Origin of the sequence: Bremerella alba (assembly GCF_013618625.1) — a bacterium.
Lineage (GTDB): Bacteria > Planctomycetota > Planctomycetia > Pirellulales > Pirellulaceae > Bremerella > Bremerella alba.
On record NZ_JABRWO010000005.1, the window covers coordinates 172455 to 226321 of the forward strand.

The 53867-nt window shown below is 54.3% G+C and carries 37 protein-coding genes and 1 CRISPR repeat array (1 of these 38 only partly in view); of the genes, 28 read left to right on the forward strand and 9 right to left on the reverse strand.

The window, feature by feature from the left end; translation table 11 throughout:
• Together HOV93_RS10350 and HOV93_RS10355 are read left to right on the forward strand one after the other, a co-directional pair.
• Positions 1–942 carry the 3' portion of a type II secretion system F family protein gene (locus HOV93_RS10350; RefSeq protein ID WP_207396424.1) on the forward strand. The gene continues 255 nt to the left of window position 1, outside the view, so only the last 942 of its 1197 coding nucleotides appear in the window; the start codon falls outside the window, past its left edge; its stop codon occupies positions 940–942.
• 210 nt (positions 943–1152) lie between these two features.
• Entirely contained in the window at positions 1153–1332 is a 180-nt protein-coding gene (locus HOV93_RS10355) for a hypothetical protein (protein WP_207396425.1), read from the forward strand.
• Between the two features lie 3 nt (positions 1333–1335).
• Here the strand turns inward: HOV93_RS10355 and HOV93_RS10360 are convergent, their stop codons facing one another.
• Complete coding sequence (locus HOV93_RS10360; RefSeq protein ID WP_207396426.1) at positions 1336–3021, reverse strand: ABC1 kinase family protein; 1686 nt, start codon at positions 3019–3021, stop codon at positions 1336–1338.
• 247 nt (positions 3022–3268) lie between these two features.
• Between HOV93_RS10360 and HOV93_RS10365 the strand changes: the two genes are divergently transcribed.
• Positions 3269–4525, forward strand: coding sequence for an outer membrane protein assembly factor BamB family protein (locus tag HOV93_RS10365; protein WP_207396427.1), 1257 nt, complete (start codon positions 3269–3271; stop codon positions 4523–4525).
• Between the two features lie 112 nt (positions 4526–4637).
• Complete coding sequence (locus HOV93_RS10370) at positions 4638–5597, forward strand: hypothetical protein (RefSeq protein WP_207396428.1); 960 nt, start codon at positions 4638–4640, stop codon at positions 5595–5597.
• 2 nt (positions 5598–5599) lie between these two features.
• Here HOV93_RS10370 and HOV93_RS10375 read toward each other — a convergent pair whose 3' ends face one another.
• Positions 5600–5992 carry a ComEA family DNA-binding protein gene (locus HOV93_RS10375; RefSeq protein ID WP_207396429.1) on the reverse strand — a complete coding sequence of 131 codons (393 nt, stop codon included), beginning with the start codon at positions 5990–5992 and terminating at the stop codon, positions 5600–5602.
• An 86-nt stretch (positions 5993–6078) separates the two neighbouring features.
• Here HOV93_RS10375 and nadC point away from each other — a divergent pair, with 86 nt between their 5' ends.
• The 18 genes from nadC to HOV93_RS10465 all read left to right on the forward strand — a co-directional run bounded on the left by nadC (position 6079) and on the right by HOV93_RS10465 (position 27240).
• A complete protein-coding gene (nadC, locus tag HOV93_RS10380) occupies positions 6079–7056 on the forward strand; it encodes a carboxylating nicotinate-nucleotide diphosphorylase (protein WP_235990133.1) in 978 nt (325 codons plus the stop codon).
• A 185-nt stretch (positions 7057–7241) separates the two neighbouring features.
• Positions 7242–7853, forward strand: coding sequence for a type IV pilus modification PilV family protein (locus HOV93_RS10385; RefSeq protein WP_207396430.1), 612 nt, complete (start codon positions 7242–7244; stop codon positions 7851–7853).
• A complete protein-coding gene (locus HOV93_RS10390; RefSeq protein ID WP_207396431.1) occupies positions 7846–8637 on the forward strand; it encodes a hypothetical protein in 792 nt (263 codons plus the stop codon). Before HOV93_RS10385 ends, HOV93_RS10390 begins: the two co-directional genes overlap by 8 nt.
• Before the next feature lie 2 nt (positions 8638–8639).
• Positions 8640–10841 (forward strand): LamG domain-containing protein, encoded by a 2202-nt coding sequence (locus tag HOV93_RS10395; protein ID WP_207396432.1) that lies wholly within the window; start codon positions 8640–8642, stop codon positions 10839–10841.
• 19 nt (positions 10842–10860) lie between these two features.
• A complete protein-coding gene (locus HOV93_RS10400; RefSeq protein ID WP_207396433.1) occupies positions 10861–11103 on the forward strand; it encodes a hypothetical protein in 243 nt (80 codons plus the stop codon).
• A gap of 4 nt (positions 11104–11107) precedes the next feature.
• A complete protein-coding gene (locus HOV93_RS10405) occupies positions 11108–11737 on the forward strand; it encodes a pilus assembly FimT family protein (protein WP_207396434.1) in 630 nt (209 codons plus the stop codon).
• Positions 11738–11802: 65 nt separating this feature from the next.
• Entirely contained in the window at positions 11803–12870 is a 1068-nt protein-coding gene (gene pilM, locus HOV93_RS10410; protein WP_207396435.1) for a pilus assembly protein PilM, read from the forward strand.
• Entirely contained in the window at positions 12867–13598 is a 732-nt protein-coding gene (locus tag HOV93_RS10415) for a hypothetical protein (RefSeq protein ID WP_207396436.1), read from the forward strand. Before pilM ends, HOV93_RS10415 begins: the two co-directional genes overlap by 4 nt.
• Positions 13595–14143, forward strand: coding sequence for a type 4a pilus biogenesis protein PilO (gene pilO / locus HOV93_RS10420; RefSeq protein ID WP_207396437.1), 549 nt, complete (start codon positions 13595–13597; stop codon positions 14141–14143). The genes HOV93_RS10415 and pilO overlap by 4 nt, the downstream gene beginning before the upstream one ends.
• A 61-nt stretch (positions 14144–14204) precedes the next feature.
• On the forward strand, positions 14205–14885 hold the full coding sequence (locus tag HOV93_RS10425) for a hypothetical protein (RefSeq protein WP_207396438.1): 681 nt from the start codon (positions 14205–14207) through the stop codon (positions 14883–14885).
• A 25-nt stretch (positions 14886–14910) separates the two neighbouring features.
• Positions 14911–17061, forward strand: a complete 2151-nt coding sequence (locus HOV93_RS10430) for a type II secretion system protein GspD (RefSeq protein ID WP_207396439.1) — start codon at positions 14911–14913, stop codon at positions 17059–17061.
• A 13-nt stretch (positions 17062–17074) separates the two neighbouring features.
• Positions 17075–17596, forward strand: a complete 522-nt coding sequence (locus HOV93_RS10435) for a tetratricopeptide repeat protein (protein ID WP_207396440.1) — start codon at positions 17075–17077, stop codon at positions 17594–17596.
• Positions 17597–17638: 42 nt separating this feature from the next.
• Positions 17639–18742 carry a tRNA-queuosine alpha-mannosyltransferase domain-containing protein gene (locus HOV93_RS10440; RefSeq protein ID WP_207396441.1) on the forward strand — a complete coding sequence of 368 codons (1104 nt, stop codon included), beginning with the start codon at positions 17639–17641 and terminating at the stop codon, positions 18740–18742.
• A 317-nt stretch (positions 18743–19059) separates the two neighbouring features.
• Entirely contained in the window at positions 19060–20160 is a 1101-nt protein-coding gene (locus HOV93_RS10445; RefSeq protein ID WP_207396442.1) for a DUF1559 domain-containing protein, read from the forward strand.
• A gap of 503 nt (positions 20161–20663) precedes the next feature.
• Complete coding sequence (locus tag HOV93_RS10450; RefSeq protein ID WP_207396443.1) at positions 20664–21197, forward strand: sigma-70 family RNA polymerase sigma factor; 534 nt, start codon at positions 20664–20666, stop codon at positions 21195–21197.
• Positions 21194–22732, forward strand: a complete 1539-nt coding sequence (locus tag HOV93_RS10455; protein ID WP_207396444.1) for a LamG-like jellyroll fold domain-containing protein — start codon at positions 21194–21196, stop codon at positions 22730–22732. The genes HOV93_RS10450 and HOV93_RS10455 overlap by 4 nt, the downstream gene beginning before the upstream one ends.
• A gap of 259 nt (positions 22733–22991) precedes the next feature.
• On the forward strand, positions 22992–25766 hold the full coding sequence (locus HOV93_RS10460) for a PSD1 and planctomycete cytochrome C domain-containing protein (RefSeq protein WP_235990135.1): 2775 nt from the start codon (positions 22992–22994) through the stop codon (positions 25764–25766).
• Positions 25767–25776: 10 nt separating this feature from the next.
• Positions 25777–27240: a DUF1501 domain-containing protein gene (locus HOV93_RS10465; RefSeq protein ID WP_207396445.1), complete on the forward strand. Its 1464-nt coding sequence runs from the start codon at positions 25777–25779 to the stop codon at positions 27238–27240.
• Positions 27241–27392: 152 nt separating this feature from the next.
• Here the strand turns inward: HOV93_RS10465 and HOV93_RS10470 are convergent, their stop codons facing one another.
• The 3 genes from HOV93_RS10470 to HOV93_RS10480 form a co-directional block, all read right to left on the reverse strand.
• A complete protein-coding gene (locus HOV93_RS10470) occupies positions 27393–27815 on the reverse strand; it encodes a hypothetical protein (protein ID WP_207396446.1) in 423 nt (140 codons plus the stop codon).
• Between the two features lie 67 nt (positions 27816–27882).
• A complete protein-coding gene (locus HOV93_RS10475) occupies positions 27883–28896 on the reverse strand; it encodes a DUF1559 domain-containing protein (protein WP_207396447.1) in 1014 nt (337 codons plus the stop codon).
• Between the two features lie 115 nt (positions 28897–29011).
• Positions 29012–30016 carry a DUF1559 domain-containing protein gene (locus HOV93_RS10480; protein WP_207396580.1) on the reverse strand — a complete coding sequence of 335 codons (1005 nt, stop codon included), beginning with the start codon at positions 30014–30016 and terminating at the stop codon, positions 29012–29014.
• Between the two features lie 1227 nt (positions 30017–31243).
• Between HOV93_RS10480 and HOV93_RS10485 the strand changes: the two genes are divergently transcribed.
• Positions 31244–31423, forward strand: a complete 180-nt coding sequence (locus HOV93_RS10485; RefSeq protein WP_207396448.1) for a hypothetical protein — start codon at positions 31244–31246, stop codon at positions 31421–31423.
• Positions 31424–31837: 414 nt separating this feature from the next.
• Complete coding sequence (locus tag HOV93_RS10490; protein WP_207396449.1) at positions 31838–32077, forward strand: hypothetical protein; 240 nt, start codon at positions 31838–31840, stop codon at positions 32075–32077.
• Between the two features lie 148 nt (positions 32078–32225).
• Positions 32226–32549: a CRISPR direct-repeat array (repeat unit 36 nt; unit sequence GCTTCAATGGAGCCGCGCTCTCTCAAGCGCGGAAGG).
• Positions 32550–32831: 282 nt separating this feature from the next.
• On the opposite strand, the gene cas4g/cas1g is transcribed toward HOV93_RS10490, so the two are convergent.
• Together cas4g/cas1g and cas2 are read right to left on the reverse strand one after the other, a co-directional pair.
• Positions 32832–34613 carry a CRISPR-associated endonuclease Cas4g/Cas1g gene (cas4g/cas1g, locus tag HOV93_RS10495; protein ID WP_207396450.1) on the reverse strand — a complete coding sequence of 594 codons (1782 nt, stop codon included), beginning with the start codon at positions 34611–34613 and terminating at the stop codon, positions 32832–32834.
• An 11-nt stretch (positions 34614–34624) separates the two neighbouring features.
• Positions 34625–34915, reverse strand: a complete 291-nt coding sequence (cas2, locus tag HOV93_RS10500) for a CRISPR-associated endonuclease Cas2 (RefSeq protein ID WP_207396451.1) — start codon at positions 34913–34915, stop codon at positions 34625–34627.
• A gap of 510 nt (positions 34916–35425) precedes the next feature.
• On the opposite strand from cas2, the gene cas7g reads away from it, so the two are divergent.
• Genes cas7g through cas3g form a run of 3 tightly spaced genes read left to right on the forward strand, consistent with a single transcriptional unit; the run spans position 35426 to position 42539 of the window.
• The gene (gene cas7g / locus HOV93_RS10505; RefSeq protein ID WP_207396452.1) at positions 35426–36733 is read left to right on the forward strand and encodes a type I-G CRISPR-associated RAMP protein Csb1/Cas7g; all 1308 of its coding nucleotides are present in this window, start codon (positions 35426–35428) and stop codon (positions 36731–36733) included.
• Positions 36730–38403, forward strand: a complete 1674-nt coding sequence (gene csb2 / locus HOV93_RS10510; RefSeq protein WP_207396453.1) for a type I-G CRISPR-associated protein Csb2 — start codon at positions 36730–36732, stop codon at positions 38401–38403. The genes cas7g and csb2 overlap by 4 nt, the downstream gene beginning before the upstream one ends.
• Entirely contained in the window at positions 38400–42539 is a 4140-nt protein-coding gene (cas3g, locus tag HOV93_RS10515) for a type I-G CRISPR-associated helicase/endonuclease Cas3g (protein ID WP_207396454.1), read from the forward strand. Before csb2 ends, cas3g begins: the two co-directional genes overlap by 4 nt.
• Before the next feature lie 215 nt (positions 42540–42754).
• Here the strand turns inward: cas3g and HOV93_RS10520 are convergent, their stop codons facing one another.
• Together HOV93_RS10520 and HOV93_RS10525 are read right to left on the reverse strand one after the other, a co-directional pair.
• On the reverse strand, positions 42755–43966 hold the full coding sequence (locus tag HOV93_RS10520; protein ID WP_207396455.1) for a glycosyltransferase: 1212 nt from the start codon (positions 43964–43966) through the stop codon (positions 42755–42757).
• A gap of 134 nt (positions 43967–44100) precedes the next feature.
• Positions 44101–45912: a glycosyltransferase gene (locus HOV93_RS10525; RefSeq protein WP_207396456.1), complete on the reverse strand. Its 1812-nt coding sequence runs from the start codon at positions 45910–45912 to the stop codon at positions 44101–44103.
• Between the two features lie 1066 nt (positions 45913–46978).
• On the opposite strand from HOV93_RS10525, the gene HOV93_RS10530 reads away from it, so the two are divergent.
• Positions 46979–53867, forward strand: a 6889-nt coding sequence (locus HOV93_RS10530) for an Ig-like domain-containing protein (protein ID WP_207396457.1), incomplete at its 3' end; no start/stop codon positions are given.

Consider the following 53867-nt stretch of genomic DNA (forward strand, 5'->3'; position numbering starts at 1 on the left):
ATCGCCTCGCAGGAAAAGAACGAAGCCCTGAAGAAGCTCATCCTCGAGATTAAGAAAGAAGTCGAAGGGGGCGAAGACTTCTCGATGGTGCTGGCGAAATATCCCAAGTACTTCGATCAGACCTACATCGCTTTGATTCGGGCGAGTGAACAGACAGGCCTCATGGGCGAGATGCTCGAGAAGGTGGCCCTCTACCTTCGCAAGGAAGCAGAAACTAAAGGCAAGATCCGAGCAGCACTCGCCTATCCAGCCGTGATGGTATTGCTGGCATGCGGCGTGACAATCTTTCTGTTGACGTTCGTGCTTCCCAAATTCGAGCCATTGTTTAATCGCAAAGGGGTGAAGCTGCCTGGGCCGACCATCTTTATGATGACGGCTTCGGACTTCCTCTTGAATTATTGGATGTACTGGATCCCGGCCTTGATCGCTGCTGGCGTGGCCTTCTTCTTTTTCCGCCGAAGTGAATCCGGCAAAAAGATCATCGATACCGTGAAGCTCAATATCCCCATCATCGGGCCGATGATTCGCAAGGTGACCATTGCCCGAAGTCTTAACACGCTCGGTACCCTGGTTCGCAGCGATGTCCCCATGCTGCAGTGCCTGGAACTAACGTCGCAGGTTTGCAATAACGCCAACTACTCTCAACTTTGGCGCAACGTGATCGAAGCCGTTACCTCAGGCAGTCAGATTCATGAGAGCTTGCGAAAGAGTCAGCTGTTTCCAGCAACGATCGTGCAAATGATTGCCGCTGGGGAAGAAACGGGTCGCCTGGACGATGTGCTCGAGAAAGTGAGCAACCACTACGAACACGACGTCGATCTTTCGATCAAAACCACCACGAGCATGATTGAGCCGATCATGATCGCCGTGATGGGGGTCGTCGTGGGGGGGATCGCGCTGGCACTGCTGATGCCCATCTTCTCGCTCAGCCGTAACGTCTAAAACGCACGCTGCCGATCGCGAAAAGTCCTTTTCACAAGCCATTCGAGGGGGCAAGTCTGCTGGCAGGCGGATGCAAAATTCGCGTGACCGGTACAGCTTAACAGGTAGCCCCTACTGCCAGCACCTTAGGGACCATTTCGTCGTTCAGAACGTCCCGGTCCGTTCCGATCCTTCTACGGTCGAATCTCTTTCCTGGCTCAGGACATATTCATGAGTACTTCCGCGCGAATCGCTAATATTGTCGACGAACTTTGCCGACGCCAGGATCAAGTTCTGAAAGAACTGGACACCCTCGACCAGCAGATCGAGCAAGTCTTGAAGTCGCTTGCCCCCAAGCCTGAGCCGGCCACGATTCCCGTTGCTGTGCAATCCGATCGCAAAGCTGCTTAGCGATTACTCGCGATCCAGCTTGCCAGAGCGATTGATCGCCATCACCAGGCGAAAACCGAGTGCAAAGCTGATCACCAGGCCGATTGCACCGGGGATCGAGATATCTTGCATCTGCAGCCACCCTTCGTCCTTAAAGAGCAGGGGAGGGACGTCTGAGCTGAGCATCTGCGACGACCCCATGAACAGCGCCGCCGTCATGATCCCCATCACCATACGGTTGACCGATGGTTCGAGCCGGCGGTGATCGAGGTGAATGTCGAACTTGCCGAGCCGCACCAGTTCCAGAATCTCGCTAATGCGTCGCGGCATCACCTCAGCCAGGCGTTCCAGTTCGTTATACATCCGCCACATTTTCCGCAGTCTTCGCGACGGCGAGAAACGTTTCATCATGATGCGCCGGCGATGCTTGTGAAACAGCTCACTTAAGCTGAACTGGGGATTCAGCATTCGTCCCGTGCCGTCGAGCATCATCATCGTCTTCAACAACATGGTGACCTGCGGGGGCAACTGAATGCGATAATTCCGCACGATCTTAAACATTTCGTTCACCGCGTCGGCGAAGTTCAGCCCCTCGAGCTGTTGATTTGCGAAATCCGAGACATAGTCATTCGCGTCACGCCGCAACGAGCGTTCATCCAAATCTGGTGGGGTCGAGCCAATGCGGACGATCGTGGCCGTCAGTAGTTCGGCGTCACGCCCGGTGATTCCCATCAACAAGTCTTCAATATCTTCTCGCAAACGATCATCGATCCGGCCGACCATTCCGAAATCGAGCAAACCAATCACGTCCCCAGGTAGCAGCACCATGTTGCCGGGATGAGGATCGGCATGATAGAAGCCGGTGTCAAAGATCATGTGCATGTACAGTTCGGCACCACGCCGGGCCACTTCGCTGAGGTCGATCCCCTCGGCCACCAAGCGTTCGTGCTCGTTGAGTTTGATCCCGTCGATGTACTCCATCGTCAGAATCCGCGGCGTGCACAGATCGGGATAGACCTTCGGAATTTGCACGGTATCGTTATGCTCGAAGGCCGCTTCGAATTGCATAATGTTGCGTTCTTCACGACCGAAATCAAGTTCGCGTCGCAGCGCCCGTTGGAACTCGGCGACAGTTGCCTTGGGGTGATAGTCGCGGAACTCGGGGACGTTTTCTGCCAAAGCTGCCAGGCCGGTCAGAATGTCGAGATCTTCCGAGACCTTCTTCTCGATGCCGTGATGCTGGACCTTGACGACGACCTTCTCGCCTGTAAACAACCGAGCAAGGTGCACTTGGCCAATCGATGCCGAGGCGAGTGCTTTGTCTTCGAAGGTAGAAAATAACTGATCAATCGGCTGACCAAGCTCTTCTTCGATCAACTTGCGGACCTGCTCCGGCGGATCGGCCGGCACATTGGCTTGTAGCCGCTTGAGTTCTTCCGCCTGATCGACACCTACAATATCGGGCCGCGTGCTGAGAATCTGTCCCAGCTTAATGAATGTGGGGCCAAGGTCCTCCAAAGCCATCCGAATCCTCGCCTCACGCGTATATTTGGCGAGAACTTCTCCATCCTTGTCTTTAAGAAATCCCTTGGCAAAGTCGAAGTGGAAACGCTGAATCCAGTCCGCCAGGCCGTACCGGCTGAGCACCGATAGAATCTCGGTCCAGCGGTTAACGTTGCGATAAAGCTGGGGGATGTTGGTAAGTCTCATGAATCTTCTCAAAGGAGGTTGATTCCCCTTTCCTATGAATTCAAGCATCTACGTGCAAGCTAAGCGGTAGAAAGTCTTGACCGCCTCAGCATAATGCCGCAAACTTTCCATGTCCGCACTTCCTGGACCAAATTTACGCTGTCTGGGGCAGAGTAGGGCCGTTTCGTCCGATTTTTCGTGCGATTACCCCTTATAATGCGGCAAACCTCGAAATCCTGACCCGTTGCCCTCCGACGGAAACCCACTCATGAAAATCATCGTTCCCGCCGTTCTACTTCTCACTACCCTTGTTTCGTCCGCGTTTGCGGAAAATTGGCCCTCCTGGCGTGGTCCCGATAATCAAGGGATCAGTTCCGAGAAAAACCTGCCCACCCAGTGGAGTGCCGACAAGAATATCGCCTGGCGTTTGCCCATGCCAGGGGCAGCCGGTTCTACACCGATCGTTTGGGATGATCACATCTTCCTCACTTCCGTCGCCGACAACGACCTGATATTGATGTGTGTCGGTACTGATGGCGTCGAAAAGTGGCGACGTGTCATGGGTAGCGGCAACCAAGACGTCCGCGGCGACGAAGGCAACTCGGCTGCTCCCTCTCCTTCGACCGACGGAAAGCATGTCTGGGCATTCTTCTCAAACGGATCGCTTGCCTGCTTCGACTTCGAGGGCAACGAAATCTGGCAAATCGACGTGCAGGAAAAGTACGGCGAGTTCGATATTCAGTTCGGCTTGACCAGCACCCCGGTACTGCATAACGACAAAATCTACCTACAACTGATCCACAGCGGCGGAGCCAAGGTCGTGGCAATCGAGAAAGCCACCGGCAAAGAGGCCTGGGTCACCGATCGCACAAGCGACGCTCGCCTGGAATGCGAACACAGCTATGCCTCGCCAATCGTGTACGCTGGCGAGGAAGCCCAATTCCTGTTGACCCACGGCGCGGACTACTCGATCGCGTACGATTTGGAAACAGGCGACGAGATCTGGCGCGTAGGCGGATTGCATCCACCCGGTCGTTATGACGTCACCCTTCGCTTTGTTTCATCACCCGTCGCTAAGGATGGGATGGTGATTGTCCCCTCTGCCAAACGCGGCATCACGGTCGCTGTGAAAACGACCAGCAAGGGCAACATCACCGACAAGAAAGAGTTCTACGACTGGACCCACGAAGTCACGCCCGACGTTCCTTCGCCACTGATCTTGGGAGACCTAGTTTACCTTTGTCGAGAAAACGGCAACCTGATCGTCTTGGAAAAGGATTCGGGCAAGCAGTTGTACGAGGAACGCACCAACCGCATTCGCCATCGGGCTTCCCCGGTATATGCCGACGGCAAGATTTATCTTACCGGTCGCGACGGCATGGTAACCGTGGTGCAACCAGGCCGAGAGTTTAAGATCCTGGCCCAAAACGAATTAGGCGAAGCGATTGCAGCCTCACCGGTAATTAGCAACGGTCGAATCTACCTGCGGACGTTCGACGCCCTCTGGGCTATCGGAAGTGAGTAGTTTCTTTCATTGGCTATCCAGGTTGGTGGCAAACCGGTATTTCCTGAATAATCGTTACTCTTGAGCCGATAAGAGCCCTAAGAGATTGACCGATTCGTAGGGTCTACCACCAATGCCACCAGCTAGCAAAACCGATAGTGCCATGCGTATTTGCTTTGCTCTCCTGCTTACGTTTTCCTGTTTTTCATCCACGGCTATCTGGGCTCAGAACCCAGTCGTGCCGGGGCAAGGCCAACGTGTTTGGTTCGACGATCTGGAAGACGAAGCTTGGGAATACATCGACAACCATCCCAAGTCGAGCCACGAACAAGACAAGAACATCCGCCTGCCTGGTGGAATGTCGAAGAACAAGCTGTGGGGCGAGAGCAGCAAACGGGGCCACCCTGACTACGTTCGTCGCGTGGAAACTCCCGAAGGTGGTATCCCTGGCAGTGAAGGCGCTCTGCTGATGATGACACTGCAGTCCAACATCCCGTTCCGTGCGAGCAATGAACTGGGGCAGGACGACTTCATCTGCCGCGTCCCTGGCAATTACTCGGTACGTCAGTACCCAAGTGCCTTAACGCGGGTTTATCTGCCACCATTCGAGAAGTGGGAACAGCACAAGGGCGCCGCCACTTTCGGTTTCCGCACGACCTGTACCGGCAGCCGCTCGAAAAAGAAGGGGGTCGGCCTCTTCAGCTACACATCGAACGAAACCGAAGAGAACTGGCCTGGCATTTTTCTCGAATATCAACCGGCCAAGCCCGGCACCGAACAAGAGCCTGCCGCCCAGTGGATCATTCGCGGGGCACCATACGGAGACGTGCGAGGCCCGAAGGTTAGCGTCGATCAGCTCGGATGGTGGACGATCGGCATGTCGTTCACGCCAGATGGCCGTTGCCACTATTTCATCTCGCAAGGTCCAGAAGCCCTGACCGCACAGGACATGGTCGCCTCGTACTTACCGTACAACTACAAGATCGAAACGGTAAGTGGAATGTTCTTCAATGTCTTCAACCTCGATAACGGCAAGAGTTGGTCGACTCCATGGGTTGTCGATGATCCGGCCTTTCACGTGGGTCGACGTTAAATCTAACTTGCCGGAACGGCGGAAGCGTCCGAAGCAATGGCTTCCGTCTCAGGCATCGGCAGCAGAAAGTGCCGCAGCGTTTCCACCGTGCGGGGACCGATTCCCCGGACGCGCTGCAAATCAGAGTGATCGAAAAAAGGTCCCTGCATTTCGCGCGACTGAACGATTCGTTTGGCAAGTGTCTCGCCAATGCCCGGCAGTTGAGCGAGTTCCGACCAATCGGCCTGATTCACATCGACCAGGAAGCGATATTCAACCGCCGGTGCCTGATCGATGTCGATATAGTCGATCGACCGCATCTTCTGAATGCCGAAGTAAGCTGCTCCGGAAAGTACCGTCATCACCAAAATCGACGCAATCACAAGCTGATCGCCGCGGCGCAGGAACCACCGCATAACGATTCGCTCTTCCGATTTTTGACGCCGCTTACCCATGTCACCCCTTGGTCGTGAAGCCCCCATTATCGACAATGGAAGCCAGCATGGCGAGTCTTTCCGCTTCGCCCGACGTATCGCCCTTAAAATACAGCAAAATCATGGCCAAGCAGTTCCATCAAGTCGCCTGGGATGACCTTCTTCAGGATGATTGCCGACAACTTCTCGATCTAGCCGTGCGCGAAGATTTAGGTCGCGAACACGATTGGTCCACGCTTAGCCTGATTCCAGAATCAGCGACCGGTGAAGTCAGCATCGTGGCCCGTCAGCAAGGCGTACTCGCCGGTAGCCGCATCATCGACCTGATGATCGATGAGTTGGAGCTCGATATCGAAGTTGTCTATCACCAGGAAGACCGCTCGGCAATGGTGCCCGGCAACAAGCTGATCACGCTTAGCGGCAGCGTGCGCGATCTGCTTACCACCGAGCGCATCGTCTTGAATTTCCTAGGCCGTCTGGTCGGCATCGCGACATTGACTAGAACGTACGTCGAGCAAGTCGAAGGAACCACGGCCCAGGTTTACGACACCCGGAAGACCACCCCAGGCTGGCGGCGATTGGAAAAGTACGCCGTGGGGTGCGGCGGCGGAACCAACCATCGCACGGGACTCTACGAAGCCGTGATGCTTAAAGACAATCACTTGGCTTGGTACACCCAGTTCACCGGCAAGTCGGCTCAACTGGGGGACCTGGTCGGCATTGTGCGGCAATTCTTGATCGACCAACTGGGCGAGGCAAGCGGCAAACAGCGTATCATCGAAATCGAAGTTGACCGGCTCGAGCAGCTCGAGCAAGTCCTGCCCAGCCAGCCAGACATTGTTCTGTTAGACAACATGGACTGCCAGACGCTTAAATCCGCAGTTCAGCTTCGCAATCAGTTGACTCCCGGCGTCCAACTGGAAGCCTCTGGCGGAGTCAACCTGCAGACCATCCGCGGAATCGCCGAAACGGGCGTCGAGCGGATCAGCGTCGGGGCATTAACGCACTCGGCCGTGAACGTCGATTTGGGATACGACTGGGGCTGATAGCCCGGTTCATGTTGCGTTTTGGCAACATGCCCCCCATTCGGCAGACGCCTTTTTCGATTATCTGCCGCAACTCATCACGCCGAAATTGACCAATACGCGGGCAAACCTAAGTTTCAGACGGACCCTCAGGCACACGTTGTCGCCTGATTTCCTTGACGCAAGCGTCCCTGAAACTTGTAAACATGCCCACTATCTCAACCCCCAGCCGCCCCCGCTTTGGCTTCTCGCTGATGGAAGCTGTCGTCGCGATGTCTATCGTGGCGTTCGCCAGTAGTGTGCTGCTGCTTGGGGTCGAAGCGACCTTAGAGTCGGTTGAAGAGCAGGAAGAGACCACCATTGCCGATGGCATAGCGCGGCAAATGCTCGACGAGATTCAAGGCCACAATTGGGTTGATTCTGTTGTACGAGATCACCCTTATCAGACAACGCTCGCGCCTTCACCAGACGAATTGCTCGGGCCGGGCAGGTCGCAGTTCGACGACACCGACGACTACAACGATTACAGCGCAACACCCCCGGTGCATATCGGCGGCGAGGCACTCTCAGCGACCGATTCAACGGGAGATACATTACCGGAAGCATTCCGCCCTCGTAGCGGCTTCTTGGACAATTGGCGGATATCGGTTGAGGTCGCTTATCTAAGCGAAAATGACCACTCGGTTCAGGTGGCCGACCACGCTCCCACAAATTATCGCGTCCTGATTTGCCGCGTCTATCGACGTAATCGAGACAACTCTTGGCGAGAAGTCGTCGAACGAGAACGAGTCATTTCATACATTCCTGCTCATGGTTAACCGTATCAAAAATTCGAAACGAGGCCTTTCATTAGCCGAACTCCTGGTTGCCAGCGCGGTGATGGGTATCATCTGCCTGTCCTTCGGCACGCTCGCCATGTCCGTGCAGATGGCCAACGAGTATTCGCAGGAAAAGAACCTCATCGGACAACACGCGAGGGTTATCTTGCAGCGGGTCGAGCGTACGATGCAAGTAGCCCACGCCACCGAAGCTTTCCCGGGTATCTTGCCGATCACCTATTACTACTCAAGCTACGACTTTCCCCAGGCGATCGCCGTTTGGGAGCCTGATGGCACGCCGCTGGCAACTTACCCTCGGGTCGACGAGTTGGTCGTCTTTGCGGTCGATCCCGACAACGCCAATCGGTTCCTGGAAATTCGCAACGCGAGCGATACACGCACGGCGCCTGGTCTTAGCGACGAAGCCTCTTGGCGCACACTCGTTGCGGACCTGATCGATAGTTCCGACAGCGACATTATCGAAATTAGCGAATTGGTCCGAGCCGGAAAAGCTGGTTCGAATTATTACAGTACGCTTCGATTTCAAACCCGCGTGGTCCCCAGCGACGCCGACATTGCCGCTGCCCGAGCTGGCTCAGTCGATTGGGAAGACTTGAACTGGGCGACCAGCATCTATTCATCCAAAGCAGGCATCCGCCAGGTATGGTGTCATTTCGAATGGCAATTGGTACCCAGCACTAGCATTGATGAGCATAGTGGCCTTCGCGAACAATCGGTTCCGTTCTTCGGTTCCTCGGCCATCTACTATCAGGTGACGAAATAGCCATGGACATTCATTCGAATCGCCACCGCCGCGAAGGCTTTGCCGTTGTGATTGTTCTGGCGTTATTGTCAGTGACGCTGGCATTGTCGTATTCGATGATGCGTGTGCAATCGACAACCAGTCAGATCCAACAGAATATGAGCCGTCAAGCCGAAGCTCGACAAGCGGCCATTTCGGGCATTTCCGCCGGCGTGCGTGAAATGTACGAGAGCGACTGGGACGGTATCGATTCAATACTGCAAATGGATCTGGGGTCCAATCGTTCTTATCAGGTAAGTTACCAGTCAGGTGACGCCTGGCTGGAATCCGACGATCCTTACTACTCGGAAAAGCCTTTTCGCGTGACGGTTGTCTCGACGGGATACGCGTTTGATTCGACCAACCCCACGGTGCGGTCTCAGTATAAGATTCGCGCTGTGGTGCAGCTTGTACGGCGTAAGTTCCAGTCCAATCCCAGCAGCTATGCGGCCGCTGCGGGACATTCGATGTACAGCTTTGGGACCGGCACTAACACGCTTGAAGCGCCCAACCAGGTTCATGGCAATACATTCATCAATGGCAAGCTCGATCTTTGCGAAGACTGGCAAAAGACCAATCGACCTTTCCACGGATTGATCGATGAAATCGTCATTTACGACCGAGACATGGGCGGCTTTGAACTTTTGTTGATTGGACTCGTTGGCAATCTAACCAACTCGTCGCTGGCGAGTGCCCTCTCGACGACAGGTATTCGGCATTGGTGGCGGTTCAACGAATCAGATTCCATGGCGACTATTGCGGCCGACTCGGCTGGTTCACGAAACGGAACTTACATGGGTGGTGTCTATCCCGGAATCGATGTCGGTGGTGGCAACAAAGCCGTTTACCTAGATGGCGTGTCCGGCCGCGTTGAATTGGGAAACATGTCGCTACCCAACCCCTACAACTTCACGATCATGGCCTGGGTCATGCCGATGACGTTGACCGGCAATAACGAAGATGGGCGTATTTTTTCCAAAGCTACGCATACCGACTCCTATGCCCATCAATGGATGCTTAGCACGACAAGAAGTGGCGGAAATTCCTATCCGAGAGTTCGCCTGAAGACCTCTAGCAATTTCTACGAAAAGATCCCCAACAGTGGATCTTTGTCAACCAATTCGTGGACTTTGTTAACCCTGACGTTCAACTCTAGCAGCGACCAGATGAAGTTGTATGTCAATGGAAGTCTGAGAGATTCATGGACGGCGCATGGTATTCCCCAATCTTCTACCGACATCTTGGCCTGGATTGGCGACAACCCTCCTGGTTCGGCCCGATCACGTTACTTGGAGGCCACCCGAAGCCTGGCCGATGCCGGCCTAGGCGACTATCGCCCGCTTGGTGGGGATGTCACGCTTTCCAGTGATCGCAATGATTTGAGCACCGCTCTCAGCGTTAGTCGCCAGTTGGGGTGCAACCTTAACCATCAGTCGACATCCGCCAATTCCATAAGCAGTTCCACCATTAGCGGATCGACCTACCGACTTTATCCTGGCGGCAAAGAGTACACCATTCCCCAGGTCAGTTCGACGGTTCACTATCAGACGCTAGAACCAGATATCGACACCAACCCCTTGGGAATCTTTCGCTGTACCGGTACCGTCTCGATAGCAAACCAAGCCACCATTCGCGGAACGTTGATTGCCCAGACCTCTGGTAGCGATATTCGCGTGAACGGAAACGAGGTTAATATCACCGGCGTCAACTTACCGGCACTCGACGGCGATTCGACGCTCTATCAGTTGCCTGCTCTCGTTGCGGCGGATGACATCCAGGCCAGCTACGATGTCAACGCAACCATCCAAGGCGCGATTGCGGCACTCGGAGACCTTGAAATCGAAAACCTGTACGACGACTCAACCTTCGAGCTTACCGGCCAGGCATACGTAGACGAATTCAAACTGCATGCTCGGAGCGACTGGGCATCGGTGGCCGCCTATTCTTCGCATTTCCTAACCAATTTTACGAATAACATGGGACACGCTAACACGTCGGCCAACTTCGCTAGTTGGCTCAACGATACAAGCAGCGCGAAATTTGAGAATAACGTTAAAATCGATCTGCCTGAGACGCCTCCTACTTACCAATGGTTGGACCTGAGCCAACCGGTGTATCAAAAGGGAGACAGCGATACAGGCCTCGTTTGGGAACTCGTCCGTTGGAAGGACGACGGCGGCATTTGATCAATTTAGGAACTTGACCATGAACGACTCACAAAAACGCTGGCAACTACTGGTAATCGTTAACGTCATCTGCCTGGCAGGTGGATGGTGGTATTCGCAAGGTTACGCGGCTCCGCCGGAAACGAAGCAGCCGTTTGCAAATTCGGTGCAGCAGCGGGAAACCATGATTCGCCTTTTGCAGGAATCGAATCAACTGATCCGCGAACAAAACCAATTGCTCAAGTCGGGCAAATTGAAAGTCCAAGTCACGCAGTCCCGGTAAATCCATGCTCGGTAATACGCCCCATCGTTCGACCACAAGCTCGCGTCCCACTCGACCGCGTCGGGGGCTTTCGCTTGTCGAGATCTTGATCATGGTCGCCATCTTAGGGATCCTGGCCGCCACGGTCATTCCTCAGTTTGGTGCGACAGCGCCCGATCAAGTACGTGGTGCAGCTCAGATCGTCGCAGCCGATATCGACTATGCGCGATCGCTTGCCATTTCCAATAATTCAACGTATCTGATCACGTATCAGAAAGTTCGAAATGGATACGTACTGACACATTCTGGCTCGAACACCTCGCTCGATGACCTGCCTGACAATCCGTTTCGCAAACCTTCCGACGACTCGCAGTCGTTGATCGTTATGCTTTCGGATTTCCCTCATGTCGGATCGGGCGCCAAGATCGCTGCAATCGTTACAGACGAACCAGCTCCTCAAGAGGTCACTTCGATTGAGTTCGACACGCTCGGCCAGACCACGCGAAAGCAACCTACAATTATTTGGCTTTCCTCCCAGGCTGGGGCGGAGGATATCTTCTTACCAATCGAAATCAATCCGGTTACCGGACTGGCAACCATTGGCGAGATCACCACTGCGGCCCCAATTATTTCCAGCGTAAACGCCTCGACCTGATCTAACGCGTACCGAATCGAGTCGGCCGCGTCAGTAGCGAGGCTTCCGGCTTCCAAACGGCTACCATGATTCGGCTTCCCTTAGCTCGTTCCAATCCAATCGGCATCGATATCGGTTCGAAATCGATCAAGATGGTCCAGTTTGCCAAGGGTTATGAGTCGATCCAAGAAGCGACCTCGATCGACCTTCCCGAGGGCATCTCTCCCGAGAAGGACTTCGACGCGTACCTGGAATCGTTGAGTCAAACACTGCAGCGTGCTCGAGTGGGCCGCAATTTCCGCGGTCACGACGCGATCATCTGCATCCACCAGCGTGATTTGTTCCTTCACAATATTCGTGTAGGCAAGAACGATTCGAAAGCGCTATCGAACCTCGTTCATCAGGAAGCGGCAGACCGCATTCCCTATTCTATGCTCGACGCGGAAATTCGCTTTGTCGAGTCCGAAGACATTCGTCAGGGCGAGCAGATCCTGCGTGAAGTGATCATCATGGCCTGCTTCCGCCCCCGACTCGAAGCTTTGCTGGAAACCTGCGAAAAAAGCGGCTTCCGTCCGGTTTCCGTCGATGTCGAACCGATGGCCATCCTGCGATCGTTCACCACTCAGTATCGACGCGAAGCGGACCAAGACGATCGCGTCATCTATGTTCACGTCGGCTATACCAACACATTGGTAATCATCGCCCAAGGCATGCAAGCCTTGTTCGTAAAATACATTGATGTCGGCGGACGGCACTTCGACGAGGCCGTCGCTCGGCAACTCGATATGAGCTTGTCCGATGCTATCAACCTGCGGAAACACAACTCGGATCGTCGCCGGATGCAGCAGACGCCTGAGGTCGAGCGGAGTGTCATCAACGGCATGCGTGATGAACTCGAGCGATTGCAAAACGAACTCGCCATGTGCATTCGTTACCATAGCGTGACCTTTCGCGGCAAACCCCTGGTACGCATGGTCCTCTCAGGCGGGGAGGCCACCGAATCGCTCCGAACCGAATTACAGCGAGTCGCCGGCATTGAAACTGAACTAGGCGATCCACTACGAATTTACGAATCAACACAGAACTTCGGACGACGCTCTCAATGGGATGTCGCCGCTGGGCTGGCTGCCCGGCAGTTGGGAGGATCGAAATGACTTCCGACGAAATTGAATTCTTGCCAAAGAAGTATCGCGAAAAACAGAAGAGCCACAACTTTCAGGTCTCGCGTCTGCTGTTGATCGTCGTCATTGTCGCGGGGATGTCCTCGGTACTTTTGTACCAACTGGCTTCGCTGCATTCGGTGAAACGACAGGTTGCGGCGTTAGATGACCAGCACGAAAAAGTTGTGCAGCTAATGCAAGAGGTCGATCAACGACGGGGTGAAGTTGTCGTCAAACGGCATCATGCCAAGCTGCTTACCTTCCTCGACCACCCTTTCCCGAAGTCGCAGATCATCGCGGCGATTGCTAATCCGTTGCCTACCGAGATAGCGATCACGCGGGTGCAAGTCACTGTCGAACAGGTAGCCAGTACCAACGCGAAACCTCCCTCGGAAAAGGGCAAAAAGGCACCCCAAGGTCATCCGATGGAGTTGGACCTCAAGCAGTTAATCGACGAAGTGAAAGCGCATCGCTGCACGGTTGAAGTGGAAGGGACCACCGACGACACCTCATGCTTATACACCTTTCTCGCTTCACTTCATCAAGCCGAGATTATTGAATCGGCGAAGATCGAGTCGATTGATCCCCACCAAAAAACCGACGGCAGCGAGTTCTCGAATTTCACCGCTCATGTCAAAGTCAAGCGTGGCTACCTGACACACTTCGAAGCATTAATGGGACGAACGATCGAGACCGCACCCGTCCAGGAGGGCATTCGATGAAGTTCCAGTTATCTAAGAACTCGACACCGATTCTGCTGGCAGGGCTAGGCTTGCTCGTGGCGTTTGCCATGTTGGTCTACCTGCCGCTTAGCCGGAGCATTGCCGCAGCCCATGATTCCCTCGAGCTCAAGCAGTCTCTCGTCGATCAGGAAGACTCGCTGCTAGCACAGCTCGAGCGTCACGACCAAGAGCTGGGCGACGTCAACGCCTACACCCAAGCTTGGGAAGAAGTACCCAATGCAAACTTTTATCTCAGCCAGATGCTGGGCGAAATTTCGCAGCATGCGAAACAAGCTGGCACCGATGCACTTCGCTTGGAACCAGGCCAATCGACCGACATGCAAGCAGTGCAGCGGATCCCGGTACGCCTGGGATGCACGGGGACTTTTCAAGAGATTCACGAGCTGATCGGCCGGATCGAGCAGCTCCCTTATAAGATCTGGCTCCGCCGAGTTGAGCTAGCACCCAGGAACGAACAACTGCGCGACCTTGCCTGTGAGATGGAATTTGAGGCTTTTATCGTCTCGGTAAAGAATTCGCATTAGGAAGACTATTCCGTATTCCGATAAGACGAAAGAAGAGATGCGCTAGTGTCTCATCCCAACCGTGAACATACAAAAAACAACCAATCAACTGACGAAAGAAATCAAACGGAATCCGGCTAAGGCAGCGATTCTGGGTGGTTTACTTTTGGTCGCCATCTGGTTCTGGTACCCCCTCGTGCAGAAATGGTTTGGGGGCAAGTCCCGTCCTGTGGCGAGCCAATCGGCGGAACACGACTTGGTAATACCTCAGGCCACACAGCTTCCCACCCCGGAAGTGCCTGCGATCGCCGAGAGTGTCCCAGCCGTCATAAAGGATTGGCGGTCGATCGCCCAGCAGATTAGCGACGACCCTTGGATGAATAAGGGAACCTTACGTCAAAGCGACTTTGATCCGTTTTACCCGGAACAACCACCAGAAACAGTCCTGACGGCAACCAATACTACGTCCGATTCGACTCCTAGCCTTGACGTTCCGCCGGAAACCGCAGGCCTGGTGGTCAGTTCCGTGATCGTTGGGGGCCGAGTCACCATTGCCCGAGTTAATAATCAAAACTATCGTGTCGGCGACACCATTCGCGTCAGCGATGCCAATATCCGATACACGCTCGTCGAAGTGCATTCATGGGGCGTCTTGCTGAAAGGAACTCAGCGAGTCCACGAACTGCCTATCGACGACCCCCCGTTGAAGCCCAATCAAAGGTTGGTCCTCCGCAACGGACACTTGATTTCCCCCGAGAACTGAGATCCTCAATCGACATGGAAGTCGAATGAAAAAATTCCTAATTCTATCGCTGCTGTTCATCAGTACCTTCGGAGGAATTGCCTTGGCAATCTTCCTGGAGTCGTGCGATTTGTCTCAGTGGGAACTCCCCAAGTTTCTGGCCCAACAAACCCAGGTCGATCAGCCTGCTGAAGCCAAGCCTGAAGTATCTGTTAAAACGTCAAGTGTTCACTTCGATCCGGCAGTCCGGCCAGCCTCGCAAATCGAGCTCGAACCGCGCGTCACGCAAGAGTTCGACATCGAAGCGATCAAGAAAACACTAGAAGACTCGCAGACCTCGCAGCAGAAGATGGCCGACTCCCAGAATCGATCGTGGGACGTGCTCAACAAGGCGATCGACTCGATGCGGGAAGTCGCCACTTCCAAGATGGAAGTCAGCCAAGCAGTGCCGCCGGTCGTACCGGTGCCGCAAGCCCAAACCACCGCCACACAAGCTCCTCTGCCAGCAGAAGAAGTCCCAGCTGCGGGCCCCAATCCGAATCTATTGCCCCGTCCTTCGCAGCCTCGGATCATTCCGGACGAAGGGGACGACAAGCTGACCATCGTCATTCAGGACAGCGATATTCGCGAAGTATTAGAACTACTCAGCGAACAAGGGCAACTCAATATCCTACCGAGCCAAAACGTGCAAGGCACCGTCTCTGCTTCGTTGACCAAAGTGGACGTTCGCACGGCACTTGCTGCCATCTTGCGATCGACCGGGTACGTGATGCAGCAAGACGGAGACTTCATCTATGTCGGCACGCCAGATGACATGCAGAGCATGGAACGTTTGCACGATAAGGTCGGCACACGTATTTATCGCCTGAAGTACATCCGTGCGACCGAAGTGCAAACACTGATCACGCCCATGCTTACCGAAGGCACCGGCACGATCAGTATTTCTACCGAAGCGAAAATCGGCATCTCGCCTGACTCGAACAACCCAGGCTCCGACGATTACGCCGGTGAAGAAACGGTGATCATTCGCGATTACGAACAAAACCTCGCCAAGATCGACCGAGCCATTCTCGAGATCGACTGTCGACCGCTTCAAGTCGCCATCGAAGCGATGATTCTCAGCGTCAAGCTAGACGACTCGCTCGACATGGGCGTTAGCTTCGAAGCGCTTCGCCAAAATGACAACATTCGTCTGGTCTCTGGGTTCCCTTTGCCGGACTTAAACCTGGGCGATGGGGGCCTCAAGCTAGGCTACCTCGATGCCAATTTATCGCTGTTCGTGGAAGCCTTGGAAGTGGTTGGCGAAACCAACGTGATCGCCGCACCGCAGCTATTAGTGCTGAATAAACAAAAGGCCGAGATCCTGATCGGTCAGCAGAAAGGTTACATCAGTACAACCGTCACCGAAACGGCCTCGACCCAATCGGTCGAGTTCCTGGAAGTGGGTACCCAACTGCGTATCCGGCCATTCATCACCACAGACGGCATGATCCGCTTGGATGTCCATCCGGAAATCTCAACCGGCGAGGTCCGCGTCGAGTCAGGCCTGACCATTCCCGATAAAGACGTCACCCAGGTCACAACCAACATCATGTGCCCTGACGGCCGAACGGTAATCATTGGCGGCCTGATCAAAAGCAGCCAAACCAAGGGATCGATTCAGATTCCTTATCTCGGTAGCTTGCCCGGGGCAGGGCTTCTCTTTCGCCAAAAGTCTGAAGAATTGGAACGGCAGGAACTGATTGTTCTGATCACGCCACGGATTGTCGATCCGAATCAAATTTCAAACGACGGCGAGAAGGCTCGCGATTTGTTCGAGATTCAACACGAATACAGCGCCGACAAGATGAGCCCTCTCAGCAAGCGGCATATCGGTCGTAACTACTATCGTCTGGCCACCTCGGCCTGGGCTACCGGCGATGCCTATTCTGCATTGCGGTATGTCAACTTGGCAATCCATTACGATAATCAACTGCTCGAAGCAGTCGCCCTGCGTGAGGATATCGTCACCCAAACCGGCCTCGGTGACCGCACGGTTCATAGCCATTTGAAAGAAGGCCTGGCTCCCTGGAATCATCCCCATGGAGTCGAAGTATCGCCGTGGCATCTCGATCAGATCGAATCAGGCGTACCCACCACGCCGGGATACCAACCGCCACATTTGATTCCCAATCCACGGGTCGTCCCCCATCAATAGTTAAGTAGTCTCCATGTCCACACGCTCGGTCGCTATGTTGATCCTGGTTGTCTCAGCTGCTCAAAGTATCGGCTGTGCCATTTCGCCGGCAATCCGCGAGGCATTCATGGATCCCGGCAAAGAGCATCGCGAGCGAAAGGCCGAGATTCACCGCCTGGTCGACCAGCGGCATGTGAAGTCGCGTCTTCAAGCGGCATCTGCCATGTTGAGTTCCGGCCGATATGACGACTGCGAGCAAGTGTTGGCGGAAATCGAAAACATCGATCCTCACTGCAAAGAGATGCATCTGATTCGCGGCGAAGTCCTCATGGGTCAGGACAAGTTCGTCGAAGCGGCAGCACTCTACGAGAAAGTTCTCGAAAAGCACCCGGCCGACGCCAACCTGCATCACTTGCACGCGATGGCACTCGAGTTCTCCGGCGATTCGGTTTCCGCGATGCTCGCATTTCAAAGGGCAGCGGAACTTTCGCCTGACAGTTCATTAATCCAACTCAGTCAGATCCGCGACAATGCCCCAGGCAGGGCCATCCGATAGGTACTAAACTTCCAGCGACCTTCGTTTATCGAGCCATGCGTCATGAACATTCTTGCGCTCGAGCCCTATTTCGGAGGCAGTCATCAGGCTTTCCTCGATGGCTGGATCACGCAAAGCCAACACTGTTGGACCCTTTTAACGCTGCCGGCCCATCACTGGAAATGGCGAATGCGGCACGCTGCGATCACCTTCGCCGAGCAAGTCACAAGCCTTCCGCACACACACTTCGATGCCATCTTCTGCAGCGACATGCTGAACCTGGCCGTCTTTCGTGGTCTCGCCCCGCAGTCGATCGCTCAGCTTCCGGCCGTCGTCTACTTCCACGAAAACCAGCTCACCTATCCGGACAACACCCGAGCGCAGCGAGACTACCACTACGCGTTCGATAACTTCCAAACTCTTCTGGCTGCTGATCAGGCGTGGTTTAACTCGGCTTACCATCGCACCGAGTTCTTCCAGCAGTGCAGGGCGTTTCTGAAGAAGTTTCCCGACTTCACGTTGGAAGGTCGCTTAGATCACGCGTTTGGGCAAACGACTATCGCTTCGCCCGGCTTGCCAGAGATCGAAACTAGCCAGCGAGAGCACAACTGGCAATGTCCGCATATCGTCTGGGCGGCTCGTTGGGAAAAGGACAAGAACCCCGAAAGCTTCTTCCGCGCCATGTACCGCCTGAAGGACGACGGCCTTCCGTTCCGATTGAGCATCGTCGGCGAGTCGTTCCGCGACTGCCCGCCCATCTTTAGCGAGGCCCGCGAAGTCCTGGCAGATCACATCGAGCAGTGGGGCTTTCTCCCCAGTCATGAAGATTACGTCCGCTTGCTGTGCACTAGCGACATCTTCGTGTCGACCGCCGAGCACGAGTTCTTTGGTATCTCCGCAGCCGAGGCGATCCTCGCCGGAAACCTTCCGGTACTCCCAAGCCGTCTGGCATATCCGGAGCTGGTTGACCAGCAGCCGAGCCTACTTTACGACGGCACAACCTTTGGCCTAATCGCTCACCTGCAAAAGCTACGAGAAGACAAAACATTCCAGCAGGCCGTACAGCAACAAACAGCGTTGGTTGCCTTGAAGCTCGACCGACTGCAATGGTCACAACTGGCACCCGTCTACGACGAACGTCTGAAGTCAGTCACCGACAAGGCTTAGAAACGGTGTTTCCTTCTTGACTGTCTGATCCTCGCCGCGTTAGCCCCCCCGGTGAAGGGAGACACCAATCGGCATCCGGAGAATTCAGGCTCGGGTCGGTGATTTGAGGAAATTAAACCGCTTTCATTACCCAGTCCTTCCGAGGGGGGTTGTGGCTGTGTGTGGGGGGCGATACGATAGTATCTAGCCCACTGCTGAGACTGATTCTCGTTGTCGATTCTCTTTAGTCGCAACCGATCACTTAGCCAGATCCATCCAGCCATGGTGAATAGTTCTCAGTGCTAACCTGCCATTTATTTTTTTAGGATATGTAGGTCATGCCGACGACTACCATGCCGAAGGTTTGCGCGCTACCTGTGGTTCGATCTTCCCGTAATGGGTTTACCCTAGTCGAACTATTGGTGGTCATCGCCATCATTGGGATCTTGATTGCTCTGTTGCTTCCCGCCGTTCAACAGGCTCGCGAGGCTGCCCGTCGAACCCAATGCTTGAACAATTTAAAGCAGATCTCTTTGGGGCTCGTTCAATTCGAGCATACCTACGGACACTTCCCATACAACCGAACCGGTTTTCTCTGGCGTATTCTCCCGTTTATCGAGCAGAATACGTTGTCGAACCAAATCAACGCCGCTCGCCCTGACGACAATCCCAACACAACCGATCCGTCCCAATACTACAACGGAAAATGGGATAACGATGTCTGGCATCCGGAATTGACGGAGGCCTTTGAGAACGTCCTGCCAACCTACGTTTGCCCTAGCACGCCGGGTCAGCGACAGATCGAGTCGAATGGGTACCTTGCGGGAGCGACTGACTATTCTACCGCGCGAATTCCCAATGTTCGTCCTGCCGGCCATACGCTCTGGTATCAGGACGGTACCCCGCAAATGAATTACAACACGGCTACCAGTCCACCGAGTTCTCGCGGTACGAACCCGACTTGGAAAGGTGCCAGAGCCGCGCAAATCACCGATGGTTTCAGCAATACGATTTTGTTCTACGAGCGTGCAGGCGCCCCGAATCGATACGTAAAAGGACGTATCGTCGGAACCGATTCGCTGGCATGGCCTGGCAACCAGGGCGACAAAATGACCGCCTACAAAGCCGATAACCTGGATGCGAGTACCTCTAATCGTGCTTCCGGTCGAGGCGTCAACGGTGACCCGCTTTCGCCTTATAACGATTCTTTAAGTGTGGATTGTTCTACGCACGATTCCGCCAACGAAGCTGCTATTGATGAGTGCGGATTCAAGTTCATCGGGCACACCAACGCTGGCCAACCCTATAGCTTTCATACCGGCGTAGTCGGTATCGCTCAGTGCGACGGTTCGGCTCGTTTCATCAGCAACAATATTGAACTAACGACCTTCTTAAACTTGCTCCTCCGAGATGACGGTCAGGTTTTGGGCGAATTCTAATCGTCCCTCTCAGCAAGTAATAAATGTCGACAAGTGAAGCAGCCTTCAAGCCCGCATCCGCGCGGGCTTGAAGGCTGCGTGCCTGAACCCAAGTTATCATTCTTGTAATCTCCCTCCGCCGCACCCCTCTAACAAGCGGCCTTTTCATCCTGCGATGACTTCTAATCGGTGCCATGGCACTGGCTAACTACTTTGCTCTTACTTCGTCACCCTTTGCTGAGGGGACTTCGCCTAACAAGGCCCCATTTTCATGGACGACAAGTAGAATTCCGGCGACGAGTTTGGCTAAAATACGCTGGAAAGCCAGTGATGCCATATCGAAAGACTCTTTTCTCCCTTTTCGCGCCGTAAACGCATTTCGCAGTACCTACCGGCAGTTTTTCCCTTAAAAAACTCGCAGCGATGATTGCAATTCATACTTTTATCCGTTTCTCTAAATCGGGCTCAAAAAGTCCGTTAAATGCTTACGCAGGCTGGAAATAACATGTGGAGAGCCTCACAACATGCTGATGAGCGAAACCAGTCGAAATGCACGCTTTGTCCGCGAGTTCGCTTGCCATGAAGAGGCAATTCGGGCTTACGTGCGCCGATTGGTTCCTTCGCGTGCCGATTGCGATGACATCCTTCAGGAAGTGGCGATCGTACTGTGGGAGAAATTTGACGAGTTTCATGAAGAGGGTAACTTTCGGTCCTGGGCCTTTGGCTTCGCCCGATACAAAGTTCTCTCCTGGCTGCGTGACAACGGCCGACGACGCTTGGTGCTCGATAGTGATGTCGTCGCGATGATCGCGGATGAGTCGATTGAGGAAGACTCACATCTCGAAGCGCAACGACTCGCTTTACGGTCCTGTTTTGGAAAACTTCCCAGCGAACAACGCTCGCTGGTAGCAAATGCTTATAGTCCCGACGTGAAAATCCAAGAGATAGCGGCCACAAGCGGCCGCTCGACAGCCGGTTTTTACCAATGGCTCTACCGTATTCGGCAGATGCTGTTGGAATGCGTGCAACGTCAACTCGCCAGCGAGGCGAATCCATGAGTAATGACGACAGCTTTCAACACGACGTTCAGGACTATCTTGAAAATCGCGCGACCCCCGAGCAGGTATTCCAACTCAACGAGCGATTGCGAAACGATCCCGAGGCCCGCCGTTCTTTTCGAGAAATACTGAATCTCGATTCGGTTCTCATGGAAACCTCCGAAGAGATCACGGGGGAAGCCAATAAGGCTTACGCCGCTTACCAGTGGCCAGGTCCTGCCAATGCACCGCTTGCCCCACAACCGAAAGAAGCCAGCGTATCCGTGGTAGACTCCCAACGTAACCGCTCTTGGGTGAGCCTGGTTTTAGTGATCGCGGCAAGCTTGGTGGTAATCGTCGGAACACTTTCATGGTTTGCTGAAAACCGTGAGTATGCGATTGTAGAATACGCGGCCGGAGCGCAAGGGCTGTCGACCGGGATGACCTTAGGCGCGGAATCTCATTTCATCCAGGCCGGAACGGTTCAATTGGTCACCCCACGCGGCGCGAGGATCGTGATTGAAGCACCGGCTTTGTTCTACTTTGAATCAGCTCAGCGACTCCATTTGAAACATGGTCGCTTGGCTGCGGATGTGCCCCCCGAAGCTCATAGGTTTACGGTGATTACCCCGACCGGGCAGGCAATCGACCTGGGCACAAAATTTGGCGTAGACATGCCGGAAGAAGGCGAAGCCGAGATCCATGTCTTTCAGGGGGAAGTTATTGCCCAATCAACCGAAGGTGGCAACCTGCGCAATCTTCGCGACAACCAGGCTTTTCGCCTGCAATCGGCGGTCGGAACCCCAAGCAGTTTTCGATCGGGCGCCTTTATTCAACCTGGTGAAGTCGATTCGCTGCATGCAGCCCTTCAAGCCGGTCAACCAAAACGCTCTCAACTAGCTCAGAGGCAATTACGAGACGACCCCGATCTTATTGCTCTACTTGATTTCGACACCGGAAAAAAACATCCGGGAAAATACCGTAGCGTTCAAGGCCGCTGGCCAGGCTCTCAAGCGGCTGAGTTTGTGAATGTTGGCGATCATATGAAGCTTGACGTTGGTGGAGAACACTCGTGGCCGCAATTAACGCTGGCCGCCTGGGTTCGCCTCGATCAACTGGGAGAGCCATACCACTCGCTTCTGCATACCGATGGTTGGGAAGTTACCAACAAGGGACAGGTTCACTGGATGGTCACAAGATTGACGACCATGCGATTGGCCCTCCGAGATAATACGCTGGCGCCGGAAGACCTCGCACAGGAAGGGTTTCCCGATTCGCAAACGAGCGTGTTGCCCGAACAAGGTCGCTGGGTCCACTTAGCCGCCGTTTACGATGCCGACCTAAAGACGGTCCGCTTCTATTTCAATGGCCAATTCGACAGCGAATCGAAACTATCTCGAGCACATCCTGCTCGTCTGGGGCCAGCTCAAATTGGCAATTGGAACACGAACGACCGCACATTGAGTGGTCGTATTGACGAAATGCTGATTCTTGGTCGTGCCATGTCCGACGTCGAGATGGAACAACTCTTCGCATCCGGCAATCCTTATCGCTAAGGAATCTGGCTAATCCGGACGCCCCGATGAAATGCGTCGTGCCCCCGACTTTTTGGTCGGGGTATGTGCATCGGTTCATTGTAAAACTGACATGCGTCTGTGTTTCACGTCTCAGCAAAACAGATACGCATGGCCCACGCCATTTCAATTTGGACGCGATTTCGGGACCAATACTAGAATCATTTGCGTTAAAAATGACGCTGCAATGGAAACTCTAAGGTGAGCAACTCGTTTTCATTGTTTACCCCGGTGAAATTTTATGATGCGTTGGTTTGTCCTGGCAATCAGCCTTATCTGCTTGGCAAGCAATACTTGTTTGGCTGATCCGATCGACTTCGTTCACGACGTCCGTCCAATTCTGCAGAAGCACTGCTACGAGTGCCACGCTGGCGACGTTCGTAAAAGTGGGCTGCGTCTGGATGTGCGTTCCGAGGCGTTCAAAGGGGGCGAACTCTACGGCGAATCGATTCTGGCTGGCAAGCCCGAAGAAAGCCCCCTTTGGCAGTTCATCGCCGACGAAGATGCCGACCTGCAGATGCCTCCGGAGGGGCCGACGCCTACCTCAGAAGAGGTTGCCATGCTTCGCCGCTGGATCGAGCAAGGGGCTGTCTGGCCCGATGGTGTCGACGAAGTCGAATTGGCGGATCCCACCAACCACTGGTCATTTCGTCCCATCGAAGACACGACAGTTCCTCAGGTCATACGTACCGATTGGCCACAGAATGCCATCGATCAGTTTGTTCTCGCTCGACTCGAAGCGCAGAACCTCTCGCCATCCAAGGCCGCATCACGTGCCGATTGGCTACGTCGGGTTAGTTTCGATCTGGTCGGGCTTCCCCCTACGCAGAAGGAATGGGAAGCGTTTAAAAATGACGACAGCGAAGGAGCCTATCAACGTGTGGTCGACCGACTTCTCGCTTCGCCGCGTTATGGCGAGCGGTGGGCGCAGCATTGGCTAGACGTCGTGCGTTTCGCCGACACGCATGGCTTCGAGGTCAACACGGAACGGCCCAACGCGTGGCCCTATCGCGACTACGTAATCGAGGCTCTCAACCAAGACGTCCCCTACGACCAGTTCATTCGCGAACAACTTGCCGGCGATACGATGAACGCCGATGCAGCAACCGGTTTTCTCGTCACTGCGTCGGTTCTCTTGTCGGGACAAATAGGGAAGGACGAAGCTTCCAAACGCTTGGCCCGACAGGACTCAATCGATGAAATCGTGACCAACATCGGGACATCGTTCCTGGGGATGACGATTCACTGCGCCCGATGTCACAACCATAAATTCGATCCCATCTCGCAGCGCGACTACTACGAGATGCAGGCATTCGTTTCAGGGGTTGAGTACCAAGACCGCAAGTTTGAAATTCCCCTGGGGGATATGCAGCGTGATCAACGCAAACGTTGGAGCCAGCGCCGAAGCGAGTTGCATTTGCAAATTGCGACAGTGGCCCCACTAGCCGATTCCACCGCGCCCCGCCCGATGGTCAATTCGTACGAGAACATCGATCGCTTTACGCCGGTTCGCACTCAACAGGTTCGATTTCAAGTACAAGCGACCAATCGCTACGAACCTTGTATCGACGAATTGGAAATCTTCAATGTCGAAGGGGTTAACGTTGCCTTGGCCGAACAGGGCGCAAAACTCTCTTCCTCAGGAAACAACGTCTCGCCAAATCGCCATGAACTTCGACTGATCAATGACGGAAACTACGGCAATTCCAGCACTTGGATGTCGAACGAAGTTGGCGGAGGCTGGGTCACGGTAGAGTTCGCCCAGCCTCAGTTGATCGAACAGGTTGTCTGGGGACGTGATCGCCTAGGCAAGTTTTCTGATCGGCTCGCCATGGAGTACGTCATTGAAGTTCGTGACGAGAAAGGGGCTTGGAAGAGCGTTGCCAACTCAGCCAACCGGCATCCTTTCGATCCGCAAAAGAACAGTCACACCCCAGTTGATATTGATTCACTCGCAGAGAACAAGCAGAGCCACGTGCGTCAACTAATTCATGAAAAAGACGAGTTGACTCGAAAATTGAGCCAACTGGCAAATAGCCGCGCGGTCTTTGCCGGCACATTTCGCGAACCGGACGAGATCCGTATCTTAGGGCGAGGAAGCCCAGAAATGCCTAAAGAACGTGTCAGCCCATCCGTGCCTGATCTTTTTGGCGCTACGACCTTGCCGCAAGACTCGAATGAACAGCAGCGACGCCTCGCCCTGGCTGATTGGATTGTTTCAGAGAACAACCCTTTAACGGCGCGAGTGATGGCCAATCGAATCTGGCAAGGGCACTTCGGGTTGGGGCTGGTCGAGACTTCCAATGACTTTGGTCATAACGGTGTCCCGCCGTCGCATCCAGAATTACTGGACTGGCTTAGTGCCGAATTTATGCGTAGTGGCTGGTCGCTGAAGCACATGCACCGTTTGCTGGTTCTATCCTCGACCTATCGCCAAGCTAGTTCCTTCAACCAGGCGGCGGCCGAAATCGATACCGACAATCGGCTGCTCTGGCGTTACCCTCCCCAACGTCTAATGGGTGAAGTGATTCGTGATTCTATTCTGGCGATCAACGAAAACCTCAATTTAGAAATGGGGGGGCCAGGCTTTAGCCTCTTCGACAAACGTGGCGGGCTGTCTGGTTTCTCTCCCGTTAAATCGTTCGACAAAGATGGCCTTCGCCGGATGATTTACTCGCACCGCGTACGCCGAGAAAGGGATCCCGTGTTCGGAGCTTTCGATTGTCCCGACTATGGGCAAAGCACGCCTCGCAGGCGGGAATCAACCACGTCAATTCAAGCGCTTAACTTGTTCAACAGCCGGTTTGTGATCGACCAGTCGCGCGTGTTTGCCGACCTTTTGAAAGATCAACACACGGATACTCCTCAGCAGATCGAAGAGGCTTACCAGCGTGTTCTAATGCGACCACCTACGCCGCAAGAGCAAACCGAAGCAATCTCGCTAGTCGACCAATATGGACTCGCATCGCTTTGTCGCGTTTTGTTCAACAGCAACGAATTCTTGTTTATCCGCTGAAAGAATGAGCATGTTACCACCTCACTCTCAAGTCACGCCTGCCATCAATTGGCTTGATCGTCGTCGATTTCTTACCGGTGCCGCTAGTGGCCTGGGGGCCATAGCGCTGGCAAGCTTGCTGGGACAAGAAGGCCTGCTCGCGGCAGATGAACAATCGATCGATCCATCGCGCCCTTACCAGGCCCGTTCGTCGCACTTTTCAGGGGCTGCAAAAAATGTAATTGTTATCTTCTGCGCCGGTGGCGTGAGCCATCTGGATACGTGGGACTATAAACCCGAACTTGAAAAGAGGGACGGCATGCCCATGGAGAATGGCCCGGCCGTCACATTTCAGGGACCCGCCGGAAACCTGGCCCGACCGCAATACCGATTTCGCCCCCGAGGGCAAACCGGCAAGATGGTCTCGGACATGTTACCTCACTTGGCCGAACTAACGGACGATCTCACGTTCATTCATTCGCTGACGAGCAACAGTAACACGCATGGCCCCGCGGAAAACTTCCTTTCAACGGGCTCCGTGCTCGACGGCTTTCCTAGCCTGGGAGCTTGGGTGACTTACGCTCTGGGCTGCGAAACGCAAGAGTTGCCGGCCTATGTCGCTATTCCCGATCCCCGCGGTGTTCCTCAGAACGGTTCTAACAACTGGGGCCCGGGTTTCCTGCCTGCTGCGTTTCAAGGGACAACCTTCAGTGCCACCAGGCCAATCCATCACTTAAAGCCTTACGATACTTCCCCTGCGGAAGATGATGCGACGCGTCACTTTCTTGCTCGGATGAATCAACGTCACTTAGAGGAAAACCCGCACGATTCAAAACTGGCCGCACGTATTGCCAGCTACGAATTGGCTGCGCGGATGCAATTGAGTGTGCCCAACGTAACGAACCTGGAAAGCGAGCCAGAGCACATCTTGAAGATGTATGGAGCCGACTCGCCCGATAAGACCAAAGCCGCGTTTGCCAAAAACTGCATTCTCGCCCGGCGACTCGTCGAGCGAGGCGTACGATTTGTGCAGTTGTTCAATGGCGCCTACGCGAGTGGAGGTGAACTGAACTGGGATGGGCACAACAAGTTAAAGCAACAATACGACAAGCATGCTCATATTCTCGACCAACCGGCTGCGGGACTCATTCGCGATCTGAAACAACGGGGTTTGCTGGAAGACACCCTGGTGGTTTGGTGTACCGAGTTCGGCCGCATGCCCATGTTCCAAAAAGGATCGCAAGGGCGCGATCACAATCCCGATGGCTTTACCTCTTGGATGACAGGGGCCGGGGTGAAGCCAGGCATTAGTCATGGCGCCACGGACGAACTTGGAAAAAAAGCGGTCCGAGACGTCCACCCGTTATATGACTTTAACGCCACCATCTTGCACCTGCTTGGACTCGATCACGAGCGGCTTACCATCCGCCACAACGGAATCGATCGACGCCTCACGAATGTGGAAGGACACATCATTCACGAGATCTTGGGATAGATCGTCTTCCTAGGGCGGTGCCATTCTATCTGTAGCTTCAAAGCCGGCTACGACCACGCTGGGTATCGGCACCCGGTGATAAGATAAGAAAAAAAGATCCGGCCAGATAGCTCTGACCGGATCTTTGTGTTTATTTAGACACTCCAGGGCCGTTACGTCTCAACCGTTATATCAAGCGTGATGACGTCACCGCCAAGCGTTGTTTTGATACCACTCGACCTTGGATTCGAAAACTTGCCGTAGCTCTTCGGAGCACCTTTGGTTTTCACTTCGACCGATAGTCCCGTTTCGTCCTCGATTGCTTGACTTGGGGGAGGCAAGATAGCCACCTCGTATTCCCCTGGCTCTAAAGGTGCTTGAGGAGGGGGCAGATAAGCATATTCACCTGCCGCATCGGTTCGTGTCGTAAACGTGTAGCTCTCACCCACCATATTGAAGCTAACCTGTGACCCTTCGGGAGCTGGCTGACCGTCAACGGTAACTTTGCCCTGCACCCCTTTCAAGCCGGACTTGGCCTCTTCACATCCCGCGACCACGAGTACTAGTAATAGAATTGCTGCGCTGAATCGTTTCACGTCAATATTCCCTCTTAATGTTCCCGATGCTTCTCGGGAGTTCAGATAATTGATTCGATCGTAAACGTTAATTCTGAGAAACCACTTGGCCGTCATCTCGCGTCGCTTGATACTTGAAAACATCGAGTTCGATCGTTTCTGCGATGAACTCGACATGACCATCGACAAAGACAGCCATGACGCCTCCAGGATGCTCTGAGATCAACGGATTATTGGCACCGTAGTTGGTACTGATTCCGTTCAAGTCATAGTTTTTCTCGTTCGGAGCGTAGCGAACGGTCGTGATGTTGAACGCGCGATGGTTCGAATACCCAGGCGGCGTTCCCGTTCCCTCTGAGCCCATCAACCAACCATGTTGTCCCCCGGCCGTTACCAAAACCATTGACCCTGAAATATTCGTCAAGGAGCCGGAGTTCGCGGTAAACATGCGGCCCCCGCACTCGCCGACAGCCAGGGTGTTGCTCGAGCCATCGGTGACGTCACGAAAACCGACCGATTGATTGGGGAACATTATTCCGCCTGCGGCAATGATGCCGTCATTCGTCCCTCCCGAGTGGGAACAACAAGCGAAGCCTGAGTTCGTGCGTGATTCGGTGAAATTCGTGTTGTTAAGCACCGCCCCCGCGATACCGATATAGGTCGCTGCAGAGTCCCAGCTTCGATTGTTCCAGCCGGATGTTTCACCAGGAAACGAGGGGCAAACCATCCCATTGGCAGAAGTTCCTGTCAGAGCAGATGTGTTGCCGCTCCAGCCAGGTCGATCGGCTTCGAAGTTGATGCGATCGTAGAGAGCGGCTTGCTCGATGAACGGCAGGAGTCCTCCCCACCACGAGGTTCCAAACGGAGACGAAGTCGAGGCCGTCGATCGCCATCCGCCAAGGGGGAACTTCAGGTGGGTATCGTGATAGTTGTGCAGGGCGATACCGATCTGCTTAAGATTGTTTGAGCAGCTCATCCTTCGTGCCGCTTCACGTGCTTGCTGAACGGCCGGCAGCAAAAGGGCAATCAGAACTCCAATAATTGCGATGACGACCAAAAGCTCTACAAGCGTAAATCCGCCATCGGTCTTCTTGGTAGACATACCACGTTCCTTGCGATTGGCATGAGTGAGTCGAAAAGATATGAAGCACAAACGGCGATCACCGGCGACAGGAAACCTGGCCGGCGATGATCGAAATGGTTGTCGAAGAAAAGAACTACGCTCCAGGAATCACCTGGCCATCGTCTCGAGTTGCCTGATATTTCAGAATGTCGAGATTGATGGTTTCTGAAATGAACTCAACATGACCATCGGTAAACACGCCCATCACTCCGCCGGGATGATCGGAAAGCAACGGGTTGTTCGGACCATAGTTGCCGTTGATTCCATCGAGATCGAAGTTCCGCGTGTTGGGGGCGTAGCGAATCGTGGTGAGATTGAATGCGCGCTGCGTGGTCGGAGTTCCCGCGCCGTTGGTTCCCATCAACCAACCATGGTAAATACCGCTGGCGGGCATCAACACGTTGGAGCCAGCAATTTCGGAGTACGAGCTTGAGTTGGCGGTATACATTCGGCCCCCCAACTCACCAATTGCCAGCGTGTTGCTCGTTCCATCGGTTGCGTCTTTGAATCGCAAGACCTTGTTGGCAATCAACATGCCACCAGCTGCGGTCGTGCCGTTATTGTGTCCGCCAGAGTGTGAACAACAGTCAAATCCCGTCGCAGTACGCGATTCGGTAAAGTTCGCGTTGTTGAGAACGGCTCCGGCGATACCAATATAAGTGGTCGCCGAATCCCACGATGGATTCTTGGGAGTCGTATCGACGTCGCCGGCAAACGAGGGACAGACAAGCGTCGTAGGAGCATGGCCGGTCAGCACACCGCTGTTGGCACTCCACCCACTATTGGAGACGCTTAAATCCAATCGGTCGTAAAGAGACGCCTGTTCGATAAACGGGAGCATTCCGCCCCAAAACGAAGGTCCGAACGAGCTGGAATACCCCTGCCGAACTCCATAGGGAAAAGATCCAAACGTATCGTGATAGTTGTGCAATCCAATCCCGACTTGCTTCAGATTGTTCGAGCACGACATACGTCGCGCCGCTTCTCGCGCTTGTTGGACAGCAGGCAATAACAAGGCAATTAACACGCCAATAATGGCGATGACCACCAACAATTCAACGAGCGTGAACCCGCCAGTTCGGTCATTGCGTATGCGCATAAGATGGCTCCCGATTAGAAAAGGAAATGGATAAGACTGCGGAATTCGGGGAAAGCGACGTTATTTCCCACGCAAACTACCTGCAGCAGATTTATTAGCTATTTTTCTAATGCCGACATGAAGTCTGTCGAGTTTTGTGCCCGACCAGACCTCAACAGCAGTTTCAGCTAGGCGAATATCTCCTCCTATAACGTGGAATATCGCCATCTAGCGTCGTAAGCCACAGCGTAGGCAGGTATGCCGAAATGTGGGAACTACGCATTAAATGTTCTAATACTTGGATGAGTGGTTGGATAAGCGTAAAAGGATGAAACGGCCATCTCACGAAACGTTCCCAGATTGGGTCTCTTTCGTTTAGTAAACAACTGGCTAGAAGCTTCTCGATCTAGGGGCTTAAGGCAGTCCCAGATTTATTTCCATGAAGAGCACTCGTTTTACGAAGAAAAAAAGAAAAATAATAAAATCCCACGTGCCAGACTACGAGGAAGTTATTTTGAGGGGCACTTAACTTTGTTACAGCCTCGGAACTACGGAATTAACGATCAGTCGATACAGCACTGAACTCAGGGCTTTTTAAGGTACCTAGTGTTTGAAATGCCCCCAGAAGCGAAGGCTGAAAGAAAGGCGGCAGGACAATAATTTCGAGTGGGTAGATTCAAGTGCTGCAAGCACTTCTCCGCTTACGGCAAGCGGCTGGCCATTGTGAAAGACCGACTCGTTAACGCCGAGATTCCTTACGGATATCTGGATGGAAAGCGAAAAATCGCCAGTCGCGAGTTGAGCGTTTCCAGAACGATACGGACTGCCCTGTGTTCTTGATCTGATTGAAAGCCGGAGGCACTAGGCTAAACCTAACCACTGCCAACTATGTTTATCAACTTGCCCCTTGGTGGTACCTAGCCATCGAGTCTCAGGCAATTGACCGCACCCACTACATTGGCCAAACCCAAGCCGTCTTTGCTTATCACCTGATCGCTACAAACACAGTTGAAGAAAAGAATCTCGAACCTCAATCCCAAGAGAATGAATTAGCTGAAGCAGCATAAGTCTTGGACTCAACTACGTTTAATTCAACGTTCTTCATCGCTTTCGGAACGGCATTCACTCATATCCCTTCACACGTCGGCATGTCCGTACAATCGTTGACCCTGACCTCACTGCCGACGATACTAGTGCTGCCTATCCCCCATCCCACCGAACATGAAATCCCATGGAGCCGCTATAACGATGCATGGCTTAATCAAACCGACCGGCAACAACACCTACCGTTATTTACTACACAATCTTATTACCCTCATCTTTATCCTGACTCTTTCCACAGCCTCACTGCACCCATTAAAACAAGCCCAATCAGCCGAAACACCGAGCCCACCGAACATCGTTCTCATCTTCATCGACGATAAGTAGAAGTCCGAAGGTGGATTAGATCAAGAAGTGCGGGAAAAAAAGAACTATTCAGGCCGACATGTACGGTTTGCAAATTGCGGTAGATATCGACAAATTCAGGTCTAATTTGGGCAATTAACTACACTTTGCTACACGGCGTTCTACTCGGCCCGCGTTCTTGAACGATTGCGAACCAGCCGCTGTTAACCTCTCTGTCACCAGTTCGAGTCCTTGTCAGGGAGGGGGGCAGCGCAAGCAAAGGGTAGAAATGAACGGCCCGCTCGTGAACGAAAAGAAGAACCACCAACGCGTGAATGGTACTTCTGTAAGTACGCCACTTCCCAGGCCATTCAAGCCCAAGACGCTGAAAAGGCATTCGATCAAATTTCCGCTCGCCTGGACTTGGTCCCACGACTGGAAGGAAGCACGCTCTATGTGTCCGCCTCACTAGATGGAAAGCCTGCCAAGCAGTTAAACATTTCGATCACCGATGCCAGCGGCAAACGCCACCGCGTGTCGACCGATGAAACTGGCAAAGCCAAACTAGAGGGCATCTCCGCCGGTCGTTATGCCATCAGAACCAAGTCCGTGCTAGACGAATCTGGTGAGGTGAAAGGCAAGCCGTACAACAAGACGGCACTCGTCAGCAGCCTGATCTTGGATGTCGATAAGTAGAAAAGCATTGAAGGAATTGATTGTGAAACGCGGTAACACTCGGTATTAATCACGTAAAACACCGAAGTCAGAGACTACGGTAAATATCGGTGAATTCCGGTCAAATTTGGGCGATTAACTACATTTTGCTACATCTCCAACTCATCTAGCTTCAATGGAGCCGCGCTCTCTCAAGCGCGGAAGGTCGTTGTTCAAGATCCAAGTGGCTAGGTTGTGTTCTAGCTTCAATGGAGCCGCGCTCTCTCAAGCGCGGAAGGGGGTCGGAAGCTTTCTTATCCAAATGCAGCTGGCGCGCTTCAATGGAGCCGCGCTCTCTCAAGCGCGGAAGGTTGGTTGCTTGAAATGCACGACTGCGAGGACGATTGCTTCAATGGAGCCGCGCTCTCTCAAGCGCGGAAGGGAACCCAACAACCCCAGGAAACTACGTCGTCACCGTGCTTCAATGGAGCCGCGCTCTCTCAAGCGCGGAAGGAGCAGGCCCGTAACTTGCGAATTTCACTAATGTTAGAGCCTGCTTTGCGAGAGCCATGCACCAAACTTGGGTTTAGAATCCAATGCACGGAGATTGAGTCGACGGAAATCATTGCTTAGCAATAACTTATGATCTCGCGAGCGATGGCCGGGAATTTGAGGTTGCTTGGCCGCTCGCGGGGCGAAAGAAGTAAAAAAATGGATCTGGGTTCGGCTTTTCGCTGATGTAGTTTAGCAGAATTGCTCGCGATTTCATTGCTGAATGGATAAAAATTTTGAGGGGCTATCGAGTCACAAAAACGGGATAGTTTGTTGTCTCGCCAGTTAAAACCCGGGCCAATAATCGGCATTGGATTTCCAAGATCCGCCGATAGTTGACGCGGTAGCCGAACAGTGGATGCGTTACCAGTGTGTCCATCCGCTGTTCATAGGCCCGAAAGAATGCCTTGCGGCCATCTGGGGTGAGCGCCACGGCATTTCCCGCGCGAATGAAATGCTCTGGGCGGATCATTTTCGTATTGATCGCGCTCAGCACGGCCGAGTCCGCAATCAACGGCCGGAACGGTTCCATCAAATCGAGCGCTAAGGGAGCCCGTCCGTATCGCGGTTGATGATAGAAGCCAAGAAACGGATCGAAGCCGACCGTTTGGCTAATGATCGTTAAATCTTTCGCGAGAATGCTATATGCCAGACTTAACAGGGCGTTGATCGGGTCCTTCGGTGGTCGTCGATTGCGGGAATTAAATTCAAACGTAAAGAGATCGTCCGCGCCGGAATCGGTCGGAGAGTCTTCCGGATCGTTGACCTTGATCATTCCTTGCAGATTCTGGAAGTAAACTCTCGCCGCGTTCCCTTCAATTCCCAAAAGCGATTCCTGCGAGAAAGCGGTCTCGGCATCCTCTTGCATGCATTTCAAATGAACCAGGGCCACCTTGGGCGGTTCGATATGATTCCGTTGAAGCATCGTGCGTTGATTCTTGATCTTCCCCGCGACAAGTGCCCGGGCAATGCGGAGGCAGAACGATGGCACGTCCGCCCAGCGAAATTGCTCACGGCGCAGATAAATATTCTTGACGCCCAAGCCGTGGGTGACTCCATAAAACCAACCTCCCATCGAGAAGTACGCGATCGGAATTTCTTCTGTACAGATCGCCTGAATCGCTTGAGTGGTTACCTGAATGGAACCGAACAAATTCACCTGACAGACTTCATTCAGCCGAACCTGTTGAACGATCTTCTTTTTGTCCTTGACCTGAAGGACTTTACGCGAGCATCCTACGTAGAGGCCTGGCTGATTGAGATAAAGTGGCTTGAGGTCGTCCCTTGAGGGAACCAAGCGACGAACATCCTCGTCGCCTGGCTGGTTGCTGAGATTCGCTGTGCGATTGGGTTCCACCTCGAACAGGATCATTTGCTGGCGAGAGATGGACCGAACATTGCTCATCCGCCGCGTTTCTTCGGGCAGACATACGCCCACGAGGGAACATCTCGGGCATTTCGGGCTGTCTTCCAGCGGCGGTGGAATCTCGGTGGCGTTTGCCAAACGGCGGGCAGCATCAATCTGCTGTAAGGTTTCGGCAACTAGTTGTTCATCGATCGTGAAACGTACCCGCTGCTTCGTACGGGCATAGTAAACGATCGCTTCTTCACAGACATAGCCGTTGTCACGCAGAATCAACACTTGAACCGTAAGTTGAGCCCGATCGGCGGGCCAGGCTTCGATCGAGCCATCTTCCGCCTTACAAGGTTCGCCCCGCTTATAGTCGACCGGGGTTACCAGCGAACCGTCGGTCTCCAAAAGATCCAACTTGGCGATAATGCCATACTGTTCGCTGGAAAGCGTGATACTGCGGCGATTGGCGGGCCGATCCGTTTCTAGAAGTTCGGCGGCGGGTGGAAGATCGTCTTCCTTCCCATCGACGCGGGTATGGACGTGGCTTCCTTCGATCGTTTCGAGATTATGGACGAATATTCCCTCCACATGTTCGTAGTAGAACAATCTTGGGCAATAGACATATTCGTTGATCATCCGGGCCGGAAGCAGCGCATTTTCTGCCTGAATCATGTTGCGTCCCCTTAAACGATGATGCAGGACGCATCGAGTGAAGTGTAAGCTTTGCCCAGGGCCGAGATCACACGATCGCCACGCCCTTCGACCGGTCCCAGATCAACGAACAGCACTTGGTCTTCGTAATGATGAATGATCTCGTTCAGTTCATGGCGGCATTTCGCCAAATCCACCGGCGTAAACTGGCACTCGAAGATGGAGTACTGAAGATGATCGCCAAAATCTCGCATCGTCTTGAAGACTTTGCGGAGACGCTTATCGTCGCAGATGTCGTAGCAAACCAAATAGGTATTACGCACGATCGGCCCCTTGCTAACAAAAGGGGTTACCGCGCGGAGAACCTGAAGACTCTTCAAGCCAGACAGGAAGCCCGAGTGCCATTGCCCCGGTGAAGCATCACCCTCCTGGCCGAAGAAAAGCGCCGTCACTCGGCGCGCGTTCGGCCTTAAGGTTAGCCGGCTAATACGATAGGGTCAACAAAAATGGCCTGGAAGGTCTAATAAATCATGGAAAGACTTCCGTCGACGGTTTCGCGCCGACGGAAGTCTATTGCCATACAAGCCGGCTAATAGTTCGCGTTCATAAATTATGAGGTTGCCAAAGAACAATTCGCAAAACGCTAAGGACGCTTAGCGAAACATCTGTTTGAAGAGTGTTCACATTCTATCGCCGTTTTTTAAAATCGCGACAATCGATTCGACAAAACACAAATAGCGAGTGACCAAACGTGTCACAGCTTGCATCTACGCTCCAGCCACAGTACACCAGTTGCTAACATCTCATTACGCAATATCTATCGGGGGCTTATTATGTCGTTGAAATTGAAAGATCTCCAGGAAGCCGTTCAATCGGCGGCTGCGTTTCGGTGTCGGGCTCGGTTGCAACCGGCCGGTGGCCCTGGCGATAAGGTGTTTCCACCAACCTATGCCGGATCGGTTTACGCGATGGAATGGCGACGCATTCCGGGGCAAGACGAACCGGTGCGGTGCGTGATGTTGGATTCCGTTCAAAGCCAGGCCAATCGCTGTGAAGAGGCGTTGCAAGAAGATGCCGTGGACGAAGGACGATTGAACTTGCCGGTCGTCGAAGTCGATTTCAGCGGTATTCCGATCGTCGACCCAGCCGATACCGACAAGCTTTCCGAAGGCTTGTACGAACCGATAGGCCGCGTTACTAGTCTGGAAGCACCGCATCGCGTGGCCGATGCGATTCTACGCGATAGCGAACTCAATGGTGTGGCGTTTCGTGTTTCCGAGGAAGGACGCAAGTTGTCGTTGGCCACGCTTCGTAATGCGACACCCCTTTTCGAGTTGTGCCCGACAGCACTGGTCTACGGCATTTGGGATTCCACAGGGCCGAAAGGCGGCCTCGGGGTAAAGTTCCAACGGGCAATCGTTTCGGAGATCATCGGTGTCAATGCTTCGCTGGGAGTCAAAACCAGTAGCCGGATGGATCCCTTGGCGATTCAATTGAAGGCCGGACCAATTTATCAAGGCAAAGATGGCGATTGGACCACCGACGATCAGCAAGCGGTTATGGACAAGAAGAAACCGCGACTGGTGGGGAAAGATGGCAAGCCTTCGGAGGTGAACCATGGGAACATTACCCCATCCATTTCTAGCTTGGGTAAGGACTTGCTTGATGAAGATGGCGACCGGGTCTATCAAGCCGGTGGGGTCACCATCGACTACGCTGAGCAATCGACGGTACTTTCCTTGCCCGCTTTACGTCGCTTGCGTTTTCCGCTGGATGGCGGTTTCAAAAGCGACATGAAAATCAATCTCGCCGCGCAGACGGTGTTGGCCGCGCTGGGGTTATGCGGGGCGGCGCTGGCGGCGGAGCGCGGGCTCGATTTGCGTTCGCGTTGTCTGCTGTGGCCCGAGGAAACACTACAATGGGAAATGCTCGGCAAAGCTGGCGAGAAAATCGAACAGTTCGACCTGTCTGCGGACGAGGCCATTTCTTTGCTGGACGCGGCCGTTAAGGAAGCGACGAAACTTTCGCTTCCTTGGCGAACGGAACCGCTGGTGCTGCAGCCCGCAAAGAAACTGGTTGAACTGGTTCGCAAAAGCCAAGACCTGGCCGTCAAAAGTGGTGCCGAGGAAGGGGGCGAATGATGGCCTCCCTGACCATTGAAATCGATTATCTTACCGGGCGATGCGTCGCCGCCAGCGTGGCGAACCGCGACCAGCCAGAATGGCCTCCGCACCCGGGGCGTCTGTTCATGGCGTTGGCGGCGGCTTGTTTCGAGCGAGGCGAGGATCCGGAAGAAGTCGCGGCATTAGAATGGCTTGAAAAACAAGGCGTTCCCAACATGCGGGCCAGTGCGGCATCGGTTCGCTCACTGACCAAGTGTTATGTGCCGGTGAACGACAAGATGACGGTCAACAAGGCGGTGCTTCAGTCTACCCCGGGACTGACGCGTTCCAAGCAGGAACGGAGCTATCCAACCGTCATACCGGATGCCACCTCGGTCTATTATGTTTGGCCTAATGTCACGGAATCGGAACCCTATCTGTCGGCGCTGCAACAGGTTTGCGGCGAGACGATTCGCGTCGGTCACTCCTCGTCCTTGGTTCGGGCCTGGGCCTATCTGGGCGAACCGAAACGGCATGGCGATGATTCAGCCAACTCCATCGCTTATATCTCTTGGAAGCCGACCGATGAACTTGCCCAGCAACAAGCGCGTGTCGCCGACATAGGTGAGCTGAGCCGGCTGCGGCGGGCGTGTGGCGTGGATCGGATCGAACGATTCGTGGAATTGCAGTCGAAGATTGACGGGGCCAAGGGAAAAGAAAAGAAGGCCGCGCAGCAAGAGTTTGAAGCTGATTTCCGGCAACCCTATAAGACGTCGCTACGGCCTCCCGAGCCGACTCCGCCGGTGCTTGGTACATGGCAAGGATATCGCCGCTCGGACGCAGAGTCCGAAACCGTCGCTGTGGGCGAGCACTACGACAGTACGCTAACGATCTTATCTAAGCTCGATGGCCGTAATCTTGGACTGAGTGATTGCTTAGCTTTGACACAGCGGCTACGCGAAACGGTACTTAATCGCCTAAAGAACCCCATTCCTGAATGGGTAAGCGGGCATCAACCAGATGGTTCTCCAACACAGTTTCCTCACTTAGCGTTCGTTCCGCTACCGTATGTCGGTAGTCAACATGCGGATGGCCATTTATTGGGCTTGGCGCTGGTTCTCCCTAATCGGATCTCACCCCGGGAACGGGGGAAGGTTCTTTCACCATTGCTATTTAAAGAAGGTAATCGCATTCCGGTCGAGTTATTGCTGGGCCGTTTGGGCGAATGGACATTGGACCTTGAAGCCCGCCCCGCGCCTCCCTTGGCGCTTCAGAACGAAACCTGGACTCGGGCCAGCCGCGATTGGGCGAGCGTCACGCCGGTGGTGCTCGATCGCTTTCCCAAGCAGTCTCGTTCCGAAGACCGGGCGGCTTGGGAAGCGGAAGTTGCGCGAACGATTGCCGCCGCGTGCAAACACGCGGGGCTCCCTCGTCCAGTGAACGTGTTCATCGATAAGACCTCGGTACATCAAGGGGTTCCCCGCGCCGTTCAGAAGACGCGAAAAGTCCGCGGCGCGGCCTCTCGCGAATCGTCTCCACTGGGTGATGGATTTCCCATAATGCCAACGCGCGCAGGCAAGCCTGCCCGGCCTCAAGTACATGTTCATTTGCAATTCGAGCAGCCTGTGCGGGGTCCCGTCCTAATCGGAGCGGGCCGCTACTTCGGCTATGGATTCTGCAAGCCGCTGTCGACAAGGAACAAACGATGAGTACCCCGGTAGATAATCTCCGCGCGTTGACGGTGGAAGACTTCGCGTCTTTTTATGAAGCGATTCACGGCCATACTCCGTTTCAGTGGCAACAGCGTTTGGCGAAGATGGCCTGCGTTGGCCAATGGCCCAGCACGCTCAAACTTCCCACGGCCAGCGGTAAGACGGCTGCGATCGACGCGGCCCTGTTCGCCCTCGCGTTTCAGGCTGCGGAAGCGAATCGTCCTGACGGACAAATGACGGCGGGACGGCGTATTTTCTTTGTGGTCGATCGGCGAATCATCGTCAACGACGCCCATCGCCGCGCGGAACAGATCTCCCAAAAGCTGCAAGTCGCAGCCTCCGACGAGAAAGCAGATAGTGACGCCAACATTCTCAAACGGGTCGCCCTGTGGCTGAAGCAACTTACGGGTGATGATGACGCGCCGCCGCTCGATTGCTTTGAACTTCGTGGAGGAATTTACCGCGACGATGCCTGGGTCCGTTCGCCGCTTCAACCCACGGTTTTGTCGAGCACGGTCGATCAGGTTGGTTCTCGTCTGCTGTTTCGAGGCTACGGCGTCTCGGACCGCAACCTGCCCATCCATGCCGCGCTGACCTCCCACGATAGCTTGATCTTCCTAGACGAGGCCCACTGCTCGCGCCCCTTTGGTGAGACGATGCACTGGATCCAACGGTATCGCGGTGAACCTTGGGCGGACGAAACGCTGAAGCTTCCTTTTCAATTCGTACAGATGACGGCGACGCCGACCGAAAGAGATGATGACTCTAATATCCTGGAGTTGACGGAAGAAGATTACGCTACGGACGAACCACTAAGAAAGCGCCACGACTGTCCTAAACCAGTCCAGTTGGTTCTCGCGGAAAAGGCAAAAGCTTCCAAACTGTCGAAGGTCTTGTCGGACAAAATCGTCAAACAGGCTCTGCAATTGGTAGAAGAACAGGGTTGCCGACGCATTGCCATAGTGGTTAACCGCGTGGCAATCGCCCGGAAGGTATTTCAACAACTCCAGGAATTGAAAAAAGAAGCCGTTTCGCTGATGATCGGGCGAATGCGACCGCGGGACCGCGATAAGATGACGCCTGAACTTTTGGCAACTTTCGGGGCGAAGGAAGGTAAAAGTACGCAGGAGGACACAACACGTTTCGTCGTTGCAACGCAATGTTTGGAAGTGGGGGCGGATCTCGATTTTGATGGCATGGTCACTCAATGTGCCAGTCTAGACGCGCTGCGGCAACGCTTTGGACGACTCGACCGCTTGGGTGGATGGAACGCACAGCGGAACAAACCGGTTCGCGGCGTGATCGTGGCGGCGGAAGGAGACGTTCCCCCAAAAGAAAAGCTTCCCGATACCACGAAGAGCAACCCGCTCGATCCCATTTATGGCAACGCCTTAGCCCATACATGGCATTGGTTGCAAGAGAAAGAAGCCGAATCAGCCGATGGGACGATTGACTTCGGCATCCGTTCGTTCGACGCGAAGCTGGAAGCGATGGAGGAAGAAGACCGTGTTCAACTTCTAGCTCCTAGTGAATCCGCTCCCATCCTAATGCCAGCCCACATGGACCTGCTTTGCCAAACGGCGCCACGGCCAACGCCGGAGCCGGACGTCAGCCACTATCTGCATGGGCCACGCGACGTTTCACCCGATGTCCGAGTGTGTTGGCGGGCCGATCTAAATTTGACACCATCCTCAGAGCAAAAGAATCGCTGGATCTCCACCATTCAAACGTGCCCTCCCACTTCGGCGGAATGCATGCCGGTTCCATTGTACCTCTTTCGCCAGTGGCTTCGCGGTGAACGCGGGGAAGACGCTTCAGGCGATGTTTTGGGAGAAGCGGTCGATGCGACGGACGGCTCAGACGATCCCAAGTATACGCGACACGAGGTTCTGTTGTGGCGCGGAATTGAAAAGCCAAATCGTCCCGGCAGCATTCAAATCGATGGCCGGTCGGTAGCGGAGATTCGTCCCGGCGAAACCATTGTCATTCCCATCGAACAGGGAGGCTGGGAATTCTTTGGCCACGTTCCCGCGCACTCCGAAGGAGTCTCTTCCGAGTTTACGGCGCGAGAACTTTATCAAGCGGGGATTGGGCAAGAGGCTGCCTTGGGCTCTCGGTTTGAATCGGCTGTGAAAGCCTATAAAGAAATCGCGCCGCTGGATATCGCCGACCATGGATTTCTTCAGAGTCGCCGGAAAGTGATTCTACGATTTCATCCCAAATTAAAGACAAAAGGCGATCTAGGTAAACTTTGCGAACGCGTTCTCAAAGAATTTGGCGACCCTGACAAAGATCTATCTCTCAAAACGTTGAAAGACCTCGTTCAAGATTTCCTTGCGAATAGGAACCAATCGACCGAAACCAAAGAGATATTCCAGCGAGCGCTGCTGGAACTCCTAAAGGAGCCAAAATTCATTCTCGGCGGAAAAATATTCCGATACGAAGGGGGACTGGCTTGGATATCCAAGCGACTCGAAAAGCAGGTAGCCGATGCACTCTTATGTCACGCCGCACTTCCTCTAGCTTCGTTTGGAGACGAAGACGACGAACTTAGTTACTCAGGGTCGATCTCGCTTTCACAACATTTGGTGGACGTCGAACAAGCGGCGAAGCGTTTCAGCCAGGCAGCCGAATTGACGGCCCCCCTTCATTCCACCACGACGATGTCGGCCCGGTTGCATGACCTCGGTAAAGCCGACCCGCGATTCCAAGCGATGCTTCTCGGCATGCCGCTTTCCATTGCCTATATGCAGCCCATGTTAATGGCGAAATCGGACCAGGGACGATCCGCCAACCCCACGGAATTGCCGGAACACTTTCGTCACGAAATGCCTTCGGTAGACTTAGTCGATCGGTTTGATTTGGAATCTGTCGATAGAGAACTGCTGAAGCATCAGATTGCCGCTCATCATGGATATGCCCGGCCCTTCGCGCCAATTTGTATCGACGAGAAGCCTGAGGGGATCGAGCTGAATTCCCTGGGAGGGCCCACGTTCTCGGAAACCGATCGTCAGAACATGTTGCCATTGCACCGCCTCGATTCAGGCATTGCCGAGCGATTTTGGAATTTGAATCGAACGTTTGGCTGGTGGGGCTTAGCGTACCTAGAAACGGTCGTCCGCTTGGCTGATTGGCAGGCGAGTGCTTCGCCTGGGGATGGCCAATCGAAAGTTCAACTGCCCTCGATTCGTTCCACGGATACTGGGACTTCAACCGAGGCTGGCCATTCGGAATTCAAACTGCTGGGAATCGATGGTAGCAATCCGCTCGGCTTCTTAGCAGCGCTCGGCGTGCTGCGGACATTGGATACGGCCCGTCCCTCGTCAGTCTTCATGAATTGGGCCCACATCGAAGGAGCTTGGAGGCCTGTCATTCAAATTGATGATACGCTTGCGACGGACAACGAGACGCTGCTCGCCCTGCTGACCGATCTGCTGGTCGTATCTGAAATAGACAGCTATCCCCCACTTCGCCTGAGCGAGTTCATCGATTCGGTAGGCATGCGTCAAGCCTTCGCGAATGCCGCCCAGATGGCCAGCCTTACAGATCGCTGCGATGCGGACTGGCTGAGCTGTAACGGGTCGGATTTGGTCGACAAAACCGTAATTTCACAGCTTCAGACAACGCGGCGCGATTATCATCCCATCAACGTACGGGGGCTTTTGGAAAACACGACGCGCGAACATCTACAACGATCCCTTTTCGAGCCCTGGGACTATGGCGATCCCTTAGCAGGCGTATCGCTGCACCTCGAACCGCGTGAGGACCGGCGACACGCTTATCAATGGCACATGCCCAGTGGCGACCCCACGAAAAGTAGTTCCGGTGGGATGATCGGCGCGAATCGGTTGGCTCTTGAAGCTTGGCCTCTATTTCAATCACTTCCACGTGGCGAGAAACTAACAACCGTGGGTTTTCACACGGCACGCGGAGCCGGAACCCGTTTCACATGGCCCATCTGGAACCGCCCGATCTCGCTCACCGTCGCCACAAGCCTGCTTGCCTACCAAGGACTTCAGGCAGAAACAGTTGACCATGCCCAATTAAAGCCACTCGGAATTGCGGCCACCTATCGGTGTAATCGTATCTTAGTAGGTAAGACACCTAATCTAACGGTACCCACCTCATGCTAATTCAACCAGATGCGGATAGCCGTTCCGAGCGGTAGCGACCGAAAAGTGCTCATGGCAAGATCTTGAAAAGTTGAAAGAGTATTAGTCGTGGACTCAACAACACTTTTTTCAACTTCCAGATGAGTTCGGCACAAATCGTTATATAGCATGAGGTTAGAGCACATACCCTTTGAAATGCCAAGGCATTTATTCTCCCAATCCAAATCAATGGCCCATTAAAACTGTACCATTGATTTGGATTGGGAATTGGGTGACGACTCAATACCTTTGATAATCTGCTCGACACAGGCGTCGATCGCATCGACCGGGTTGAACCAGCGAAGCTTTTTGGCAAATGCTTGGGCGCGCTCGCCGAATTCGCGGTTGTTCAGAAGTGTTCCCAATTGCTGGATTGCTTGCCTTGGTTGTTCGGGAGAGGCATCCAGCGCGACTCCCATCTTTACGGTTCGATGCGTGAGCAACGCCTGTTCGAATGTGAGGGGAATCTGCAAGATCGGTTTACCGGCGAGAAGCAGGTCGCAGGTCGTGCCGTGGCTTCCATTGAGGATCGCGATGTCACACCAACCCCGTACCGATTCCATGGGCAAAGTGCCTTGGTGAAGTTGGACATTGGGAGCAACGACCGACGCAAGATGCTTCATATTCAAACCGTCCCCCACCACAACCGCCGGAAGGCCTTGCCCGCTGATCCAACGCAACAGATCGGTGACCGCCTTGGCGGGCTTCAAATAGACGAACACCTTTGGCTTTTTCCCCTGGGGCCAATCGAGTGCCGGATCGGCCGCCGCGGCATCCTTGTTTTTGGCCTGCTGAGTGCTACCCGCCCATGCGCCAAGGTAATGTCCCGTCGTACGTTGAGGATAATGATCGAGCTCCGCAAACGTCGTCAGCAGGTTGACGTCCATGTCTCCATAGATTTGCCCAATGCGCTCAATCTCCGGCTGCTTCTCACTCAGCAGAACGGAATTAATACGATCCACAAGAATCAATTCATGATGCTGGCGATCCGCGGCCTCCATCGGTCGCCAGGGGGCCATCGGTGGCAAAGGAAATTCGTCTACCGGACAGCAAAACCCGGTGCCAATCGTCATCTGGAACGCTTGTCGACCACGCGCGGCAAGCATTGCCGTAGGACTATGGTCAAAGAGAAGCAGATCAGGCTGCAATAGATCGAACAAGTTGCGCCAGGCCGACAACATCGCTTTCAGCTCTCGCGATTCCTGGTAACCCATATTCGCTAACAAATGGGCAAACGTCGAAGGGGTGGGATTGTACGGCACTGCTCGACTTATCTTCACCGGTGCTTGAAAAAGACGAACATCAAGATCAGTGAGAAATACCGCCGCGCGCTTCAAATCCTTGACAATCATGATCACGCGATGACCAGCGTCGAGTAATCGCTCTGCGATGGGGCGGAAACGTCCCACGTGACCAAATCCCCCTCCCAATTCCCATGTAAAAACGATGTTCGCCATAGTTGACCTGGGTTTAAGTAGGCATTTCTTACGCCGAACTTTGGTCGGCATGCGAGTGCGTGAATCTAAATCGATGATCCGATCTGTTACGGATCATTAGCAAAGCAGGCTTCCAGCGGAGAGTTCTTAAAGTAATTTTCTAGCTGCTCATAGTTCGCTATTTCACTGCGAAGTTCATCGCCAACTTTGATCGTCTTGGGTTCCGGACATGGCAGGTCATCGAGCTGCAAGTGGTTGGTAATACTCCGCCATGGTACCTCAGGTTCTTCGTCCAACTCTTCGTACCACACTGTGAGCCGCTGCTGCTGAGGAACCAACGATTCAAACAAGTTCCATCGCTCGTCATAAGCATAGCAGTCCTGCTCGAATTCGAGCGGATCAACATACACCGGGCTCGTCTTGGGTACTTCTTCGTCTCGATAGACTTGCCAGTGACGGAGCTGGCTCGCCTTGGCCATCGAGACAAAGCGTGCCAGATGGTTTCGACGTTTCAGCGCGATAAAGCGAAACTCCGGATCGTCCGCTAACTTCTGCCAGACATCGGACCAAGGGCCAACGCCATGCACGAGGTGCAGCAAGAACCCCGGCATCGCCCCGCGTGGCGAGCCCCCTAGGCCATGCAAAACTTGGCTGGTGGTCATTTGACGATACGCTTCGGTTTTGGGGGATTCGTCGTTAAATATCTCGTCATGAATATCGACGCCCGGGTGCTGCATGAGCATTGTGCGAAGCATGTGCGTTCCGCAACGCGGATGGCTTATCAACGCAAATCGCTTGGGTGCGACGTCTGCTTCTTCCCGCGTCGTGCGCCTGGCGTTGTTCAGATGCGACACCACCTGGGCGCGGCGGTAAACCTGATGGTGTCTTCGGGAAATCTCTTTCAATTGCAGCACCTGGTGGACTTGCTTCAGAGCATCATTCTGCGTTTGCGAATTGGATGCCTCGAGCTGTTTCTGGATGGCATCGGCGAGGGCCTGGCTGTTGTTGGGAGGACAAAATTGAATTGCCCCCGGCGCGATCAGGTCGTATTCGCGCAGCGACGGCAGGTCCGACGCGAGAACCGGTTTGCGGTGACTGATCCAACTGGAAATCGATCCCGAGGCGGCCGATTGCAGAAAGGGACAAACGGCCAGGTCCGTTGCCGCCAGGTAATAGTCCAATAGTTCGTCGGGAAGGTAGCCTGTGATCCGAATACGCTGCACCAGTCCCTGCTTTTCGATGAAGGAAACCAACTGCTCGGCATAACTCTGGCTGGAACCGATGTCAGCAGGTCGTCCGGCCAGCACGGCAAAACAGTTCTGAGGGAGACGCGAAAACGCTTCCAGAAAAACGTGATAGCCCTTTCGGAAGTAGATCTTGCCTAGCACTGTAATGACCGGAGTATCAGGCAACCCCAACATGCGCTTCGCCTCGTCTTTCTCCGCGACAATGCGCCGCGGCTCGACGAAATGGGGCATGATGTAAAGTTTTTCGGAAGGTACATACGGCAAGAGTTTCTCGCGATCCTGGCGGGTAAACACCAATAGCTGGCAGCACATCGACGCGAGTTTCGCGATTTGCTGGCAGGCGTTTTCATTGCACGACGCAGTCGATACATCGTGAATGGTGGCGACGATCGGTGCGCGCGTTCGCTCGAAGAATTGAAACGTGACGTGATCGCCTGGCCCGATCTCGGGCGCGAGCGTTATGCTGCCTCGCAGGCATCGCAGTTGGACATGAGCGATATCGACTTGGGAAAGCTTCTGAGCAACGATGCAAACCGAAGCCGGATCAGGACCGGCCAGAACTTCGTCGCCTATCGTCGCATGCTGATAACGCTTGAATCCCCAGGAAAGTATCTCGCTGTACCGACGAATGCCATCGTTGGGTTGCCCAGCGTGTAGAAGTCCAATTTTCATCGGGTACTCCGGAGAAACTTAGCGGGAAAAGTCCCAGGGATTCTAACGCACGCTCAGCGCACAGCAAACTGTTTCGATGACGATTACTCTTTGGTGCGTTGGTCCGAAGCGAATATTACTTGGTCGTAGTTCGCTGAAGCGTGCCCTTTCACGATTCGTTGCCAAAGCTTTTAGACCTCGTCGCCATTGCTGGAACGTGCGGACCGTGCTTTCGTCGTTAGCACAAAAGTTGAATGTGAATCGGATCGCAATCGCTATACCGGCTGGCGAGGCTCGATAGCGCCGATACATGTGCACGCCACGTTGCCGGTGAGCTATCCGGCGCTAACTTGTTTCACGCATTGCGCAAACAGTAGTCCCATTCTTCGCTCTTAAGTTGTCGCGAAAGTTCTTGGAGCGCGCGTCCATTTTCTCCCGAAGGGCCAGAACTGAAAACGGTTGAACTCATAGATCGATAGGGCTCCAAATGTGCAAACACGCCCGATATGCCAATTAGTTCCGCCAGGGCTTAGAATGGCCGTAGCGCATGAGCGTACAATCTGAAACTCAAATATTTCAAAAATTACATTAAACGTAGTTGCAATCTTTATATTGCAATGATTAAATCCAACGCAGCCCTTCAAGGGGGTATCGCGACCTCGCACGGTGACCCTCGTTCAGGTGGTCCATTTCGGGATTGAAATAATGACACTTTTCGCAGAAGGCAGGACAATGTCTGCGTGTGCAACTCGTCAACGGCTTGGAAGAATTTACAAACGCTTTGAAAGTATGTGGTTACATTGCTTTTTTCAAAATTCTTTTTACCGATTCAACACTTAGGCCCTGCGAAGTTCTTCGCAAGTAGTTCACGCCGTCGTTTTTGTGGTCTGAGTGTCAGAAATAAGTAACAGTCCTTTCGGACTACACCTTACCGGCTAAGTTCCTACCACCCAAGTCAGGGATAACTCGCGACTCGCCTGAACTCGATCGGGCGGATCCTGGCATCTTGGCTCCACCGATTTCCAGCGTCTTGTGAAAAATTGGCTCCGCCATATTGAGAAATACCCAATCTAAGAAGGCAATTCTTATGGTTTCGCTCAACGAATGGTTTGCTAAAACGTGGTTCGCTCACTACAAGCGACGGCAGCGTGAACGTCAGCGAATTAAGAACCACCAGGCTCGCCTGGAGCAGTTCGAGCCTCGGCAGGCGCCCGGCGGTTTGGTCCATGTATGGATGGACGATGTTCTTGCCAACTGCGGCTTCCGCGGCTGGGAAGATGGGCCGGCCGCGTTCGATGCGGACCAGAGCCAACCCACGACCAAGAGGCTTGGTAGTAAGGGGTGGAGCGGCCCTGGTAGCGACGCGAATGAGAGCAGCGAGACCTGGCAGCGCCATCAGAACGAGCGCTCGCTGCAGAGCGAAACAGAGCAAACCGAAGTACAGGCAAATCGCGCTTCGACCAATCGCCTCGATCGTGCGCCGTTGACCGAGAGCGAGATCGTCGGCAATTTGTGGGATGACAATTCCTGGTCGGTACCTGTCGTCTCCTCCGATGACTTCCGGTTGAATCAACGGTTCTCGGGAAATTCTGGGGGAGGCTCCGATTCATTCAACGGCATCTTTGGACGCAGCGCGCTTTCCCATGCGCCGTCAGCCATAAGTCCGCTCCAGGGCGGGCCAAGTGGTAGCAGTTCATTGTCCGAAAGCAGTGCCCTGCCAGTCTCGCCGACGGCGGGCGCGAATTCCGCGAGTGATGGAAACCAATTCTTCCGCATTTCACCTGGTAGCCAGAATCCGATCACGCCTCAGCAGCCGAGTGCTGCGCCGATCGAATTCGATGCCGTGGGTACGGTGATTTCTGCCGATCGTATCGTCGTTCATGGCACGCTTCCCGAAGCCGTGGAGCATGAAACGCATGTTGAGATTTACAGCAGCGACGATGAACAGCTCAATGCACAAGATCGGTATTTAGGCACCGCCCAACTGCGTTCCGGTGAAAACGGTACCCAGTTCCAAGCACTGCTGAATATCGATGCCAGTTCCGCTGGGAATCTATTGGTTCGCTTGCCTCATTTTCCGAATGCTTTCGGCAAAGTCGATATCTCGGAGCAACCGCTGGAAGACTTGGATGACGATGGCATCGCCAGCTTGATCGAGTCGCTTGCTGCCAACAATGGTGATGGCAACCAGGACGGCGTTGCCGACCAAGACCAGGGGCATGTCGCCAGCTTCTTTTCAGGTACGGCCGGCTCTGTTGTGACGATCGACGCCACCGCAGGCCAACTGAAGAACGTGTCGACCACGCTCGCATCGGAAAAACCGGCAGAGCGAGTCTCACTTCCTTACGGCGTTTTTGACTTCACCGTCGAGGACGTCGAAGTGGGTGGTGTCACGGTGGTCGAGGTAACGCTGCCAGAGGATGCACGACCCAGTAGCTACTACAAGACCGATCCGGCAACCGGCCAGTGGGAGCGATTCGGTTTTGATGGAACGACGGGTGCGATCATCGATGGAAACAAGATTTATCTCTACTTGCAGGATGGGGGTCGAGGCGATGCCGATGGCATTGCGAACGGCGTGATCGTTGACCCAGGCGGGCCAGGCATCGACGACGGTGTCATTTCGCTACCTGGCCTGGCGGACAGCGTCTTGACCGGTTGGACGGTTGCGGAAAGTGGTGGCGTTCAATCCCCCGGAACGGTCCAGGAAGTCGACGGCGATATCGTGCTGACCGAAGGAGATTCGTTCCTGGTGACGCTCCAAAAGAGTGTCGTGATTCCAGAAAACCCGGAAGTATTGACGTTCGATTTTATTGCCACGTTTGACAGCGCCGACGATGACTTCATTAACGACGCGTTCGAAGTCGCACTGGTAGATCAGAACGGAATGCCAGTCGTTCCCGTCTTCCAGAGCAATCGTGATGCCTTTTTCAACTGGACTGAGGATGAAACCGCCGCTGCCGGAAGTTCGACCTCGTATGTGGGCCAAACGGTCGAACTCGATATCTCGGACCTAGCCGTGGGACGTACCTATGACGTCGTCTTCCGCCTGGTCAATAACGATGATGACACGACGACAACCGTAACGCTTGTCGGTGCCGAGCCTCCGGCTGTGGCCCAGGACGACGCATTCACCGTTTCTGAAGATAGCATCGACAACGTTTTTGATGTGCTGGCAAACGATACCGGCATAGGGCTTTCGATCTCCGACATCAGTCTTGGTTCTGCTGGCGGTTCGCTGTCGATCGTGGGTGACAAGCTGAATTACTCGCCAGCGAGTGACTTCTTCGGTACCGAGACATTCACCTATACCCTCATTGACGAGAACGGCAACACAGACAGTGGCGAGATCACAGTCACGGTGACCGAGGTCAACGATAGCCCAACGGCAGCGGACGATAGTTTTAACGTCGATGAAGACGGTTCCCGAACGCTGACTGGCGTGGAACTAACTGGGAACGACAGCAAGGGCCCGGCCAACGAATCGAGCCAAACGCTGAGCGTTACTGCCGTCGGTACCGCTTCGCACGGCACGGTGACTCTAAACCCGGATGGCTCCGTCACATATACGCCGGATGCAGACTACGTCGGTCCCGATAGCTTCACATACACCGCCACCGACGACGGCACGACCAACGGCGTTGCCGACGCGAAGAGCTCCACCGCGACCGTTTACTTCACCGTAGGACCCGTCAACGATCCGCCCACGGCCACGAACGATGGTTACACCGTCGCGGAAGATTCCTCGGCGAACCTGCTGGAAGTATTGGCCAACGACTCGATCGATCCTGATACAGGTGAAACGCTTTCCATTCAAAGCGTCGGTGCGGGTTCTCAAGGGGGAACGATCACGATCGTAGGGGACAAGATCTCCTATACACCGCTGGCCGATTTCTACGGAACAGAAACGTTCTCGTACACGATCAACGACGGCACGCCCGGTAGCACGGATTCGGCGACGGTCACCATCACGGTAAGCGAAGTCAACGCCCCTCCGACGGCGGCGGATGATAGCTTCACGATTGACGAAGATCAGCAGCGCACGTTCACCATCGCAGAGATTACCAGCAACGACACCACGGGGCCTGCCAATGAAAGCAGCCAGACGCTCACCATTACCTCGGTCGGTAGTGCGTCGCATGGTTCGGTTCAACTCAATGGCGATGGAACGATTACCTATGTGCCGGAAGCCGATTACAGCGGCTCGGACAGTTTTACCTATACCGTTACCGATAACGGCACAACCAACGGGGCCGCCGATCTGCTTTCCGCAACGGCAACCGTCCATTTGACGATCACGGCGGTGAATGATCCACCGGTTGCCGTCGCCGATACTTACGGCACAACCGAAGGAGTGACCCTCAATGTTTCCTCGACCGACGGCGTCTTGTCGAACGATACCGATACCGAATCGCAATCGCTGACGGCCGAACTGGTACAGACGACCGGCGATGGTACCCTGACGCTCTCCAGTAACGGCTCATTCACTTACGTTCCCGATTCTGGATTCACGGGAATCGACACGTTCACCTATAAAGCCAAAGATGCCAGCGGAGCCTATTCCGAAACCACCCAAGTGACGATTCAGGTAGGGCCTGGCAGCTTTGTTGTCCCCGGCGATCCCGAGAAACTTTACGTGTTTGAAGTGGAGATCGAAGCGGTCAACCTGAGTGCTTCCTACCACAACGAGCTAGGGCTGTACATTGTCAACAATGCCCAAGGAGAAGTGGGTGGCCTGTTGCCGGACGAAAGTAACGGCTACGCGTATGCGGCGCTAACCGATGCGACTCGGCAAGTCGTCTTCGCCCAACCGGAAGACAATGAGGATCTCGAGGGGCAAACCTACCAGGTGATCGTCCCAGGTGGTTCGCAGATCGCATTCTATCTGGCCCAGAATACGACGACTCAGAACATTATCAACAACAACACCAACAATGTTTCTTCGAAGGCGCATGCTTTCTTCTCGTTCAAAGATGCCAACCCTGACCAAGACGATAACAACTCCAGCATCGAGTTCGAGCATTTCCGAGTCAGTACGTTGGCCAACGGCAAGCTCTTGTACGATGTCGAAGATCTGGATGGAGGTGGCGACCGAGACTACAACGATCTATCGTTTTCTGTCGGTACGACTCCTATTGAAGTCTCAGGGGGCGTCAAGTTCCTGGTCGCCGATAGCAACGCCGATCGCACCTATCTCTACACGTCGGACGGAACCTGGGTAGGCCAACCGCAACTCGATGCCAGCAACGCGAACGTTCGCGGCATCACCAGCACATCGACCGGCGACTATCGCTGGACCGTCGACGACAGCGGAGATGTGTTCGTCTATGACAGCGAAGGAGCCAAGCTGGGCCAATGGACGATTGACGCGACGGTTTCCCCGGAAGGGATCGCCACCGACGGAACCAACTTGTGGATTGTCGATACCGCCAACGACGAGGTCCTGTACTTTGCCGGAGCCGCCTCGATCGGATCGGCCACCGAGCTCCTTTCAGGTACTCAATCTGCCACAAGCTCTTTCTCGCTCGACGCTGCAAACTCGGCCGCCAAAGGCATCACCACCGACGGGACAACGATTTGGGTTGTCGACGATGGGGCGGACAAGGTTTTTGTCTATTCTGCCTCGAGCGGTTCCCTGCAAGGAAGCTGGAGTCTTGACAGTAGCAACGCAAACGCGGGCGGAATCACAATTGGTGCTCAGAGTGGTTCTACCTCGTTGTGGGTCGTCGACTATAACGACAACATCGTTTACCACTATGGGAGTTCCACGACGGTAACCAGCGGAAGCTTGTCCGCCACCGATACATTTGAGCTGGGAATGGGCAACTTCGACGCCCAGGGTATCGCCGATCCGATCATAGAAGCCGGCGACACGATCGGCACGGCCTATTCCGTGTCGCTGACCAATGGCGTCCAAACACAGATCGAAGCAGAGATCGGTGATGGCGCGTACGGTGGTTACGACGTCGACATGTTCCAGATCTCCCTTGGTGCTGGCGAAACGCTCTCGGCCGACGTCGACTCGTACCAACTGGATGACGGCTCCTTCTGGGCGTACGGCGGTCATGCGCATCTCCGCCTGTTCGACAGCTCCGGCAATCAGGTCGCCAATGCCGATTACGCTGGCGGCAGTGACCCGGACTCCGGCTACGGCGGTGATCCCGTTCTGAACTACACCTCGAACTCCGGGGGAACGTATTACCTGGGTGTCTCTTCCGATGGCAACGAGTCCTATAGCGCTTATTCCACCGGCTCCGGCTCTACGGGCAACACATTCCAATACGAGCTGGAACTTAACCGAGATTACGGCGGCGGATCGTCGAACGATATCGGCGACACAATCAGCTCCGCTCAATCGGTGAATCTCACGATAGGGGTTGAAACACAGATCGATTCGGAGATCGGCGATAGCGCCTATGGTGGACTCGACGTCGATATGTTCCAGATCACTCTTGGTGCTGGAGAAACGCTATCGGCTGACATCGACTCGTATCAACTGGATGACGGCTCCTTCTGGGCGTACGGCGGCCATGCGCACCTTCGCCTGTTCGATAGCTCCGGCAACCAGGTCGCCAACGCGGATTACGCCGGCGGCAGCGATCCGGACTCCGGCTACGGCGGCGATCCAGTTCTGAACTACACATCGACCTCAGGGGGAACGTATTACCTCGGCGTCTCTTCGGACGGCAACGAGTCTTACAGCGCGTATTCGACCGGCTCCGGCTCTACGGGCAACACATTCCAATACGAGCTGGAACTTAACCGAGATTACGGCGGCGGATCGTCGAACGATATCGGCGACACAATCAGCTCCGCCCAGGAAGTCAACCTAACCATTGGCGTCGAGACGCAGATTGATTCGGAAATCGGCGACAGCGCCTATGGCGGGCTCGACGTGGACATGTTCCAAATCACTCTCGGCGCTGGCGAAACGCTATTGGCGGATATCGACTCGTACCAGCTGGATGACGGCTCCTTCTGGGCGTACGGCGGCCATGCGCATCTCCGCCTGTTCGACAGCTCCGGCAATCAGGTCGCCAATGCCGATTACGCTGGCAGCAGCGATCCGGACTCCGGCTACGGCGGCGATCCAGTCTTGAATTACACCTCGACCTCTGGCGGAACGTATTACCTGGGCGTCTCCACCGATGGCAACGAGTCATACTATCCCCATTCCACCGGTTCGGGCTACGGCGGCAGCACGTTCCAGTATGAACTCGAACTCAACCGAGATTATGGCGGCAGTTCGTTCAACGACATCGGCGACACGATCAGCTCCGCCCAGACGGTCAACCTCACCAATGGGGTCGAGACGCAGATTGATTCGGAGATCGGCGACAGCGCTTATGGCGGGCTCGACGTCGATATGTTCCAGATCACCCTCGGAGCTGGAGAAACGCTATCGGCCGATATCGACTCATACCAACTGGATGACGGCTCCTTCTGGGCGTACGGCGGCCATGCGCACCTTCGTTTGTTCGATAGCTCTGGCAACCAGGTCGCCAATGCCGATTACGCTGGCGGCAGTGACCCGGACTCCGGCTACGGCGGTGATCCCGTTCTGAACTACACCTCGAACTCCGGGGGAACGTATTACCTGGGTGTCTCTTCCGATGGCAACGAGTCCTATAGCGCTTATTCCACCGGCTCCGGCTCTACGGGCAACACATTCCAATACGAGCTGGAACTTAACCGAGATTACGGCGGCGGATCGTCGAACGATATCGGCGACACAATCAGCTCCGCTCAATCGGTGAATCTCACGATAGGGGTTGAAACACAGATCGATTCGGAGATCGGCGATAGCGCCTATGGTGGACTCGACGTCGATATGTTCCAGATCACTCTTGGTGCTGGAGAAACGCTATCGGCTGACATCGACTCGTATCAACTGGATGACGGCTCCTTCTGGGCGTACGGCGGCCATGCGCACCTTCGCCTGTTCGATAGCTCCGGCAACCAGGTCGCCAACGCCG

What these genes read in the sequence shown, in the direction of transcription:
- HOV93_RS10355 (WP_207396425.1), top strand. Translation starts at nt 1,153, where the DNA reads ATGAGTACTTCCGCGCGAATCGCTAATATTGTCGACGAACTTTGCCGA.
- HOV93_RS10360 (WP_207396426.1), bottom strand. Translation starts at nt 3,021, where the DNA reads ATGAGACTTACCAACATCCCCCAGCTTTATCGCAACGTTAACCGCTGG.
- HOV93_RS10365 (WP_207396427.1), top strand. Translation starts at nt 3,269, where the DNA reads ATGAAAATCATCGTTCCCGCCGTTCTACTTCTCACTACCCTTGTTTCG.
- HOV93_RS10370 (WP_207396428.1), top strand. Translation starts at nt 4,638, where the DNA reads ATGCCACCAGCTAGCAAAACCGATAGTGCCATGCGTATTTGCTTTGCT.
- HOV93_RS10375 (WP_207396429.1), bottom strand. Translation starts at nt 5,992, where the DNA reads ATGCGGTGGTTCCTGCGCCGCGGCGATCAGCTTGTGATTGCGTCGATT.
- nadC (WP_235990133.1), top strand. Translation starts at nt 6,079, where the DNA reads ATGGCGAGTCTTTCCGCTTCGCCCGACGTATCGCCCTTAAAATACAGC.
- HOV93_RS10385 (WP_207396430.1), top strand. Translation starts at nt 7,242, where the DNA reads ATGCCCACTATCTCAACCCCCAGCCGCCCCCGCTTTGGCTTCTCGCTG.
- HOV93_RS10390 (WP_207396431.1), top strand. Translation starts at nt 7,846, where the DNA reads ATGGTTAACCGTATCAAAAATTCGAAACGAGGCCTTTCATTAGCCGAA.
- HOV93_RS10395 (WP_207396432.1), top strand. Translation starts at nt 8,640, where the DNA reads ATGGACATTCATTCGAATCGCCACCGCCGCGAAGGCTTTGCCGTTGTG.
- HOV93_RS10400 (WP_207396433.1), top strand. Translation starts at nt 10,861, where the DNA reads ATGAACGACTCACAAAAACGCTGGCAACTACTGGTAATCGTTAACGTC.
- HOV93_RS10405 (WP_207396434.1), top strand. Translation starts at nt 11,108, where the DNA reads ATGCTCGGTAATACGCCCCATCGTTCGACCACAAGCTCGCGTCCCACT.
- pilM (WP_207396435.1), top strand. Translation starts at nt 11,803, where the DNA reads ATGATTCGGCTTCCCTTAGCTCGTTCCAATCCAATCGGCATCGATATC.
- HOV93_RS10415 (WP_207396436.1), top strand. Translation starts at nt 12,867, where the DNA reads ATGACTTCCGACGAAATTGAATTCTTGCCAAAGAAGTATCGCGAAAAA.
- pilO (WP_207396437.1), top strand. Translation starts at nt 13,595, where the DNA reads ATGAAGTTCCAGTTATCTAAGAACTCGACACCGATTCTGCTGGCAGGG.
- HOV93_RS10430 (WP_207396439.1), top strand. Translation starts at nt 14,911, where the DNA reads ATGAAAAAATTCCTAATTCTATCGCTGCTGTTCATCAGTACCTTCGGA.
- HOV93_RS10435 (WP_207396440.1), top strand. Translation starts at nt 17,075, where the DNA reads ATGTCCACACGCTCGGTCGCTATGTTGATCCTGGTTGTCTCAGCTGCT.
- HOV93_RS10440 (WP_207396441.1), top strand. Translation starts at nt 17,639, where the DNA reads ATGAACATTCTTGCGCTCGAGCCCTATTTCGGAGGCAGTCATCAGGCT.
- HOV93_RS10445 (WP_207396442.1), top strand. Translation starts at nt 19,060, where the DNA reads ATGCCGACGACTACCATGCCGAAGGTTTGCGCGCTACCTGTGGTTCGA.
- HOV93_RS10450 (WP_207396443.1), top strand. Translation starts at nt 20,664, where the DNA reads ATGCTGATGAGCGAAACCAGTCGAAATGCACGCTTTGTCCGCGAGTTC.
- HOV93_RS10455 (WP_207396444.1), top strand. Translation starts at nt 21,194, where the DNA reads ATGAGTAATGACGACAGCTTTCAACACGACGTTCAGGACTATCTTGAA.
- HOV93_RS10460 (WP_235990135.1), top strand. Translation starts at nt 22,992, where the DNA reads ATGATGCGTTGGTTTGTCCTGGCAATCAGCCTTATCTGCTTGGCAAGC.
- HOV93_RS10465 (WP_207396445.1), top strand. Translation starts at nt 25,777, where the DNA reads ATGTTACCACCTCACTCTCAAGTCACGCCTGCCATCAATTGGCTTGAT.
- HOV93_RS10475 (WP_207396447.1), bottom strand. Translation starts at nt 28,896, where the DNA reads ATGTCTACCAAGAAGACCGATGGCGGATTTACGCTTGTAGAGCTTTTG.
- HOV93_RS10480 (WP_207396580.1), bottom strand. Translation starts at nt 30,016, where the DNA reads ATGCGCATACGCAATGACCGAACTGGCGGGTTCACGCTCGTTGAATTG.
- HOV93_RS10485 (WP_207396448.1), top strand. Translation starts at nt 31,244, where the DNA reads ATGCATGGCTTAATCAAACCGACCGGCAACAACACCTACCGTTATTTA.
- cas4g/cas1g (WP_207396450.1), bottom strand. Translation starts at nt 34,613, where the DNA reads ATGATTCAGGCAGAAAATGCGCTGCTTCCGGCCCGGATGATCAACGAA.
- cas7g (WP_207396452.1), top strand. Translation starts at nt 35,426, where the DNA reads ATGTCGTTGAAATTGAAAGATCTCCAGGAAGCCGTTCAATCGGCGGCT.
- csb2 (WP_207396453.1), top strand. Translation starts at nt 36,730, where the DNA reads ATGATGGCCTCCCTGACCATTGAAATCGATTATCTTACCGGGCGATGC.
- cas3g (WP_207396454.1), top strand. Translation starts at nt 38,400, where the DNA reads ATGAGTACCCCGGTAGATAATCTCCGCGCGTTGACGGTGGAAGACTTC.
- HOV93_RS10525 (WP_207396456.1), bottom strand. Translation starts at nt 45,912, where the DNA reads ATGAAAATTGGACTTCTACACGCTGGGCAACCCAACGATGGCATTCGT.